Below are 55,752 nucleotides of genomic sequence, written 5' to 3'. Positions count from 1 at the left end.
GACCGGAGCTTTGGGCCATAGGGGATTCTCCTGGTGTATTACGCGAAGTTGGCTTCGCGCTGATCTGGATTTGTCGGCGGGCTTTTCTTGCCACACTACTACCAAGATAGTATCTTTCATAACAAGACTAATAAAGTCGGCCGACCAACGAGCGCAGCATAGTCCGCTTAGCTGTTAGGCCGGATTGGACGTAATCCACGGAATGACTGATTCTCAGCAGCACTGGCGGCATGCGCCGGTTCGCCCCAATGATTTGCCACCTATGGACCTGCGCGTACGCCGGGAAGCTGATGGTCATATATGGCTAACCCACGGCATGCCGCTGGAGCCCTTTGCGGCGCTGTTTATCCATCACATTAGCCAGCAGGCGCTGGCGCAACCCGACAAAACGGCCTATGCACGCCGCGAACCAGGAGGAGCTGCCGCCGGCGCAGCCTGGGATCGCCTGAGCTATGGTGAACTCGAAGTTCGGGTACGGCGCGTGGCGGGTTGGTTCACGGAGCAAGATGCCCGTGGCGAGGTCCTGCTCCTGCTCACAGGTAACTCTATTGATCACGCGGTGGTACGACTCGGCGCCATCGCGGCAGGCGTTGTTGTCTGTCCGGTCAGCGCGGCGTATCTAACAGCCGGGGGTGATTTTGGTCGTCTGGCTTATGTGCGGGACCTTGTGCAGCCGCGATATCTGTTTGCCGATGTCGCAGCCACAGTGCTGGGCGCCGCGAGCATTTTCGCGCAAGGTGATTACACGCTCTTGAGCAGTGATCTGGCAGGGTCCGATGGGCTCCCGATACGTACGATAGACCTCCATCACCTTGAGCAGTCTTCGCCCCTGGAAGGTAGCGGTGATGGAGATCCCGATGCGCCGTGTGCCTACATGCTTACCTCCGGCTCGACCGGTCGACCTAAGGCCGTCATACAGACTCAGCGAATGATCCTGTCGAATCTTCATCAGGCGCGGCAGATACTTGGGCAAGCAGCCGGTTGGTCAGAGTACATGCTCGATTGGTTGCCGTGGAGCCATGTATCGGGTGCCTTTAACCTCTATGCGGCAGCGACCTTTGGTGGTTCTCTCTACATCGATGATGGCAAACCAGCGCTTGGGCTCTTCGCAGAAACCATAGCCAACTTACGGGAGGCTCCTCTCACCTACTTCTGCAATGTGCCTCTGGGTTACGGAATGTTGGTCGATGCTCTGCGGGATGACAGCAAGCTGCGGCAGGTGTTTTTTGAGAAGCTTCGACTGATGCTGTACGGGGGGGCGGGCCTTTCTCAGCCTGTGATGGACGCTTTACAGGGTATGGCTGTGGCCGAGACCGGCAGTCGCATCATGATGACCACCGGCTACGGATTGACGGAAAGCGCGTCTGGCTGCATGGCTATTTATTTCCCTACAGACAAGGTCGGTATTGGACTGCCCATGCCGGGTGTGGAGACGCGCCTTGTACCGCTTGGCGATGCCCGCTATGAAATTCGTCTACGGGGGCCCAATGTTATGCAGGGCTACCTCAACAACCCACAGGCAACAGCCGGCGCCTTTGATGAAGACGGCTGCTTCAGAACCGGTGATGCTGCTAGATTTCACGATGAGAGTGACCCCGAGCAGGGCCTTGCCTACGCTGGACGCTTGGTAGAGGAGTTCAAGCTGAGTTCCGGCACTTGGGTGCGGGCCGGTGCTGTTCGCGCCGAGATTCTCGCCGCATTTTCGCCGGCGTTCTCGGACCTCCTTCTCTGCGGTGTCAACGAAGCCTTTTTGGCCGCGTTAGTAGTACCCAACATTGCGGGCCTGCAAACCCTATCGGGCCTTGATAGTACAGATCCTACGGTTTTGGCTGCGCACCCATCAGTGAGAGCGAAGCTGGAGCAGTGTTTGCGCAACTACAACGGAGCTAACCCTGGCCGCAGCTCAGCATTGCGGCGTCTGGCGTTCATGCAAAGCCCTCCTGATCCGCAACGTCATGAGATATCCGACAAGGGCACCATTAATCAACGCATCGCGGCAGATAATCGCAGCGATGAAATTGCCAATCTCTTCAAAGACGCGCCGGGAAAGCAGGTAATCGTAGCGTCGACTTGAGCATCGGGAACAAATCATGGAACTGACGAACTGTACCGCTTTAGTGACCGGGGCCAATCGAGGAATCGGCGCGGCCTTTGTTGCAGCGCTTTTGGAGGCCGGTGCACAAAAGGTTTACGCCGCTTGCCGTAACCCGGAGGCCGGTGATCTGGAGTTTGACGCTCAGGATTCACCCCGTGGTTTTGGATGTCACGGACTCGAAGTCGATTACCGATCTGGCTGCGCTGTGTCAGGACGTACAGCTGTTGGTCAATAACGCCGGCCTGTTTGCTGATACCACCTTACTCACTGCCCCAGATATCACGGCGGCGCGACAGGAGATAGAGGTGAACTACTTTGGCCCCTTACAGATGTCCCGGACCTTTGCGCCGATTCTCAACGCTAACGGTGGGGGTGCGATAATGAACGTGCTGTCGGCGGCTGCCATAGTGCCGATACCCAACATGGGCGGCTACAGCCCGTCTAAGTTTGCAGCCAGAGCCATGAGCGTGTCTTTGCGCGCTCCATCGATACGCGTATGTCTGCGCATGTCGAGGGCAACAAGGAATCGTCAGCGACGGTGGCTACGTCGGGGCTCAAAGTGGTGCGCAGAAACATCCCGGAAGTTGATACGGATGCCTTCGCCGTCAGTGTGCGTGCAGCCCAGGCGCGCGACCCGGCCAAACTGGAGCAGCAGATGGCTGCCGCACTGAAGCTGCAAACTCTGCATACGGGGCGTTAGCCCCGATCTATTGAGGACTCCACCCGTGTTTGATTTGATGTTGTTTAATTTTCTGTTGCTGATTGGATGCATGTCAGCGCTGTGGCTACTCAGTATTGTCTTGGGTGATGTGTCGTTTATCGACAGCTTCTGGGCTTTTGGTTTTGTCATCGTTGCTGTCGCCAGCTTCGGGTACCTGGGTATGCAAGAGACATTGCATAGTCATGTGTTGTTGTTAATCACCGCTGTTTGGGGTCTACGTCTGGGTCTGTTTTTGTTCTTACGTTGGCGGCGCGATGGCGCGGATCCTCGCTACGTACGGATGGTCGAGAAGGCTTCGGGCAGTCCTCATTTTTTTACCCTCAAGTCTGTGTTTTTGCTTCAGGGCGTCATGCTCTGGGTGGTGTCCTTACCCGTACAACTGGGGATTTTTTATGACTCAGGGTTCTCTTTGGAAGCTCTGGCTTTTGCCGGTATCGGGCTTGCTGCACTTGGGATCTTGTTCGAAAGCATCGGCGACCATCAAATGACGGCCTTTCGCGCCAATCCGGACAACAAAGGGCAAGTCATGGACCGTGGTTTGTGGCGTTACACCCGGCATCCCAACTATTTTGGTGATGCCTGCGTTTGGTGGGGTTTGTTCCTTATCGCCTTGGATGCTGGTGCGCCCTGGTGGGTAGTGGTGGGTCCAGCGCTGCTCAATTGGACGCTTGTTCGTTGGAGCGGTGCAGCTCTCCTTGAGCGACGCATGAAGCGGTCCCGCCCGGGTTACGAAGACTACATCGCCCGCACCAGCGGGTTCATCCCGCGCCCGCCCAGAGTGCGTTCCTGAATATGTCCGCGCCGCAGCGCGTCGTCATTATCAGCGGTGCGGGCAAGGGCCTGGGCCGAGCTTATGCGCACTATCTTGCTGAGCGTGGTTTCTCGATTGTTGTGAATAATCGTCGACATGCTTCGGACGAGGAGACCAGCGCGGATGCGGTGGTGCGCGAGGTTCGCGCCGCGGGCGGGGAGGCGGTGGCACACTACGGCGCCGCGGAGGATCCACAGACCGGGGAGTCCTTGCTTGCACTCGCTTTGACAAGCTTTGGACGTCTGGATGCGGTGATTGCAAATGCCGGAGTTTCTGAAGGGACCTCCTTCTGTAAGCAGACTCCCCAGAGCATTGAGCAGAACATCAGTATCAATTTGCTCGGTACTGCCTATCTTTTACTTCCCACCTTTCGTCATTTGTACGAACAGCGCGCCGGTCATGTGTTGCTGAGCACCTCGGCCGCCGGTTTGTTTGGCGGGCATGGACTGCCTGCTTATTCAGCTTCCAAGGCCGGGCTTATAGGCCTCATGCAAAGCCTCGCGTTGGAGGGCGCGCCTCACCGCGTGTTTGTTAATGCCATCGCACCTTTTGCTCGAACCCAGATGACGGAGGCCTCGCTTGAAGCGGCCACTGTGACGGGCCTTGCACCGGATGAGGTCGCACCGATCGTCGCGCGCTTGCTGGCGTCGGACTGTGAAATCAGTGGTGAAGTAGTGGTGGCCGCAGCGGGTCGTGCGGCCCGCGCCAAGATGTTGTGTGGCGTTCCTGGTGTTGTTGGCGGCGCCGACGCGAGCATTGACGCGGCGCTAAGGAGCCTTGTGAGCTCTCCAGTAGCTTTGGAGCATCGTGATGCTGTCGCGATGTTTCAGTCGTTTATTGGCGGCAACTGATGCGCAATTCAACGTCTTGAGGACTTAACTGATGCTGGAACCTCTTTTAGCTCTTAGTATGCCTTTGCTCCTTAACTTTGGCGTGGCGATTGGCGCCGTAGTGGCACTCTGGTTGGTCAGTATTGCCATTAAAGATGTGTCGATTATCGACATGATTTTCGCCGTGATTATGTGTCTGATACTCCTTGCCTCGGCGCTCATGACGCCACAGCTAGGGGCCGCTGATAAGGTGATGCTTGGGGTTGTTGCGCTTTGGGCCGTGCGCGTCACAGCCCATCTGGTTCGGCGCAACTGGGGGCATGGCGAAGATCCCCGATACAGCAAGCTGCGAACCTGGGTAGAGGGCGAGTGGGCATTCCATTGGCTGAGCCTGCGCAAAGTGTTTCTTTTGCAGGGCGTGGTTTTGTGGTTTGCGACGCTGCCGGCCCAAATGGCCATTTTGTTGCCTGAGCCGTCTGGGCCGACATTGATGACCTACATCGGCGCCACCATTGCCCTCCTAGGTTTGCTAGTTGAAACCGTTGCAGATGTTCAGCTGACTGCTTTTCGCGCGGATCCAGATAAACAGGGCACCGTGTTGCAGTCGGGGCTCTGGCGGTACTCCCGACACCCCAACTACTTTGGTGAGTTGTGTGTTTGGTGGGGGGTGTTTGTTATGGCCTGTGCAAACCCCTGGGCGATCGTCTCCATTATTGGTCCCTTGGCTTACAGCCACCTCATCGTTAACGTAACAGGACAGGCGACCCTCGATAAAAAGCTCGCGCGCGAGAAACCGGGTTATGCGCAGTACATGGAGAGAACCAGTGGGATGTTTCTTTGGCCGCCAAAATCGCCGCGCAATTAACAATCCGTAGAGACTGTGTGCTCGAACTATTCGCTAGCGATCGCTTTACTTAGGTCCTGCTTCAGAAAGGCGACCAGATCCTCATCAGTACACTTTGCTGAGTGTGTATGAGGAAAGACGTGTTCTGGACGTACGGCCCGATCAAACCAAATACTGCGTCCGGCAGCAGAGGGACGCTCGGCCGCAAGCCATAACGCGGTATCGGCACCTTCCGCTGGGCTTCGCAAAATCGCGCCCTGAATTTTGTAAAATGTCGGCAGTGCCTTTTGAACACCCTCTGTGCGTGCCCAGCCCGGGTGCAACACGTAGCTGTGACCGCCCATGGGCTTCAGCCGCTCGTTCCAAAGTCCAGACAGTACGACTTGACCGCGTTTGTGCGAAGCATAGGCCACTTTGCCGCCGTAGCGCTTTGCATCAGTTACGTTCAGCAGCTTGGTATTCTGGGGAACGTTATAAAGACCGCCTGAGGCCATGTTCACGATTAGAGGTTTTTCTCCAAGCAAGCCCGCGTCTATCAGGCCTTCTGTCAATTGATACTGCCCCAGCAGATTGATGACGTAGGTAGTCTCAAAACCTTCCCCGGTCATTTCCAATTCGTTAAACAGCACCCCCACGTTGTTTTGCAACACATCAATGCGCCTACCATCATCACGCAAGGAGGCCAGTAGGGTCGCGATGGATGCCACCGAGGATAGGTCGCAAATTCTGCTTTCTACGCGGGCCGCCGCTTCGGGTGATAGCGACGCGCGGGCCTGAGCTAGTTTGTCTTCGCTGCGCGCTACCGCAATCACGGTGGCGCCAGCTTCTGCTGCGCCGGCAACAATAGCGGCACCAATGCCACCGGAGGCGCCAGTAACCAGCCAGTTCTGACCCGTAAAATCTCGCTTTGACCTCGTCCACTGCGTGCGACGGCCCCAATAACCAATGCGGCTGTAAGTAGGGGTAAATCGACCATAAAAGCCGAGAATTTTTGCCAGATCTGAAGCCGTCATTTTTTGAGTAGGTCCTTAAGATGTAGCCCAGAGATCTTCGCCCCGCGCCCAGGTTGCATGGAACCCAAAAGGTATCCGTTGAGGTATACGTACTCGTGCGATGGGTCCTTGTTCAATGTCAGTGGCATCAAACACTAGAGACCAGGACGACCAGTCCTTGCTGTCCGTGACCAAGGTGATGATGTAGCCATCGTCCTCCGCGCCGTCGCGCGTCGCGCCGGTTTTGGGTGCGAAGGCTGCCTCGCTACCAAACACGCCGAGACCATAGTCGTACTCCCAGCGCTTGCCTGTCTCATTGTCATACTTAACAAGCCCATTAAAGCGCAGGGTATGACCACCTTCGTGCAACAGCGGTATGCGCTGATGGTAGGCATAGCGGCTCTTTACGCCCTTGAACATGAGGTTGATCTTGTTGAACTCGGTGTTCAAATCATCCAGATCGCCTTCACGTACTTCGCCGGTTCGAAGATTAAAGCGCCAGCGGTAGTTATTAGCTTCCAGACGCATGTAAGCCAACATGTGTGACAGCTCGCCGCCATCACCTGTGGCATCAGGCATGGGGTTAGTGGATCTGCTGCCGTCCATGATGATCCAGTCGCCGTCTTCCCAGCAGTTGCTGGTATGCAGAATGTAACAGGGCTCACACTCGAACCACTTAATGGCGCTACTGCCGTGCCGCTGAGGGTTACGTGGTGCGATACCAAAGCGTGTCGGTATGTCTGTATGAAAAGTCAGTACGCGTCGGCGATGTTGCCGCAGTATATTCATGTCGTGAAAAAAGGGTAAATCATGCAGCACCGTATAGTTCTCGGTGTAGCCCATGTCGTGGGGTAGGCGCGGGCCCGGCAGTTCTACTTCGGTTTCATGCAGCAATTTGCCGTTGGCATCGGCAACGCCATAGGTCATGAAGGGTGGCTCATCGCCATAATCGAAGAACAGAAATTCACCGGTTGCCCAGTCGACGCTGGAGTGCGCCGACATTCTGGGATGCTTGCGCCCCTCAATGTTGAAGGCTTCCAGGGTATCGAGCGATTGTCCGTGCAGCGCAAGTGGGTTTCCGGCGTTGTACCACATTGTCACTAGCTGATTGCGATAAAAGGCGACATCAGTGTTGGAGGTATCTTTGATTCCAAATGGAGACACGCTGTAGTCGAAGGGGCCCATGATCCCGGGCGAAATCGAACGAATGTTTTGACGTTCGCTAAGCAGAGCATCGGTTTGAATCCAGCGATTGGAGTAGCTGGCCTGCCCGTCCTTGAAGTACACACCGTGCACCATGCCGTCACCGTCAAAAGGGTGGTAGCGATTCTTAGGCGGATAAACGGGGTTGGGACCGTTTCTAAAATAGGCGCCCGCCAGATCGGTTGGTAGCTCGCCCTCTACTTCCAGCCCCGCTTTGGAAATTTCATGCACTGTAGGAGCATAGGGCCCGTGGAGGTAGGGGTTGTCGAGACCGTATATCCATTGCGGCGTGTCATCAAAATGAGTCACCTCACCAATGCACTCTTGCACAGACGGGTACTCCATCATTACTCGTGCAGCGTCCAGCATGTTTTTTCCTCTGCGTAACTACCCCTATATACGAACAGTATATCTTTACAGTACGATTATGCAAGTCGCTATTTGGCGGCGCTTGCACCCGTTTTCCCTCTCGCCTAGAATCGGTTCGTTAATAAAAGTGACTGGCAGGAATTCTACCTATGATCGACCCTCTTAAGCGCCTGCGCGTGCCGGTGTTTCAGGCACCGATGTTTTTGCAATCGGGACCAGAGATGGTCATTGCTGCCTGCAAGGCCGGCATTGTAGGCAGCTTTCCATCGATCAATGCGCGCACGACTGAAGAGCTTGAGGCGTGGCTGGACAAAATAACCGCTGCAGTCGATGAAAACGATGCTCCCTGGGCCATCAACCTCATGATGCACCGGAGTAATAGTCGGCGCATGGACGATCTGGCTCTTGCAGAGCGCTACCAGGCGCCCCTGGTTATTACTGCTCTGGGTAGCCCTCAAGAAGCCGTAGAGCGCGTACATGCCTACGGCGGCAAAATTTTGGCAGATGTCATTGACATGCGTTTTGCCGCAAAAGCGATTGCAATCGGCGTCGATGGTCTAGTCCTCGTGGCCGCGGGTGCCGGTGGGCATACCGGGCAGCTGTCAGGTTTTGCCTTTGTGCAGGAAGTGCGTCAACACTTTGAGGGTATTGTTGTGCTTGGTGGCGGTATTAGTACAGGACGCGCAGTTCGGGCTGCCGAAGTATTAGGCGCAGACTATGCTTATATGGGTACGCGGTTCATCGCTTCGAGCGAAAGCATGGCGGAGGCCGATTATAAAAATATGGTCGTTGAAGCGACTGGCAGTGACATCGTTTGTTCTGATGCGCTGACGGGTGTGAAGGCAAACTGGCTTCGTACCAGTTTGGAACGAGCCGGCTATGACCCCAACAATATGCCCAGCGCCGGCGACATCGATATCATCAAATCCGCGGGTGATGTTAAGCGCTGGCGTGACGTCTGGGCGGCAGGGCAGGGCGCGGGATCGGTCAACGACATACTACCTATCGCTGCTATTGTTGAACGCTTGGAGCGCGAATACCGAGAGGCCTGTGATCTATGAACATCCGCAGTAGTGATCAACGCATTGCTCAGCTCACCGAGGCAGGACTGTGGGGCCGTCAAACACTCCATAGTCTTCTGGAGACAAATGCCAAATCCACGCCAGATCGCGAAGCGGTGGTCGATCCAGAGAATAAAGCTGATCTCATGGGCCAGCCGATGCGGCGCTTATCGGTTCTGGAATTAGATAGGGCCAGCAGCGCCTGTGCCCGGGAGCTTGCGCGCCGGGGTGTTAAGGCCGGTGATCGGATTGTTTTGCAGCTTCCCAATACCAGTGAATTGATTGTGCTCTATTACGCGCTGAGCAAGCTCGGCGTGGTGATTTCTCCCACAGCAGTGCAGTACGGCAAGCACGAGCTCTCGCACTTTAAGCAAGAGCTGGCTCCCGCAGCGATGATTACCTTGGGCGATTTGCGTGGGTCCAGGCTTGCGGATCAGGCTCGTGAGATCATGGGCGACACGCCCGTTTGGGATGTGACCGACGATCTTGACGTCTTTTCGGGCCTGAGCGAGGACGCCGGAGGTGAATGGGCGAGTGATGCGAACGCGACCCTTACCATCGCCTGGACTTCCGGAACCACGGGCACGCCCAAGGGTGTGCCGCGGTCACATAATATGTGGTTGGCTCAGGGAAGGTTGACTAGCTACGCGGCTGAGTTCACCGAGGGTGAACGTTTCTTGTCACCTTTCCCCATGATCAATATGGCGGCACTGGGTGGCTTTTTGTTTCCGTCAGCCCTGCATAACTGCACGCTGGTGCTGCATCATCCGCTGGACATCCCTCTGTATTTGAAACAGCTGCAAGACGAACGCATTAACTACACGCTAGCACCACCACCGCTGCTCAATCGACTCGCGCAGCAGCCAGAAATGTGGGAGCAGTTTGACTACACGGCGCTGCGTGCTATCGGATCGGGTTCGGTACCATTGTCTCCGGCGATGATTGAGACTTTCGAGTCGCGCTTTAAGAAGGCGATTATCAATTTTTATGGATCCAACGAAGGGATTGCGCTGATCTCTACACCGGAGAACTCCCCCTCGCCAGAACATCGTGCCAGTCTCTTTCCGCGCTTAGGTGCTTCTGGTTTGAACTTTGGAACCTACGCCGAGGGTGCGATTATTACTCGCATCAATGATCCTGACACGGGAGAGATTGTGGTTGAGCCCGGGGTATCCGGTGAGCTAACGGTCGCCGGCCCAGGTGTATTCGATGGCTATCTCAACCACGATGGAAGCGATGTTTTCACTACCGACGGATTCTTTCGAAGCGGTGATCTGGTCGAGATATGTCCAGAGAAGCCCAGTCATTATCGTATCGTTGGTCGCTGTAAAGACATTATTAATCGCGGCGGCATCAAGCTTTCGCCGAGTGAGCTCGACACGCTTCTGGAGGGGGCCTTGGGGCTGGCAGAGGCATCGGTTTGTGCGTATGCAGATGAGGATCTCGGTGAGAAGGTCTGCGCCTGCGTCGTGCCTTTAGCGGGCACCGAAATTCCTACACTAGAAGCACTTTGTGCGCATCTTGGCGAAAAGGGTGTAGCGCGTTTCAAGCTGCCCGAGCGTTTGGAAGTGTTTGATGCATTGCCGAGGAACCCTTTGGGTAAGGTAATGCGCAATGTACTCCGCGAGCAGGTAGAAGCACGCGAACAAGAAGGAGCAACTCCATGAGCAAGGTTTACATTCTCGGCGGCGCGCAAACTGATTTTGCGCGCAACTGGCACCGCGAGGGGCTGGATATTTACGCAATGTTTCGAGAGGCCCTCGAATCTGCTATCGCAGATGCCGGTGTAGAGCCCGCACAGATCGATGTTGGCCACGTCGGCAACTTCGTGGGCGAGCTCTTCTGCAGACAGGGATTGATTGGCGGTTTCTTCGCGCAGGTGTATCCAGAAATGGCAGGTATGCCCACTTCTCGGCATGAGGCAGCCTGCGCCTCGGGCTCCATGGCGATGCTGGGCGCTATGCGCGATATTGAAGCCGGTCACTACGAGACGGCATGCGTGCTGGGCCTTGAGTTTATGCGCAATGTCGACGGGCGAACGGGAGCTGAGTATCTCGGCGCTGCGGCTTGGCAAGGCCACGAAGCGCAGGAGGCAGAGTTTCCCTGGCCGTTTATGTTCGACCGTATCAGCGCTGAGTACGACAAGCGGCATGGGTTGCGTCACGAACACTTGGCTCGAATAGCTGAAATAAACTTTTCCAATGCTCGCCGTAACCCCAGCGCCCAAACCCGCGAATGGGAGTTTCCGGAGGGTTGCTTCAGCGAGGACGATAAGCTCAATCCGGTTGTCGAGGGCCGCGTGCGCAGACTCGACTGCGGCCAGATTACCGACGGTGCGGCATGCGTGATTCTGGCCAGCGAAAAGGCAGCCATCGCCTATGCGCAGAAAAAAGGTCTTTCGCTGACTGACATTCCCTGCATCAAGGGCTGGGGCCATCGCACGGCACCACTGCTGTTGGAGCAAAAGTTCGCTATGAGCGAGGGTCAGCCACTGTTGTTCCCGCATGCTGCCGGTGCTTTGCATGATGCGCTCGGCCGTGGTGGCTTTGGCGCCGTCACGGAGCTTGATGGCCTGGAGACCCATGATTGCTTCACAATTACCGAGTACATGGCCATTGATCACAGTGGTCTGACCGCACCCGGAGAAGCTTTTAAGGCCATAGAAGAGGGCATCATTGAGCGGGACGGGAGTTTTCCCATCAATGCCAGCGGCGGCCTGATTGGATTGGGACATCCTGTGGGTGCTACCGGTGTGCGGATGGCTCTGGATTGCGCTCGTCAGGTTACCGGACGAGCAGGTGCTATGCAGATTAGCGGCGCAAAAAACATGATCACCTTTAATCTGGGGGGTAGCGCAACGACCTGCGCCAGCCTGATAGTAGGAGTTGGCGCTTGAATGAAGCGCTAATTTATGGCGGTGTGCGCAGTCCGCGCGCTAGGGCAAAAGCGGACGGTGGTCTACATGGTGTGACCCCGCATGAGTTGCTCGCGCAGCTGTATCGGGCACTTCAGGAACGTACGGACCTGAATCCTCAAAACATCGACGAAGCGATTCTTGGCTGCGTCACTCAGTATGGTGAGCAAGCAGGAAACATCGCCAAAGCCTCTACCTTGTACGCTGGCTGGCCTTTTGAGATAGCAGGCCTCACGGTCAATCGTTACTGTTCTTCTGGTCTTGATGCCGTCGCTTTAGCGGCAATGAAAATTAACGTGGGAGCGGCCAGCCAACTGATGGCCGGGGGGATCGAAATGATGTCCCGGGTGCCGATGATGGCAGACGAAGCGCGGGTGTTTAAGGATCCGGACTTTGCCATGCAATGCCGAGTTTTACTCATGGGTAGCGGTGCCGACTTGATCGCGTCCCGCGCCGGCGTGTCGCGCAAGGAAGCTGACACAGTGGCATTCAATAGTCAGCAACGCTCCGCACATGCACGGGCTGAGGGTTACTTCGCCAAGTCCATTGTGCCTATCCAGACGCCCACGGGGGTCGCCCTGGAAGACGAGTGCATTCGCCCCGCTATAACGATGGAAGGCTTGGCTGCCATGGAGCCGGTTTTCGCAAAAATTGGTGCCGCCGGTGCAGATGCGTTCCAACTGGCGAGCAGCCCAGGTCTTGATGCTATAGAGCATATTCACACCGCAGGTAATTCTCCCGCCATGGCCGATGCGGCTTGCGTGCTACTGCTGGGTGATCGCACTAGTGCGGCGACGCTTGGTGTGGCGGCTCGGGCCCGCATAGCCAGTAGTATCACGGTAGCTGATGATCCTCTTGAGGTGCTCACCGGTTGTGTAAAAGCGGTGCGGTCACTACTCGATAAGACAGGATTGTCCGTTGACGACATCGATCTATTCGAAATTCACGAGGCTTTTGCGGCGACTAGCGTTGTTGCCGAGCGGGAGTTTGGGATTGATGGCGAGCGTCATAACGTTAACGGTGGCGTGATTGCCCTAGGGCATCCCATGGGTTCTACGGGTGCTATTTTGACCCTGACTCTATTGGATGAACTCGAGCGGCGTGGATTGCGCCGGGGCATTGTTTCTACCGCCGGGGCGGCGGGTTCCGGGAGTGCCTTGTTGATCGATCGAGACCTTTCGGCTTAAGCCAAGTTAACGGTTTGCACCTGCGGTGGTCGAGCGAAGGGGATTAGGAGGGCGCCGACTCCTGCCACACAAAGCATGAGGGTAAACGCCAGGTCGTAGTCTCCGAGACGGTCATAGATCATGCCGCCCATTGCCGGGGAGAGTGCGCCGACGATGCAGGTAACGGTCGTTACGATGCCAAGTAAGGGCGCAAACGCTGCCATACCGAAGTAGTTGCCGAGCATTGTGGCAAGACTGACGTAGCATGCGCCAAAACCCACGCCCACGCCCAGAGCATACACGTAGATCTGCCAGTTACTGTCGATCATCGCGAGGGTTTGTAATCCGATGCCCATGAAAACGAGGCCGAAACACCAGGTAAAACGGGGCTCGATTTTGCTGCCAATAGTGCCGCTTCCCAGACGGCCAATAACGCTGGCCATTACCAGTAAGCCCACAGAGGTGGCTGCCAGTGAGTCGTCGATTCCTCGGTCCTGCATATGTACTACGCCGTGGGCTATGCACAGGTTGAACACCATGGTGAAGGCACTTGTTCCAAAAACGATGAGCCAAAACGCAGGGGTTCTAAGCGCCTGGCTTACCGTCCAGGAGTGGTCCGTGTGATGGATCGCGCCCTTAACCTTATTTGCGGCACTGTCTGCCAGGGCTGCGGCTTCGATGCTCGCGTCTCCGTCAGGGAGCTGCCCCAGTTCTTCTGGGCTGTTTCGCACAAACAACATAGCGAGAGCCGCGGAGACGAGACAGCAAGCGCACACAATGTACCAGCCGACCCGCCAATCGTTACCGAAGAATTCCACCGCAGCGCTTAAAGCGGGTATGGCCAACATGGACCCGACACCCGAGGCGCACAGGACCACAGACATTGCCAAAGGCTTTCGGTGTTTGAACCAATAGGTGATGACCGACTGCACGGGAATGATTCCCGCAAAGCTGAAACCCAGTCCACAGACCGCCCCAAAAAACAGGTAGTAATGGAGTTCGGTACTGGTAATCGTGGCCATAGCGAATGCACCGACTGCCAATATCAGTCCACCTAATGTGAAGGTCAGTCGTACCCCAAGTTTATTTACGAGTACGCCTACAAGCGGTGATGATAGGCCGACAAACAGCAAAAAGGCCGAGAAGCCAAAGCCCAGCTCGCTGCGGCCCAAGCCTAAATCCTCGGCCATCATCGCATTGAGCACGGACCCGCCGTAGTAGGGAAAAGCCGTATTAATAAGGTAGATGGTAAAAACGACGGCGACGAGCTTCCAGCCGTAAAACTCGTTGTTATTACCTTCTTCTCTCATGTTTTATCCTCGGCTTATGGGGCCTTAAAACTAAGCCCACTGTCTGCCGCCAACCAGGCAAAAACAGCAAACGCTGCTACGTTCTGATCAAGATCATGGGGGTTGATCTTGTCCAGAGTATCATCTGCCGTGTGGTGAAGGTCGAAGTAGTCATTGCCATCCTGATGAAGCCGCAGCGACGGCATTCCGGCTTTCACCAGAGGTGTTAAATCAGGGCCTGCGCCCGGGGCGTCATTGCTACCTGGTGCGACGCCAATGGGAACCAGCAACTCGGCGATCTTATTAACCAGCGGCTGAGCTTCTGCACTGACTTGTGATGTGAGTTGCCAAATGCGGCCGGCGCCAAAGTCACTCTCACTGCCGATGATCTGTTTGTCCAAGTCTTTCTTATGACGCTCGAGGTAGGCAAAGCCACCCAGCAGCCCTGCCTCCTCGGCACCCCAGAGAATTAGTCGAATGCTGCGCTTTGGGCGCTTACCACTATCGAGAATCAGTTTGGCCGCGGCGGTGGCGATGGCAACGCCGGCGCCGTCATCAATCGCACCGGTGCCAAGATCCCAGCTGTCCAGGTGGCCGCCGATGATAACGACTTCATCGGGTGACTCGCTGCCGCGAATGTCGACAATGACATTACCGCTTTCTACTTCGCCCAAAGCTTTGGGCTGTAAATTAAGACTAACGCGCATGGTTTCGCCGCGAGCATGAATACGTTCCAGCTGGTCTGCATCGGGGTTGGAAAGTGCGGCGGCGGGGATTTTGTTGATAGCCGGATCGTAGCGCATAGAACCCGTGTGCGGCATGCGATGGGAATCGGTACCAATGGATCGAATAAGAATCGCGATGGCGCCCTTGCTAGCGGCAATGCTGGCGCCGCTGCGGCGGAGGCGGCCATGGAACCCATAAGAAGAGCCGTTCTGCGTTTTTTGCATGGCATGGGACACAAAGGCAATCTTTCCTAAAAGGCTATCTGGTTCAGCCGCCTCAAGTTCTGTGAGCGTCGAAAACATAGCGATGTCTGCTTTCAGGCCGGTCTCAGGCGTCGCCACAGATCCACCCAGGGTCGTCAGTGAGAGAGGTTGGGGGTAAGGGCTCAGTAGCTCGGCACTCTCCGAGCCTCGTTCCCACGCCTGCATGGTGAACGGTTCTACCCGGACATCCTTAAACCCGAGGCCCTGAAGCTTTGCAACGGCCCAGTCTCTGCCTCGGGCTTCAGCTGCGGTTCCGGCGAGTCGGGGCCCAACCTCGGTCGTTAGTGATTCTACGATGGTATAAGCCATGGAGCCTTTCATTGCGGCGTCGCGCAATGCTGTCGCGTGCTCTACGCTTCCTTCGCTAAGCCCCAAGTCATTGTCCTGCGCAAACGCGGGGCTCATTGCAACGGTCATGGGTGTTAGGCAAAGAAGAGCCTTGAGCGAGATCGTGGCTAACTTGTTCATCGATAATCCCCTAAAAGTGGCGGCTGTTAGTGTGCCATGCCTTGTTGAATTCAGCTCTTGCGAATGCCAATACGTACCAGACCGGTTGCATGAACCCGGGGTTCGCCATCGGGGTTGAAAACAGTAGCCTCTGCAAAGAGGTTCTTTCCGATACGGCGGGTGGCACGAGAGGTCACATAAAACCCATGTTTTTCTACCGGCAGGGTCAGGTCTATCTGCAGGTTTCGAGTTGCGAAATAGCCCATTTCGGCAAAGCGCAATCCCGTCAGCCCCAAAATGATATCGATAACGCCTGAGGTCACGGCACCGTTTACAAAGTCCTGACCAATGCCGCCCAGATGATAGGACTCGATTTTTGAAACATCGCCACGGGGCCGATCCGGGTCGGAAAGGTCGACGACCAAGCCCAGGCGCTGTACAAACTCCATTTCATTGAAGCGAGATTCTAATGCCGGCCAGTCACCCTGACTGATAAGTAGACCCATAGATGTTGACATAATCAGTCCTTACGTTTTGCGTGATGTACCATCAAAAAAGCCCCGTCTCCGGGGCTTCTGACTGAGTCTCAATGGGCTCAGCGGGGTGTTCGTAGTAGTGTGTCAGACGATGTCAGACAGGAACCACGTCCTCTGCTTGGGGGCCTTTCTGGCCGTCCGTGACCGTGAATTCTACTTTCTGACCGTCAGTCAGCGTTTTGAATCCGTCACCTTTGATCGCACTGAAGTGAACGAAAACGTCTGGGCCGCCTTCGCGTTCGATAAAGCCAAAGCCTTTGGATTCGTTAAACCACTTTACGGTACCGGTTACTGTCGACATACTTTTTTACCTTTAATTTACTCCGCCGCCTTCATTGCTGACACTGCGTAATGCAGCCTTATAGCGATGTTGGCTCTAGCGGTTTTATATAGTGCTTACACCAGATAGTGACTTCTACTACTCTCTTGATTCCACGCAAACGAGAAAGCTACAGGCAGCATGACCAGGCAGCCGAGTACGGACAGGGGAGACTATCCCTTGCCGCATAAGGCGTTGGAAATGTGCGATCGCAGGATCTGCGCGGGCGTGGCGTAAGATTTCGTATTCAACAACGTCTGTACTTTTTGTTCTTGTGTCTCTATCTGGATGAACCTGCTGTTCAAGACAGCACCTGAAGTGTAGCACTCCCAGTGGGAATGCGCTGCTTGCATCAAATTTGTGGCCTTCAGGGTTTTAGCGCCAATTCTGATTCTATATCGCCCTTTAATACAGGGTATGAACTACATACGCTGTCCAGCAATTCACCATTGGTCTTATACCGAGGCATCAGGATGCTCATGCTCAAACCAATGCCGCGTACGATTGACCATGGCAACAAGCGACAACATCACCGGAACCTCAACAAGAACACCTACGACCGTCGCTAAAGCGGCTCCTGAATTCAAACCAAAGAGAGAGATGGCTACCGCCACAGCTAGCTCAAAGAAGTTCGAGGTGCCGATAAGGCAGGCGGGTGCAGCGATGTTGTGTGGCAATTTCATGGCTTTTGCCGCGCCGTAAGCAATTGCAAAGATGCCGTAGGTCTGGATCAGCAACGGTATTGCGATCAGCACGATCACCACAGGCTCATCAATGATTTTTTCGGCTTGAAAACCGAACAGCAGAACAACGGTTGCCAGCAAGCCAATCACTGACCACGGTTTTAATCCGCTGACAAACGCATCAACTTGCCCGTTGTCTCCGTTCCCCTCAAGCCGGCGGCGAGTGAGTGCGCCTGCGACCAGCGGTAGCAGCACATACAACACCACGGAAAGCAGCAAGGTCTCCCACGGCACGGCAATATCGGTTACACCCAAAAGCAGAGCCGCAAGCGGTGCAAAAGCAAAGACCATGATGATGTCGTTGACTGAAACCTGCACCAGTGTGTAATTCGGATCGCCGTCGGTGAGCTGGCTCCATACGAACACCATGGCCGTACAAGGCGCAACACCCAGGAGTATCATCCCGGCGATGTACTCCGTTGCGGACTGGGGATCAACCCAACCCACAAAAAGCACCTTGAAGAAAATCCAGCCCAACGCCGCCATCGTGAACGGCTTGATCAGCCAATTCACAACTAGTGTCAGTAATAGCCCCTTCGGCTTTCTGCCAACGTCTTTGATCGCTGTAAAATCGATCTGCACCATCATTGGGTAAATCATCACCCAGATGAGAACAGCGACGATCAAGTTGACATGAGCGTACTCAATGGTCGCAATTCCCTGAAATACGCCAGGCAACACATTGCCCAACAAAACCCCAGCGACAATGCACAGCCCCACCCAGACGGACAGATAACGCTCAAACAATCCCATGTTTGTCCTCTTCAATTCGCTGGAATAACTCGGCGAGTTGTTCAGTGGAGACGTTTAGATCCGACTCCGCTAGTAGCCGCTGCACTGGCAATCCAAAGCCGCCTCAGCTAACCGGCAAAATCTTCATAATGTTGGTGTCCCCTGGCGTACCCATAACTTCACCGCGAGTCAGTAACAGTGAGTCACCTTTAGACAAAAGATCGTTATCACGCAGGTACTCAATGGCATTGACCTCGATGTCATCGTGTTCAAAGGATTCGGCGTCAAAGTACAGCGGAATAACACCCCGGCACAGGCTCAGTCGTGAAAGCGTGCGAGGATTGTTTGAGAGCGCAAAAATAGGCAGGCCCGAGCTTAGCCGCGACATGAGCAGCGGCGTTGTTCCTGATTCGGTCAATGAGGCAATACCACGCACATTGCTGTAGTGGTTAGCTGCGTAGATCGCCGACATAGCGATGGTTTCCTGAGGGCTCGCAAACTGCCTCTCCAGGCGATAACGTGATGTACGCGCCACCGGGTGACGTTCGGCGCCCAGCGCGGCATCCGCCATCGCTTTAACCACTTCTACCGGGTATTCACCCACAGCGGTTTCTGCCGACAGCATCACTGCATCCGTTCCATCAAGCACCGCATTGGCAACGTCAAAGACTTCGGCGCGAGTAGGCATGGAGCTGCTAATCATCGACTCCATCATCTGAGTTGCTGTGATGACCAGACGATCCATACGCCGCGCCCGGGAAATGAGGTCCTTTTGTATGCCGATGAGTTCCGCATCGCCGACCTCCACACCCAGATCTCCTCGCGCGACCATGATGCCGTCCGAGGCTTTGATAATCCCATTGAGTATGTCGTCGTCCGCAACAACTTCGGCGCGCTCAATCTTGGCAATCACTGCGACCGATAGATCTTGCGCCTTCAGGAGGGACTGGGCGTGTTCGATGTCTTTAAGGCTGGAAACAAAAGAGATCGCCACGTAGTCCGGTGCGATGCGCCCCAGGCTCGCAATGTCCTCGACGTCTTTTTCAGTGAGTGCCGGTGCCGCGATGCCTCCGCCTAAGCGATTGATACCTTTGCGAGAGCCCAATTTGCCGCCCACAGTTACCGTGCAATCCACGGCCGATTTCTCGACATCATCCACGCGCAGCCGAATCCGACCATCATCCAGCAATAGGATGTCGCCGCTTTGGAGGCTGTCGAGCATGGGGAGATAGCTAAAGCTGACTCCCCGCTGATCACCGCCACCCTCAGAGATGCGGCTGTCCAGTCTAAAGCGGTCGCCGACATTCAGTTTGATACTGCCGGCACTAAAGCTGCTTATGCGAATCTTGGGACCCTGAAGGTCGGCGAGGATGCCGACGTAGCGTCCGTGCACAACCGATTGCTTGCGAATACGGTCAGCAACCGCCGCATGCTGATCAACACTGCCGTGGCTGAAGTTCAGGCGAAACACGTCCACACCGGCTTCCAGCAGTTGTCCGATAGACTCCGCGCTTTCGCTGGCGGGACCGATAGTCGCGACTATCTTGGTACGTCGATTTACTTTGGTACTCACGTGATTTTTTGCCCTGTTCTTAGTTGTAAGGCCTTGCGCTGACGACTCGGTAGTCCCTGCACCACTAGTGCGTAGGAGTTATCGATCATGCGCTCGATTTCACCTTTTGGGATGCTGCCGTCAAGTAGCACCGTATTCCAGTGTCGTTTGTTCATGTGATAGCCAGGCATTACTGCCTCGAAGATATCGCGAAGCATCAGCGCTTCGTTAGGCTCGCATTTGAGATTCATGCGCGCCACGCCATCCTCGGTTCCCAGCGTTGCGAACATTTTGTTCTGCACCTTCAATACCGCCACACCCGGACCAAAAGGGTAGTCCTCCCAGGCCTCCGGGCGTCCTAAAACGTAATTACGCGCGTCATCGTAGTTCAAGGCAGGGACTTTAAAAACATCAAGACTGTGATTGTTTGACGTTCAAGACGAGGGCTTTGCTGTGTTGGCAAATGCTTCGCTGAGCGCCCGACTGCGATCCGGGAAGTCACTAAAGACGCCATCGACCTGCAAGTCTTCAAAAAACAGCCGATGTAGTTCTTCGAAACTGCTGATCCCCGGCGGCAATTGATCCGCTCGGAAGGTGTAAGGGTGAACCACCAGGCCTCGCGCATGGGCGCGCTTCGCCAGGTCAGTGATTTGATATTTGCCCTGATCATCCGTGCCCAGATAGAGCTGCATGAGCCAGGGTCCAATGCCATCGGCATACTCGGCAACGGCATCCAGACCCGCGTCGGTACGCAGGGCATCGAAGTCGACACTGCCGCTCTCATCCCAAGCGTTCTCTGCAATCAACTGGACCAGGGGTAGCACGGTCTTGAGCTTGTACTTGAGTTGTCGCAGGGCCTCGGGCTCAAAGCTCTGAAGAAATACGAGATCCTTACGCTGGTCCCAGCCACTTTCTTTGAGTACTTGCATCACCGCTGCGGGTAGGTCCTGCCCCTCGCTGTGATGAAAGGCGCTGGCCTTCATCTCTACGTAGAGTCCCGCCTGATGATCGCGACTGCGGTTGAGTCCGGCGATCAACGCGATTTCTTCTGCCAGCGTGGGCACAGCAGACAAGCCTGCAATGGCCGGAAAGCGCTCAGGAAACACGGCCTCTCCATTGGGATTTCGGCGCTCATGTGCTCGAAGGCGGCGGATTTCGGCGAGAGTGAAATCAATAGCGTAGAAACGGCCATCGGCCCGGGCCCTGTCTGGAAACACCTTTGCAACATCGGTGGTCGAGTCCAGATGGATATCGTGCAGAACAATGGGCATGCCGTCCCGGGTCAGCACCACATCCTGCTCAATAAAATCCGCGCCCATGGCGTGGGCCATAGCTTTGGCCGGCAGTGTGTGTTCGGGAAGATAAGCGCTGGCGCCCCGGTGGGCGATGACGATGGGTTGTTGTGTTGTCATGGCGCAGCCCCCCTGAGCCAAGACGCAGAGCAGGCTAATACGCCTAAGTGTAGCAATGCACCGTGCGCGGGTCTTTGCAGGCCGTTGCACGGTGTGACTTAGCAGCTTAAGTCGATAGCTACTTTTTGACCTGCATCTTGATGGTTTTTTCGGTGGCAGGTCCGTAGGGCGGCAACATGCCGCCGAGCTTGCCGATGTTAAAGCGCGATTGGCGGAAAATAGCTTTGGCATGACTGAATGTCTTGAACCCGTCATGACCATGATAAGCGCCCATACCGCTGGGGCCTACACCACCAAAGGGAAGCTCTTCTTGCATGATGTGCATGATCACGTCGTTGATAGTGACACCGCCAGAGGTGGTGCGCTTTAGAATAGCTTCTTCTTCATCTTTGTTACGGCCAAAGTAGTAAGCGCCCAGGGGACGTGGGTGCGCGTTGACGTAATCGATGGTTTCCGAAAATTCCTTGTAGGTCTTAATCGGCAAAATGGGTCCAAAGATCTCTTCTTCCATCACCTTGCTGTCCTCGGGAGGATTGACGACCAGCGTGGGTGGAATCTTGAAGGTGCCTTGCTGTGAGGCAAAGTCTTCGTTGGCGGGGTTGATGGACGTTGTTGTTACACCGCGCTCAGCCGCATCAGCGAGATAACCATTGAGGCGCTGGAAATGGCGCTCGTTGACTACCGAGGTGTACTCCGGGTTGTCCAGCAGCTTGGGGTACATCTCTTCGGTGACTGACTTAAGTGCCTCAACGATTTCGCTAAGACGCTCTTCGGGCACCATGAGGTAATCGGGTGCCAGGCAGATTTGTCCGGCATTGAGAGTCTTGCCCAACATGATCCGCTGGACGGCCATCTTCAGGTCGACGTCTCGAGAAATGATCACCGGTGATTTTCCGCCGAGCTCCAGAGTAACCGGCACTAAATTGCGCGAAGCAGCGGCCATAATGTGTCGGGCAATGCTCGTAGCACCGGTGAAGACCAGGTGATCAAAGGGCAGTCCAGAAAAGGCCTGGCCTACTTCGGGGCCGCCGGTAAATATGGCGACTTCTTTTTCGTCCCAGGCCTCGGCGACCATTTCGGCCATGACTTCTGAGGTTGCTGGAGTGAACTCCGAGGGTTTGATCATAGCTCGGTTGCCCGCCGCCAAAACTCCTGCAAGTGGACCAAAGGTCAGGTTCACTGGGAAGTTCCAGGGAGAGATGATGCCCACAACGCCTTTGGGTTGAAACTCAATGGTAGAGCGGCCACCGAGCAGGTTCACAGGAAACATGGTGGGGCGTTTCTCGCTGCGCATCCATTTTTCGAGATGCTTCTTGCAGTGCTTAAGAGGCGTAATGGAGGCGGCGACGTCGGTGAGGAGCGATACTTCGCGGGGGCGGCAGCTGAAATCGGTGTTTAGCGCATCAACCAGTTTGTCCTGGTACTTGATGCAGGCATCGATACCCCGGCTCAGGCGGTCTCGGCGGGTCGCGGCGCTGACGCTGCCTTCGGCGAGGTAGTCACTTCGCTGTGCTTCAAGGACGCTTTGCATGAGCGTTTCGGCATCCGCGACGTTCGTGGCAGTTTGAGGCGCATTCATTATTCTTCTCCAATAGCAGTTATTAAGCTTAGCCTCTCAGTATAGCTGTGATTGGGTGTTTTTTGACCAGTTTGTTGTTGCGAAAGCTTTCTTCAACGTGGACAAAAATTGAGGCTTAGAGCATTGCTGTCTTGTCATGGGCGTGTTGCGATGCTAGAAAGCGCCGATGCCAAACAGTACTGAAGTTGATACGCGAACACCGTCCCCGCCTTTTGGATATTCTCGGGTCTGCAGCCTGAGCCCGGAAGAGCAAATTGTCGCGGTGGCGAAGTTTCATGCCCACCAGATTCGACCGAATCGAATTGCCTATCGCCTGGGTATTGATATCGCCCTGGTAGAGGCGCTGATTGCTGGTGAGGTGGAGACCCAACGCTTTACTGCGGCGGTGGCGGCGAATCGCAAACAGCGGTATCACGAGCGCATAAAGGATTCGTCCAAGCGTCGGGGCACCGGGCGTTATGAGCTCCAGCAGCAGATAGAAAAAGACTTCCAGCACGAGCTGGCGATCAATGGCGCGCCCAGGCCGTAATAGGTAACCGCGCCGAGCTCAGCTGCCGGCCCTTTACTGGCTGAAGGTTAGCTCCCGCAGATTTTGCGAAAACCTGCTGCCGTGAAAGGAATCATGTGGTCATAGGCGGCTTGAAAGTCTGCACTATGACACTGTCCTCGGGATAGCTTGTCGATGCGGCCAGTGTTTGCCAGTGTCAGAGTCAGAGCACCGGAAAGGTTGTGGTAACACCAATAAATATCTGCTTCGCTCGCTTTTGGGAGCGCTTTCTTTAGAGCTTCTATGAACTCCTGCACCAGGCCATCAAATAGCGACGACATCATGCGTGGGCCCCAGTACGGCGAATTGTTGATGTAGGCGATGAGTGCAAGATAGTGCCGCCAGCCCTCGTCACCGGTTTCCTGCGCGATTTCCAAAGGCCGCAAAAACGCCTCGATGATCTGTTCAACAGAAGGGCCCTTTGCTCCCGACGCCTGCTGGCATGCATTTAGCGCTTTCCGGCGGGCGCCGTTGAGCAACTCGGCTCTGCGGTTAAACACCGCCTGAAACAAATCGAGCTTCTTACCAAAGTGATAATTTGCCAGAGCAACATCGACACCCGCGGTCGTGGCAATGCGCCGCAGCGTAACGCCGTCGTAGCCGTGTTCTGCAAACAACTCTTCTGCCGCATCAAGAATGCGTTCGCGCTTGGGAATCCTGTCTTTCTTGTTCATTGCGGCTCCTGCCACCTTGCGCGATCTCGCGGGGCTTTGGTTTATGGCCTTTCTCTTGCGTATTCAACGCTTGTTGAATAGTCTGTCAGAAATCGCAGGGAAATAACAACAATGTCTGCTGAGTTCTTCAAGTATGCCTTGACCCTCGGTTATGTCGCTCTCGTGTACTGGCTATCGTACGTGGGAATGCGTCGTACCAGCAGCGTCGAAGGCTTTGCCATCGGTAACAAGGACATGAGTCCTTACTTGGTCGGAATTACTCTTGCCGCCTCCATCTCATCCACGGCGACCTTTGTGATTAACCCCGGGTTTGTTTATCAGCACGGACTCGCCGCCTATCTACATTTTGGTGTTGCGGGGTCCCTGGGGATTCTCAGCGCGTTTCTGGTGTTGACCCGGGGCTTTCTGCGTCTGGGAGAGGCCAGTCATGCGCTCACCATACCGCAGTGGATTTACTACCGTTACCACCACCGCGGCTTCAGTTTGTTCTTCGCGTTCATCAACCTGTTGTCGATAACTTTTGTAGTGCTGATTCTTGTGGGTTGCAGCCTGTTGATGACTGGACTGTTTCCCATAGACCAAAAAACTGCGCTGGTCGCCGTGCTGCTGTTCGTTTTTTCTTATGTGCTCATGGGCGGTACCTATGCCCATGCGTACACGAATACGCTGCAGGGGATCATGATGCTGGTGGTCACCCTTGTTTTGTTTGTTCAGGGCTTTAAGTATTTTGCGGGGGACCCTCTAGGCGCGCTCCGGGCCGTCGGAGATAACTATGCTCAAGCATTTAATGCGGGTAGCAACTTATATTTTGATTTCTTCTCGGTGTTTGTCAGCGGTTTTGTGGTGACTTTCGCGCTGATGTTACAGCCGCATATTCTCACCAAGGTTTTGTATCTGCGCAGCGAGCGGGACATCGGCAAATTTATTGCTACTACCGCGGTGGTGGGCACGTTGTTCACCTTGATGCTGATGATTGGTTTCTACGCACGTCTGGCAGGACTGGAAATCGATGCGCAGGACACGGTTGTCCGAGAGTATCTGCTGCATGAGTTTGGCAGTTCGATCTGGGGTGAGTATGTGCTGGTGTTTATATTCCTCACGCTGCTAGCCGCAGGAATGAGCACTCTTGATGGAATCCTCGTTGCGCTCTCAGCGATGGTAGTTAATGACATCGTAAAGCCGCTTGCCGGCGAGAGCAGCAATGGCCTGGTGTTGGCGCGATGGGTATTGGTGGCTGTAGGCATCGTAGGCGTGCTGCTGGCCTGGAATCCCCCGCCGCTCATCGGATTGTTTGCTCAAAAAGGCGTGTATGGGCTCGCTGCCGCGTCTTTGGTGCCCGTGCTCTTCGGTGTTCTTTTGCGCCGGCACATTCCTTTGTGGGTGGTTGTCGGTGCGGCGGCCCTGGGCCTCGGGCTCCATCTGTTCTTCAATTTGGCCATGGGAATCGCTAATCCCGCAATTTCTGCGAGCTACGGCATTTTTGCATCGCTGGCCTTCGGTCTGCTGGGTTTGTTTGTGACGCGCGGTGACGCGAGCCGCCACGGCGGCGATCTGTGATATTCACAGCTTGACAGTTCAACAACTGTTGAATACGCTATTTCATATTCAACAACTGTTGAATAATTAAAACAACTAAGGTGCCGCGACACACGGCACTCATATAACTTATAACGTTACAGGTGTCCGCCATGTCGTATAGAACTCCCGTTCGTAAACCTCTTATTGCTGCAACGACTTTTGCATCTCTGCTGTTGTCGGCTGCCGCATCGCCACTTGTTTTTGCGCAATCCCAGGAGCCGTCGCTGGCCTTGGAAGAGGTGTTGGTGACAGCCAGACGCCGGTCAGAAAACCTGCAAGATGTACCTATCGCCGTGACGGCACTGAGCGGCGATGCACTGCGGCTCGCGGGCTCTCAGGACATAACTGAGCTAGCACAATCAATTCCCAGCGTGACGCTTGAGCCGTCCCGAGCCACCAACAGCACATTGACGGCCTTTATTCGCGGCGTAGGCCAGCAGGATCCATTGGCGGGGTTTGAGCAGGGCGTCGCCCTGTATTTGGATGACGTGTATTTGGCGCGGCCCCAGGGAGCTTTGCTGGATATCTATGACGTTGAGCGTATTGAGGTACTGCGTGGACCCCAGGGCACGCTTTACGGACGTAACGCGGTGGGCGGTGCCATCAAGTATGTCACCCGCAGGCTTTCTGACGAGGTAGAGGCCAGCGTTCGCGCATCCTACGGTACTTACAATCAGGCGGATCTCGTCGGCACGGTGTCTGTGCCTGTGAGCGATAACTTCCGCGTAGGTGCAACGGTCGCCTCCTTCAATCGCGATGGTTTCGGTGACAATCTGTTTACCGGTGGTGAGCAATACGACAAAGACATCTTTGGCTATCGACTGTCCGCTGAGTGGGAGCCCAGCGAGGACATCCTTGTTCGCGTGGCCTATGACAACACCGATGATCAGTCCTCAGCGGTCGCGGGTTGGCGGCCGTATCCAGGTGCATTCAGTGGCACGCCTTCCCCCGGCAGCGTCTTTGATACCAACGCCGGCGCCAGCGTTTTGCCATCCACTGCGGGTATCAATGGCAACAACCAGGTCGAGTCCGAAGGTTGGGTGGTCTCTGTGGACTGGAATGTCAGTGACACCATGACGCTGCGCTCCATCACCGCCGGTCGTGAAGACTTGACGGAATCGGTTATCGATTTCGACAGCCTCGCGACGCCTGATTTCGATGCGCCGGTTATCTATGACAACGAGCAGTTCAGCCAAGAGTTTCAGTTGCTGTGGAATACTGATCGCGTAAATCTTGTACTGGGTTACTACTATCTCGATGCCGAGGCCGCCAATGATTTCGACGTGGTGCTGGGTCTTCTGGCACCGGGCGGTTTGACCGCTTACACCGGTGGCGTTGTTGAGACCAAGTCCTGGTCGGTGTTTGGTGACTTGAGCTACGAATTGACCGATCGTTTGTCACTGTCGGTAGGCGGGCGTTATACAGAAGATGAGCGTAGTGCCGATATTTTTCGGGGCACCTACCTGGGAACCGGCTCGCCCTTCTTTGGTAACGACAGCGCCTTCCTGCTGGCCGCGACGAGCGACTATGAAGCCCAGCGAACCTATTACGATTTCTCGCCTCGCGCCAACCTGAGCTATTCATTGACGGACGACGTCAAGATTTATGGTGGCTATAGCCAGGGCTGGAAGGCGGGAAGCTTCGATCCCCGGGGTGCGAACTTTGCAACGCCTGCGGTGGAGGAGGGCTTTGATCCTGAAGAGCTGGACTCCTGGGAAATGGGTCTGAAGTCCACCTGGTGGGATGGGCGGGCTATTACCAATGTCGCGCTGTTCTACAGTGATTATCAGGACATGCAGATTCCGGGATCTGTCGCTGTGGACAGCGATGGTGATGGGATTAACGACAGCTTTGTCGGCACCGTGACCAACGCGGGACAATCTGAGATCTCCGGCCTTGAGATCGAAGCTAACCTGCTATTTACCGAGCATTTCAGCATGCAGTTTTCTGCGAGCCTGCTGGATGCTTCGTTCAAGGAGTATCTCGTAGGCGGTGTTGATGTCTCTAATGATCGTGACGTCCAAAACACCCCGGAAGAAATGGCCTTTATCGGCCTAAACTACAACACGGATTTAGCAGGCGGAAGACTGCTGATCAACACCAACTACTCCTACAAGGGCGATGTGCAGCAGTTTGAAATTGCCGCGGAGGATATTGACCAGGACGCTTACGGTTTGCTCAACGCCAGCATTGTCTGGACCAGTGGTGATGAACAGTGGCTTGTTGGTCTGTACGGCAAGAACCTCACGGATGAAGAGTACCGTACTGCGGGGTATTGCTTTGGCACCAGTGGCTGTCCCTCGTCACTGGGTCTGGAAAACAACACAACGGTCTTCTTCGGTCCGCCCACCACGGGCTTTGTCACCGTCGAGTATCGCTTCCAGTAAACAGTTGCTTGCATCGCCTCCCTTAGAGCCGATGCAAGATTTTTTCTGGAGGATATTGTGATGCGCGAATTTCCTGCGCTGTCTCCCCTATTTCCTGAAATCCTCGCTTTACACGGGCGTTGGCGGTCCGAAAAGCTTGCGGTGGCGACGGACGACACTCGTAAAACCTGGTCAGAGTTTGTCGCCGACAACCATCGCTTTGCGCATGGCTTACTTGCTGCGGGTATAAAGTCTGGAGATCGCGTAGGCGTCTTCATGGAGAACGGCTACCCCATGCTCACGGCGCTGTTTGGAACGCTTGCTTCAGGAGCGGTATCGGTTCCCCTCAATACCTCAGTATCCGATGCAGCGATAATTGCCATGTTGGGTGATGCCGGCATAAGCGCGCTGATTGTTAGCGACGAGTACCGTGGACGTTTTGATGCTTTATTGCCCCAACTGCCTAAGGGCGTCTTGTGCATTAGTAATACCCAGGTCCCCGGATGGCAGTCCATGGGGCGTCTGGCTTCGGGTCAGCCTGATACGCTCCCGGATGTGTTGCTAAGTCACGATGCGCCGCTGAATATCATCTACAGCTCCGGGACCACCGGACTACCCAAGGGCATCTTGCATACCCATGGCGGTCGGCGAGACTGGGCCTATGACTTGACGATCGCACTGCGCTATCACAGCGGTGCACGGACGCTGTTAACCATTGGCCTGTATTCGAATATTTCCTGGGTGGCGATGCTCTGTACCTTGCTGGCAGGGGGCACGCTTGTGGTGCATCCTCGCTTTGAAGCATCGGCATTTCTTAAAACGGTGGAAACTCAATCCATTACCCACACGGCAATGGTGCCCATCCAGTTCCAACGAGTTTTGGAGGCGCAGCTACTGTCGCCCCATGATCTTTCGAGCATGCAGGCAATGATGAGCTGTGGCTCGCCGCTGCACGAGGGGCTCAAGCGAGCACTGTTTGATACTTTTCTCTGTGGGATCATCGAACTTTATGGTCTCACCGAGGGCATTATCACTACGCTGGATCCTGAGAATGCCGAGGGTCGCTGGTCATCCGTGGGCAAGCCCCTGCTGGGGACCGACATCCTGATTGTTGGTGATGACGATGAGCCCTGCGCCGTGGGTCAAGCCGGGGAGATCGTATCTCGTGGTCGTATCACCATGCCCGGCTATTGGCAGCGCGATGATGCCAACATAGCGGCGCGTTATGTCGATACGACAGGACAGCTGTGGCTGCGTTCGGGAGACATTGGCCATCTTGATGCCCAGGGGTTTTTGTACATTGTGGATCGCAAGAAGGACATGATTCTTTCCGGCGGCCAAAACATTTATCCTCAGGATATTGAAGCGGTGCTGGTAAGCCACCCACAAATCGAGGATGTCGCTGTCATCGGTGCAAGCAGCAAACGCTGGGGCGAGACACCTATCGCCTTGGTGGTGATGCGTGATGCAGATATCACTATGACGTCTCTTCTGGATTGGGCCAATCAGCGCCTGGGCAAGCAGCAGCGGTTAGCGGAGTGCATCCAAACTGAAGAGTTGCCGCGCAATCCCAATGGCAAGATACTCAAGCGTGAACTGCGCAAACAGTATGGAGAAAAGACCTATGTCTGAGATCAGAGAGAGCTCTGGCCTATATTACAAAGATGTCTGGTACGACAGTGCAGACGGCTTGCGGCTTTATGCTCGGGATTATCCGGGTCCTGACTCGTCTGAGCTGTTACCTGTGCTTTGCATGCACGGTCTTACCCGCAACTCTGGCGACTTCGCCTGGATCGCCGCGCATCTTGCCAGGACACGCCGCGTTGTGAGTGTTGATCAGCGAGGCCGTGGTTTGTCGGCCTATGACAGTGAGCCAGCCAATTACACACCGGTAACCTACGTGGGCGATATGTTCACCCTGCTGGATGAACTGTCCATAGACAAGATACTGATTATCGGCACCTCCATGGGCGGGCTTATGTCGATGCTCATGGCCAATATGCAGCCCGAGCGTTTTGCGGCGGTGGTGCTTAACGATATTGGCCCTGAGCTGGACCCTGTGGGTCTGGAGCGGATCAAGAATTACGTGGGCAAGCATCGAGAGATTCGCAGCTGGGACGATGCGGTTGCACAGACTCGGGAGATCAACGAGGTCGCATTTCCGCGCTATACGGATGAGGAGTGGCTGCGTTTTACCAAGGGCTTGTATCGAGAGGTGGACGGCGTACCTCAGCTGGCACATGACGCAAATATCGCTCAGGCCATTTTGGATACGGATGCCAGCGCGGTCCCCCCGGACCTATGGCCGCTGTTTGAGAACATGGCCGCTATTCCTATGCTTTTGGTGCGAGGCGACATTAGCGATTTAGTCGCTAAGGATTGCGTTCAAAAGATGCAGGAGCTCGCCCCGGGGCTGCAGGTCGTGAATATCCCCGACCGCGGGCATGCGCCGATGCTCGATGAGCCTCTTGCTGTTGAGGCCATTGATGGTTTTTTCTCGGCTGTAGATCCAGGCTGATCGATGTCCTAGGAGCCGTTCGCTCACTGGGACCTGAGCGGCGGTCCTGCTAAAGTGCAGCCCCATATAGTAGGAGCTCACATGCGCAAGATAATCGTCGGAATTAGTGGTGCCTCGGGCATAGTACTGGGTTTGCGGGCCCTGCAGATGCTTCGCGAGGCGGGTGTCGAATCACATCTGGTGATGAGCAAGGCTGCTGAGCTGACGCTGCATCATGAGCTGTCGATCAGCGCCGAGGAACTCAAATCTCACGCTGATGTGGTGTATCCGGTAAAAAATGTGGGCGCGGCTATCGCCAGCGGTTCGTTTATCACTGACGGTATGCTGATCGCTCCGTGTTCTGTAAAAACAATGTCAGAGATCGCTACCGGGGTGACCTCTACACTGCTTACTCGCGCCGCTGATGTTGTTCTCAAGGAGCGTCGCCGTTTAGTTCTCATGGTGCGGGAAACGCCGTTGCACACAGGGCATCTGCGCACCATGACGTCTCTTTCTGAGATGGGTGCCGTGATCGCACCACCGGTTCCGGCCTTTTACACCGGAGTGGAGACCCTCGACGAGTTTGTGACCCAAAGTGTTGGCCGAAGTCTCGACCTGTTTGGGATTAGCGATACATCGATCAGTCGCTGGCAGGGCTGAGGCATCAACGCAGCTGTCACACCACCGATAAAGCCGGACTTTCGTCGCCACGGGCTTTTACTCTTCGCGGTCGTTCTTCTGGATATGATTGGCTTCGGGATCGTAATCCCGATCTTGCCTTTTCTGTCTCCCCGGCTCGGCGCGAGCGACTTTGATATCGCCATGATTATTGCCAGCTATGCGGTATGCGCTGGGGTGGCAGGGCCTTGGTGGGGGAAACTCTCGGATCATATTGGACGCAAGCCGGTGCTGATGATTTGCACCAGCGGTGCGGCGGTGGCTTATCTAATTCTGGCTTCTGCCGAGAGTCTGGCCATGATTTACGTCGCGCGTGCTTTTGCCGGACTGATGGCGGGTAACTTTGGTGTCGCTTCGGCAATGATGGCCGACATCACGCCACCGGCGGAGCGTGCCAAGGGTATGGGTCTGATCGGTGCGTCCTTTGGATTGGGCCTCGTGCTCGGGCCGGTACTGGGTGGACTGCTATCCGGCCCTGAGGGGAGCTTTTTTGTGCCCTGTTTGCTGGCCGCAGTGATGTCTGTACTGGCGGTCATTGCGGCGTGGTTATTTCTTCCAGAATCACATCATCGTGACAAAACCCTGCCGCGAGATGACGCTGCAAACAAGCAGTCTCTGTGGAGCGTCTTGCGTAAGACGCAAAGTCGATTGCTCATGTTGCAGTATGTTTGGCATACCAGCAGTGTGAGTGCAGCGACCTATTTGTTCCCCTTGTGGGTGTACGCATTGCTGGACTGGAGTGCGCGGGAAGTCGGCATCGTATTTGGCGTGCAGGGGGCGATTATGGCTCTTACTCAGGGCCTGCTCATGGGCCCTTTGGTGAAAATACTCGGTGAGCTGCGTCTGCTGCGAGTGTGTGTCAGCGGTTTTTTTGTGGGCCTGCTCATGGCTGTTTTTGCCACCGGTGCCGTGAGTATGGTGGGTTCAGTGCTTGTGGCTCTGACGGGGGCAACCCTGTGTTTCCCCGTGCTGAATTCCTTTGCCAGTCAGCGCAGCGCACCGAAATTGCGCGGAAGAATGATGGGTGCTGCCAGCGCGGCGGCTGCCTGGGGGCGCGTCCTCGGTCCTCTACTGGCCGGGCTGCTGCTTACCGTGGGCGGCTTTCGTTTGGCTTGGTCCCTGCCGCTGGTGATGGTGGCGATGTATTGGCTTTGGGCTTTTAGTCGCTGGCCAAAACGCCCGGTCCCGACTTTTGATTAATACGCTGAGTTGCGTAAGGTTCCTCGCCCTGATGTTTCTTACTCAATAAGCTAAAGAGGTGCATGGCATGGCAGATTCAATGTTTGATTTGAGCGGCAAGATTGCTCTGGTTTCCGGCGCGAGCCGCGGGATCGGCGAAGCCGTTGCCCGATTACTGGCGAAGCATGGCGCGCTGGTGATTGTTTCAAGTCGCAAGCAGGAAGACTGCCAGGCCATCGCAGACTCTATCGTCGAGGCCGGGGGCAAAGCGGAGGCTTTTCCTTGCCACGTGGGTCGCATGGAGGACATTAGCGCGATCTTTGAGCATATTCGTGGCAGCCATGGTCGCCTTGATATCTGCGTTAATAATGCTGCAACCAATCCCTATTTTGGACATGTCCTTGATACCGACTTGGGTGCTTTTAACAAAACAGTAGAAGTGAACATCCGTGGTTATTTCTTTATGTCCGTGGAGGCCGGGAAGCTGATGCGCGAGCATGGCGGTGGTGCGATCGTGAATACGGCGTCAATCAACGCTTTGCAGCCCGGACCGATGCAGGGCATCTACTCCATCACCAAGGCGGCGGTGGTGAGTATGACCAAGTCCTTTGCAAAGGAATGTGCGCCCTTGGGGATTCGTTGCAATGCGCTGCTTCCGGGACTCACCAAGACCAAGTTTGCCGGTGCGCTGTTTGAGCACGAAGACATTTACAAACAAGCGATGACGAAAATTCCCATGGGACGCCATGCTGAACCCGAGGAAATGGCCGGCACGGTGCTGTATCTCGTATCTGATGCCAGTAGCTATACCAATGGCGAATGCATCGTCGTCGACGGCGGGCTGACTCTTTAGGCTTCTCGCAAATAGGAGAAGCCGCCCTCTTTGATATAGAGCTCGCAAGGGCTATTGCCCTGGGGGCTTAGCGAGCTTCCCGGAGGTAGGCGCAGCCAGCAGTGCCTTGGGTAGGTGCCGTGATCGTCAGCAAACTCGCCATCAAGCACAAACAATTCAGCCCCTTGGGGAAAGTTGAGTACTCCTACATTTTCGGGCGTACTCCAGCGCTCCAGCCGCATATGATCGTTAAAGGGCTTTTGGGCATAGAGCTTTTTCCAGCTCACGCCTGGACGCACACTAGAACGCCATTCGCTTTCGTTAGTGTCCAGCGCAATATGATTGCGGGTGTCGCCGGGGAACTGCCGGAGCTTCACGAACAACAGACAGCCGTCTTTGGAAAAAGGCCCGTGACTAAAGCCCTCGGGGTTGAGCAAATAGCTGCCGGCCGGCCAGTCACCATGTTCGTCAGAAAATACACCCTCCAGTACAAGAATCTCCTCACCCTCGGGATGCGCGTGAGCAGGGAACTGGCTACCCGGTTGGTAGCGCACAATCGACGTCACTTGTCCGCTTTCGGCGGGGCCTACGCGGTGTAGGCGCTTGCGTAATACTTCGCCGCCGGGGCTCTCTTCCCAGTCCTGTGCACTACTGTCTGCGGCGACGCGATGATCGAGGTCACCGTTAAGGGCGCTTGCTGTCATGTTGATACCTTCAATAATTGATCTAACTTGGACGTTATCCGTGTCAAAGTGTTCCCCCTGATTCACAGGGTCCTTTTGGTTATTGCGCGGCTGCGATAAAATCATCCCATGCCTAAAATACTCGTAACACATCAACTTCCCGGAGAGCGGATTCACGAGCTTCCCGACCATTGCGACATGAACGTCTGGATGGGGCCTGGCCTGCTTCCGGCCTCTGGCCTGCGTGATGAACTTGTCGGCTGCGAGGGTTTGCTCTGCCTGCTCACCGATCACATTGATGAGGCCTTGCTTGACGCCAACCCGAGCTTGCGCTTTATCGCTTCCATGTCGGTAGGAGTCGACCACATTGATGTGAAAGCTGCTACCGCGCGAGGCATTCCCGTGGGTAATACGCCGGGAGTACTGGTTGAGACTACCGCGGATGCCAGCTTTGCGCTGTTGCTTGCGGCCGCTCGGCGCCTCGTGGAGGCCGATCGGTTCGTGCGCGGCGGGCATTGGCGAACCGAGAATGCCTGGTCGCCGGAGTTCTTTACGGGCAAAGATGTTGCCGGCGCCACACTGGGTATCGTAGGTCTGGGTGAAGTGGGGCAAGCGGTTGCTCGCCGTGCCGCTGGCTTTGGTATGAAGGTGATTGCCTGGAATCGCAGCCCCAGAGACTTCCCCGGAGTCGAGTCTGTTGAGCTGGATGAGCTTATGGCCCAGAGTGATTTCGTCAGTATTAACGTCGCTTTGGGTGAGGAGACTCGCAATCTTATCGATGCCCGACGCTTGGGATTGATGAAACGCGACGCGGTGTTGGTGAATACCGCTCGAGGCGGCATTGTTGATGAGGCAGCTCTGGCGGATGCATTGAGTCACGACAGACTCGCCGCAGCGGGCCTGGATGTTTTTGAGCGAGAGCCGGTTCCTGATGATCACCCGCTACTGAGCTTGCCCAATGTCGTGGTAACACCGCACATTGGCAGTGCCACGCTGGCGACCCGGGAGAAAATGGCCGATATGGCGGCGGTGAACATGCTCGCTGCATTGGCAGGAGAGCCGATGCCAAATTGCACCAATCCCGAGGTTTACTCCTCCTGATCCCAGGGGCCCGCGTCGCTGTAAGGCGGTCACGTGATCAGCTTTAGCGACTTGCTGGCGCTCAGTTCGCCAGCGTGTGAGTTGCCCAGCGATGTGACTGACTGCCGCTTGTTTGAGGCTCAGGGTTATCGCTGGTTATGCAGTTCTAGCGGTGCCATCCAAACCGCCCTGTGTATCAGCAATCCTTCGGCGTTGGTGCTCCCTAATCATCGAGCCATGATGTTGGGAGCCTTGCTCCCAGAGCGGGTGTCTGCGGTGCTTGATCTGGGCAGCGGTGGTGGTGGCTTTCTCCGTCATCTTCGGGCGTGGACGCCCGCGCCGCGCCTGTCGGGCGTTGAGATGAGTGGTGAGATGCTGAACGCTGCACGGCAGCACTTTGCGCTGCCTCCACAGCAATTGATTCATGTCGGTGATGCCGTCGATTTTCTCGGGCGTGACCGCGCTCATTATGATCTGGTGTTGTGCGATCTTTTTAGTGATCGCAGTGCGCCGGAGGCTTTGCAGGATCAGCTGTTTTTCGCAACGCTTGCCAGGCGTCTCAATGCAGGTGGAGCGATTGCTCTTAATACTTTGCCTGATTCGGCGGCCGCACTGGTTGAGGTTGTTAATGCAGCCCAGCAACACTTTGCCGGCGTGGGCATCCTGCAGATGACAGAACTGGGTAACGTCTTGCTGTTTCTACAACAGGAGCCTCTTGCCGATAGCCAAACGCTAAAACTTCGCCTTGCTCAGTCAGCCTACAAAGAGGATACAGACCTGGTGCAGGCTTTGACGGCCCTGCGCCGCGTCGAAAGGTAAGCCCGGGCGTCCTGAAGACTACGCTTAAGGTGCAGCTGGGAGCGTTGATAGGCCCTGACGAATGGCCTGGCGCACGGCTCCGGTATCGACTTTGTTGGCGTCTTGAATAAGCGAGCTTACGCGAACCTGCCACAGTAGATCAGTCGTTTTATTATCTAAAAACACCACCATGAGATTGCCGGTTTGTTTGTCAGCGCCTAAGGCGTAGGCATTGTCGATGGACGCACCATCTATTTGTCGGCCGATCATTGCGCTCGGGTAGGGGGTGACATTTGAGGAGGTACTTTCGATTAATCCCTCGTTAATGCCGGCGGCCGCTACATAGCCGATGAGAAACTGCGCTTCACTTTTAGCGACGAGCTTGTAGCCCAGTTCTGTCATGCGTTCTTTGATGGCCGCTCGGATTGCCGGGTCGGCCTGATAAAGCTTGTCCTTGGAGTAAGCCGTCTGTGTGAGTGCCGCGTTTCGCCAGCCATAAGTCGTATAGCCACTGGACACGAAAAGAGCCGGATCCCCGGGGATGGCTTCTATGCCACTGCAGGCGCCTAGTGTGCCTAGCGAAACGAGAATCAAAAAGCTCCGAAGAATTTTGCTCATGCTATTCCTTGTGCGTTCTGTGTGAACCATTGCGATGGTAGCAACAGTGCCCGTTTTTTGCGATGCGACGGCCCTAGCCGCGCTGGGATTCACGGTATTGCGACGGTGAGAGCCCCACGGTTTGCCGAAACATACGCGAAAAGTATAAGGGATCCAGATAGCCCAAATTTGCGGCAATGACTTTTACGCTGTGTTGCGTACTGTCCAGAAGGCGGCAGGCTGCTTCCATCTTCATATGGAGAAAGTGGCGCATAGGCGAGTAGCCCGTTTCTGCTTTGTAGCGGGTAGCGAAATGCTGGGGCGTGAGCCTGCTAAAGGCGGCAAGCTCTTTGAGGGATAAAGAGCTGCTGACTCGTTCGCGCATAAAGGATTGCAGTTCCAGGAGACGCATCGTTCCCATGTTTTGCCCTCGCTGCCTGTCACGGCAGAGCGCAAATTCCGCGAGGAGGTGGCGTAGCCGATTGGAAGCACCGATAAAGGCATCCAGACTGTAGCCGGTGCTCTTCACCGTTAACATTTGTTCAAAACCCGTGAGCAGCGACGGTTCGACACCGCTGTGAATGCAGTATTCGTCTTCATTGAGCAAATGAGCAACGAAGTCCTGCGCATCTGTGCCCTGGAAATGCACCCAATATAACGTCCATGGGACGGCGTGATCTGCGGCGTAACTGTGCTCCAGATCCCGGGGGAGAATTACGGTATCACCACTGCTCACGGAAAATTTTCCGTCACGAGTTTGTACCGAGCCTCGCCCCTCCGTGCAAAACAACAGTAGATTGTCATCATGCTGCCTACGGCGCATGAAGTGCCCGTGGGCATTGGGGTAGTGTCCCATGGCGGTGGGGTAGCAGCCCAAAGTCAGGGGATGTTTCTCCAGGGCCTCCAGAAGAAATTTTGGCGTCAGAACGCGGGATGCGGTGGCCGACAAGGGCCAGTTGGAGGGGCGGCTCACGGGGTTGGCTCCAAATTTCAATAATCTTAATATTATCCATGTATTTTTAAATTTTGTCGCTACTTATAAGCGCTTCGCCCTGCTACATTAAAGGCCGTGAGTTTTTAATTTTTAGGAGTTCCCACGATGACCCTCAAGATCCCTCTTTATATCAACGGCGAGTTTATGCACGGCAGCAGTGATCAAACTCTGCCGGTAACCAGTCCTGCCACTCAGGAGCTCCTCGCCGAGGTGACTTTCGCGACCGCCAAAGAGGTGGACTTCGCGGTGGCTAGTGCCAAGGCAGCGTTTGAGACCTGGCGCGAAGTGCCTATCTCCGAACGGGCACGTCTGATGCTCCGTTATCAGGCTCTGCTTAAGGAGCATCACGATGAGCTCGGCGAAATTCTCGCCAAAGACACCGGCAAGACTTTTGAGGACGCGAAAGGCGATGTTTGGCGTGGTATCGAAGTCGTAGAGCAGGCGGCAAACATTGCCTCATCCATGATGGGCGAGACCGCAGAGAATGTTGCGGGCGGCATCGACACCTACAGCTACATGCAGCCTCTGGGTGTGTGCGTGGGCATTACGCCATTCAACTTTCCCGCCATGCTGCCTTTGTGGATGTTCCCTCTGGCGATTGCCTGCGGAAACACCTTCGTGCTCAAGCCATCCGAGCAGGTACCGATGACGCCGGTGCGTCTTATCGAATTGTTTATCGAAGCCGGCGCGCCAAAAGGCATTCTCAACATGGTGCACGGCGGCGCAGAGCAGGTCGATCAGCTGTTGAATCACCCCGATACTCGGGCTGTGTCTTTTGTCGGTTCGTCGCGCGTTGGCGAGCACGTGTATAGCACTGCCACTGCTGCAGGTAAGCGCGTGCAGTGCATGATGGGTGCTAAGAACCATATGGTGATCATGCCTGATGCTGATAAAAACGGCGTCCTCAATGCACTGGTAGGAGCCTCTGTTGGCGCCGCGGGTCAGCGTTGTATGGCAATTTCGGTGGCAGTTTTTGTGGGCGAGGCGGCTAACTGGATTCCGGAGCTCAAAGAGCGTCTTGAGAAAGTGCGTCCCGGGGCCTGGGATGATGCGGGCGCGGCTTATGGACCGATAATCTCCAAGCCGGCTCACGCCCGGGTTCTCGATCTTATCGCCAAGGGTAAAGCCGAAGCGACTTGTGTACTCGATGGCACCGATTGCAGCATCGAAGGCTTACCTGATGGCAACTGGGTGGGACCCACGATGTTTACCGGAGTCACACCAGAGATGACGATTTACAAAGAAGAAATCTTTGGTCCGGTGCTGTGTTGTATGGAACTGGAGACGCTTGATGACGCTCTGGCGGTCATCAATGCTAATCCCATGGGCAATGGCACCTCTATCTTTACCGCCTCGGGCGGCGCGGCCCGGAAGTATCAGCATGAAGTGGCGGTGGGCCAGGTGGGTATCAATATTCCTATCCCGGTGCCTCTGCCGTTCTTTTCTTTCACCGGTTGGCGGGGTTCGTTCCGGGGTGACCTGCACCCTTACGGCAAGCATGCAGTGCGCTTCTATACGGAGACCAAGACCGTTACTGCGCGCTGGCGTTACGCTGAGCCAGAAACAGGCAAGCAGCCTAATATGAGCATCAATCTGCGCTAGGGCAGCCCCATGGATTTTTCTCTGAGTGATGAGCAGCAAGCCTTTGTAGGCAGTGCCCGGGCATTTTCTGATGGCGTGCTCGCGCCGAATGCGGCCCTTTGGGATGCCGAATCGATCTTTCCTAAAGACGCGCTTGCGGCAGCCGGAGAGCTTGGATTCATGGGGATGTATACCCCCGAGGACGCCGGTGGATTGGCACTCTCACGTCTGGATGCGAGTCTGATTGTTGAGGAGCTGTCTCGTGGCTGCACAACTACGGCGGCTTTTCTGACGATTCACAATATGGCGACCAGCATGATCGGGCGCTACTGCAGTCCTGGGGTTATCGAGCAGTGGTGTCCCGATTTGGTGATGGGTAAGACGTTAGCGTCCTACTGCCTGACAGAACCCGGTGCCGGCTCGGATGCAGCATCGCTGCGCACGCGTGCCGACAAAGACGGTGATGATTACCTTGTTAACGGTAGCAAGGTGTTTATTTCCGGTGCAGGTGAAACTGATGTCCTCGTGGTCATGCTGCGCACCGGTGATACCGGCCCTAAGGGGATTACTGCATTGCTCGTACCCGCGGACGCTCCCGGAGTCATCTACGGCAAGAAAGAAGAAAAAATGGGTTGGAATGCACAGCCCACCCGCATGATCACCTTCGATAATGTCCGAGTGCCCCAGGCAAACCGTCTGGGCCAGGAGGGTCAGGGCTTTGCCATTGCCATGGAAGGGCTTGATGGCGGGCGCATCAATATCGCGACCTGCAGTGTGGGCACCGCGCAACAAGCGCTGCAGGAAGCGGCGGCCTATGTCGCCGAGCGGGAACAGTTCGGTCAGGCGATTGCTGAGTTTCAGGCCACCCAATTCAAGCTTGCCGACATGCTTACCGAGGTGGTCGCCGCGCGGCAGATGGTTCGCTTGGCGGCTAGCAAGCTCGATAGTAAAGACGCTCAGGCCACTACTTATTGCGCGATGGCAAAACGCCTCGCTACAGATCTTGGTTTTCGCGTGTGTAACGACGCGCTGCAGCTATTTGGCGGCTATGGCTATATTCGTGAGTACCCCATGGAGCGGCATGTGCGTGACACCCGCGTCCACCAAATACTCGAAGGCACCAATGAAATCATGCGCGTCATCATCGCTCGCAAGCTGATGATGGACGGCGCACTGGAGGTTATTCGATGATTAGCAGCAACTCTTCCAAACTGATTGTAGAGCAGCGGGATCACACGGCGCTGGTGACCATCGACAACCCAGCAGCCAATACCTGGGACACCGAGAGTCTCCCGGCGTTAAGAGATTTAGTGGTCGAGCTGAATGCCCAGTCCGACATTTACGCATTGGTTCTTACCGGCGCAGGCGAGAAGTTTTTCTCTGCGGGCGCTGATCTAAAGCTGTTTGCCGACGGGGACCCCGAAACTGCGGGAGCGATGGCGCGTTTGTTTGGAGAGGCTTTTGAGGTTCTGGCTGATTTTCGCGGCGTGTCCGTAGCGGCCATCAATGGCTTTGCCATGGGTGGTGGTCTGGAGGTTGCCCTTGCTTGCGACATCCGTATTTGCGAGCAGCAGGCAAAGCTTGCTCTGCCTGAAGCCCGGGTGGGCTTACTGCCCTGCGCTGGCGGTACCCAGCGTCTGGCTCAGCTAGTCGGGGAGGGTTGGGCCAAGCGCATGATTTTGTGCAATGAGCGTGTTGATGCAGCTACTGCAGAGCGCATTGGTCTGGTTGAAGAGGTCGTGGAAACCGGCTCGGCCCTAGAGCGCGCACTCGCTTTGGCCGCTCAGGCCGCGCAGCAAAGTCCCAGCGCCGTGGCGCGGTGCAAGAAGCTGATCCACAGCGCACGCGACAAGGCCATTGGCGATGGCCTGGCTGCAGAGCGTGATCTGTTCGTCGAACTCTTTAGTACCGAAGATCAGCGCGAGGGCGTGAATGCCTTCCTCGAGAGGCGCGAGCCGGAGTGGAAGAATGCCTGATTCAGTATGGGTTAGGGTTGAGTCTGCCGGCACCGGCAAACTGGGTCGCCTGACACTTAATAGTCCCGAAACGCTTAACTCGCTCACTCGTGAGATGGTCGATCTTATTCAGGCCGCCCTCGATGAGTGGAGAGACGATCCCAACGTTGCCGCAATTGTTATCGACGGGGGCGGTGAGAAAGCGTTTTGCGCCGGCGGCGATGTGCATGCCTTACACGCCTCATCCTCGGGTACGCCGGGCGGTCCCTGCGACTACGCCGAAACATTTTTTGCGCGGGAATACCGCATGAACTACGCGCTGCATACCTATTCCAAACCTATTCTTTGCTGGGGACATGGCATTGTCATGGGCGGCGGACTCGGTGTGATGGCCGGATGTTCACATCGAGTGGTCACCGAGGCGACCCGCATAGCCATGCCCGAAGTGAGCATCGCGTTATTCCCGGATGTGGGCGGCAGCTGGTTCTTGAATCACATGCCCGGCGCCAGTGGGCGCTTTTTGGCACTGACCGCGGCGTCCGTGAATGCCACGGACGCATTGTTCTGTGGTTTGGCGGATCGATTTGTCGGTGCCGACCAAAAAGAAGCCGTGATGTCTGCCTTGCAGGCGGTGGAGTGGGAGACTGATATCAAGGCCAATCACGGCCACATGCGTCACGTATTGCGTGGCTTTAGCGACAGCACAACGGCTGAGTTGCCTGCCGCTCAGGTGGAAGCCCATCTACCTGCTATCAACGCCTTGTGTGATGGCGATGATATTCACGATGTCATCGATCGTATTACAGGTCTGGACACCGAGGACCGTTGGTTGGCCAAGGCACGAGACGGACTGATTTACGGATCCAAGTTGGCAGCGCTGTGGATCGACCGTCAATTGTTTGAGACCCGGCACAGTTCACTCAAAGAGGTGTTTCAGAGCGAGGTGCAGCTCGGGACTAACATCATGCGGCATCCGGAGTTTGCCGAAGGGGTTCGCGCACTACTGATCGACAAGGATCGAAGCCCTGCCTGGATCTACGCGGATTCCCGCGCCGTACCGGTCGACTTACTGGCGCAGTTCTTTACCGCGCCGTGGCCCCAAAATCCACTCGCTGATCTTTAAGCGCTTTTAAGGGATACAACGATGCAAGCACGCGTAGCTTTTATTGGACTTGGGAATATGGGCGGGCCCATGGCAGCGAACCTGCTAGCCGCTAATTTTTCGGTGACGGTGTTTGATCTTTCCGATGAGGCTTGTGCGGCGCTGGCCAAGCAGGGCGCCACGGTCGCTGCTTCTGCAGCGGAAGCATTGCAGTCCGTGGACTTTTTGATCAGCATGTTGCCGGCGGGTAAACACGTGGCCGGTTTGTATCTTGGCGATGAAGGTCTTTTGGCCAAACTGGATGCGACTACCACGGTGCTGGATTGTTCGACTATCGATGCCGAGACTGCCCGAGAGGTTGGCGAAGCAGCGGCTGCACGCGGTATTGGCTTTTTGGATGCACCGGTATCCGGCGGCGTGGCTGCGGCGCAGGCTGGAACTCTGGCGTTTATGTGTGGCGGTGATGCGGGCGTGTTCGAGAAGGCTCAAACGGTGCTGGATGTCATGGGTCGGGCCAGTTTTCACGCGGGCCCTGCCGGCGCAGGACAGGTCGCCAAAGCCTGCAACAACATGCTGCTTGCAGTCCACATGCTGGGCACCTGCGAGGCTTTGGCCATGGGTGAGCGCCACGGACTGGATCCTGCGCGCCTGTCCGAGATCATGCTCGCAAGCTCTGGTCGCAACTGGTCTTTGGAAGTCTACAACCCCTGGCCCGAGGTGATGGAGGGGAGTTCGGCGAGCAATGACTATCAGCCCGGCTTCATGGTGGATCTCATGGCCAAGGATCTGGGTCTTGCGATGGATGTCGCAAAAACTGCCGGCATCGACAATCGCATGGGGCAGCTTGCCCAGACGCTATACAGCGAGCATCAAAGTGCCGGCAACGGTAGTCGGGATTTTTCCAGCGTGCTTGAGCGTTATCGCAGCGACAGTTAGGCCTGCATCAAGCCACAGCCTCAGGGAGAGCTTGCGCGGCTTTGCCGTTTGCAAGATCGTCCGTAGTAAGAAACCAACGCAAGTCATCACAGGGGTGCTGCCCATACTCCAAAGAGGCGTCGGCCAGCTGTTCTGCGCTAGCCCCCGCTTGCAGTATTTTTTGTGCTTCATGCAGCAGCGCAGCAAAGTCCGGTATAGACACTTGCCTCGGTGAGGCACTGTCGTCGGTGTTGGCAGGGTCTAATTGCACTGGCAGAACGCGGATCTCATCACGGTGACGCCAGAGGCCCGACTGCTGGTCCAGGCAGTAGCTAGCCAGGAGCTTGTGTCCATGCTGTGCAATCAGTTCGAGCGCGCTCAACAGGTAGTCAAACTCCGCGTCGCCAATAAAGTAATTGAAGCTGAGGCGCACCCAGCCTGGGCGCAGGGCGACATGTCCTTGGACAATCTGCTGATCCAATGCCGCGGACTGATGTTCACTCAAGTTAAGCAGTCGATGCCCGTAGGGGCCAGCACAGGAGCAGCCGCCGCGGGCTTGGATGCCAAACAGGTCATTGAGTAGGGCGACGACAAAGCCGTAGTGAAGCTCCAGACTCTCATGCGTAATACGCAGCGAGAAAATCGCCAGGCGCTCGGCGTCTTTGGGACCCAGAACGTCAATGTTGGGATGCGCCGATAGCCGCTCCATTGCGCGATGTACGTAGCCTTGCTCGAGTGCTTCGATGTTTGACACACCGACCGCCTGTTGCAGTCCTATGACAAGGCCTGCACGAACGGATTCGACGATGGCAGGTGTCCCGGCTTCTTCGCGTCGCTCTATATCTGCTAGATAGCGATGATCTTTGGGCGAGACGAAGCCAACGGTGCCGCCGCCGACGACCGCAGGAATCGCATTGCTCGCGAGCGTCGCTTTGATCGCCAGAATGCCCGGCGTCCCCGGTCCGCCAATGAACTTATGGGGTGACAAAAACACCGCGTCGATCTCGGCGCCGGGAGTGTTCATAGCGATACTGACGTAGGGGCCGGCTGCTGCGAAGTCCCAGAACGCCAATGCGCCTGCGCGCTTGAGTAAACGGCTAATACCGGTTACGTCGCTGCGAATGCCAGTCACGTTGGATGCCGCCGAGAAGCTGCCGATGCGCAAGGGTCGATCTGCATATTGTTCCAGTGCGCGGCGCAGGGCCTCTTGATCGATGCCGCCCTGTTCGTTGAGCGGGATGGGCACGACGTCGGCGATGGTTTCTCGCCAGGGCAACTCGTTGGAGTGATGTTCATAGGGGCCGATGAATATCACCGGTCGCTGGGCTGCTGGTATGTGGCTACTGAGTCCGTAGCGGTCGTCAAGTTCGCGCGGCAGGCGCAGATTAAGTATCTGGATTAACCGGTCAATGGCAGCGGTGGCGCCGGAACCGCAAAAAATTACGCGATCCTGCTCCTCGCAGCCCAAAGCATTCGCAACGATCTGCCGCGCCTGCTCCCGTAGTGCGGTGGACTGAGCGCCGGTGAGTGAGCTCTCACTGTGGGTGTTGGCATAGAACGGCAGCACCGTTCGTTGCAGCTGCGCTTCTACAAAACTTAAGGAGCGTCCCGATGCGGTGTAGTCCGCGTAGACCAGCGGCTTTTTACCAAAGGGCGTTTGCAGCGGCAGGTATCTGCCGATCACGGATTCCCGAATGCGTTGGATAAGCTGATCGTGCGCCATGGCTTTGTATCGCTGTGAATAGAGCTATAATGTAGTCGCTATTGCGCGCGACATTGTCGACTTATTGGTCTATATTTTGTTAAAATACGCGACAAATGACCTACAAAATATCAATAAAGTGCTAAAACTGTCGTTTTAGAAAATTCTTCGTGAAGTGACTGCTTATGAACGTGGCATTGGACAGTATTGATCGACGGATCCTGCGCGCTCTGCAAGGTGATGCGTCTTTGTCGCTTGCCGATCTTGCCGAGCGCGTGGCGTTGTCGCGCTCGGCCTGTGGTCGACGCCTGCAAAAGCTTGAGCAGGCCGGCGTTATGCGCGGTCGCGTCACATTACTCAACGGCCCCGCCGTAGGTTTACCGCTTACCGTGTTTATCACCGTACGCACCAGTCAACACAACGCCGCTTGGGCAACAAAATTTTCTGAGGTGGTGGAATCGATTCCCGGAGTGTTGGAGGTTTACCGTATGGCCGGGGATGTGGATTATCTGATCAAGGCCGTGGTTGCCGATATGGGGGATTACGATCGCTTGTACCAGGAATTGCTAAAGGCTGATTTGCTGGATGTCAGCGCGAGTTTCGTCATGGAGGAGATTCGCTACAGTACGGCGCTGCCTATTTAGCATTGGCGTGCATCAGTGGCTTACCCATGAAAGGCCGTATCGTGGCGCGCTTCCTGCGCTGCCATAGTCGGGTAAACCTCGTCGAAGGTTTTGAAGATCGCCTCTAGAGGCAGGTCGTCGAAACTGCCACGCTCGCGTACATACTCCATGTGCCGACGGCCGCTGGTGTCGTAGGGGTGCATAAGTGCACCGTGCACCGGGTCGAATTCCAGAGAGGCTACGCCGAAGCGTTCGCAAAGTTCGATGTTAAAAGCGGTGGAGAGTTTTACCCAGTTACCGCCTAGCCAAAGTTCTGCATAACCATGCCAGGCAAAGAGGTCTGTACCCATGCTTTCGCTGAGCTTGTCGCTGGTCAGGTGGTTGAGCACATCAGCAAAACCTAGGCGTGCGGGGATGCCGCGAGCGCGGGCGCAAGCAGTCAGCAGTATAGACTTGGGTACACACCAGTTACTGCTGCCTGCAGCAATGGTGCTGGCGCGGTAGGCTGCGGGGTCTCGGGAGACCCGATAAGGGTCGTAGCGGATCCCATCACGCACGGCGTAAAACAGATGCTCGGCGACCGTCAGGGGATCCTTATTATTTCCGCCGGCCTGGGACGCGTAGGCGAGCAGGGATTCGTTATCACTATCGAGAAACCAGGTGGGGGAAAGGGTCTGCGGATCGAGTGTCACAGCTGTCTCCGTTGCGCGTATGGCTCAAGGGTAACGCGTTAAATTAACCACCGCGACAGTTTCAGCTGCCACTTTCCAGCAGCGCCGATGCGGCCTCGATAAGCCGTTCCGCATCAAAGGCACTGGTGCTAAATATTTCGCCAAAGCGTTCGCTCTGCAGGTAGTAACGATCTGAGTCGGGATTGTGAAGTACCGAAAGTTGATTGCGTTGCTCACCGCTTCCCAGGGAGACCCGGAGGGCTTCGCCTGCGCTGGCAGCATCGTCATCGGCAGAATCAACAAGGCCGCTGATTTGCAAATTAGCGAGAACCTGAGCCACTGCTGTTATTTTGCCTTCGTCGGAATTTTGATCGCCACTGCGCGACCAACGGCCATCGCTAAGCACAAAGTCCACGCCGTAGAGCGAGAACATTGACAGTGCTTGGCGAGATAGAAGTCGAGTGTCCAGCCAACTATCAATGTCTACCGGGGCATCGAAGCTACTAAAGGGCAGTACAAAAACAGCGTTTTCGCCTTCGCCTCGCGCATGGATCTTGCGCAGTGCTGGCGTGCTGCCCAGATAAGCGGTGGCTTGCTCATCGGCGCTGCTCAGGGTGATTTTGCGCTGGAAGCTGGCTTCGGATACTTCAAAGCGCTTGGCTGCAGTATCGCTATCAGCGATAGGGAATCCGGGGTTTTTGGCAAGGAGTACATCCAGTAATGCGTCGACCTTGTTAGTGTCCACGGGTAAGCCAAGATCCAGGGCCCAGCCCTGGGCGCCGCGCACAAGTACAAGATTGGCGCCGTCATTGTTGGATAGCTGGATTCGATCGACCGACTCTGGCGCGATGGTGGTGAGCAAAGAAGTTCGACTTACCGGCGCGGATTCCTGGGGCCAGTAAAGCGCCGTTACTAATGCGACTTGGGCTAGAAAGATGACGGTGAGGATACGCAAAATCATGCTAGCACCTCCCGTAGCTGTGCTTCTCGCCCTCGTCGCAGTAATCGCCAGAGGCCGTAGATCACGAGCAGAAAAAGCAAGGCGGCGGCGTAGTTACCGTATTCGATAGACGCCTGCGTGTCCTGCGGCAGGGCAGGCAGGGTGCGATTGAAATGCGCCCGGGAGCGGATGTTCATCAGACTGCTGTCTTCCAGCGACCAATCAACCGCATTCATCAAAAATTCCAGGGGACCAAAATACTGCGTCCCCGATGCTGCGATGATGCCGCTCAGTACCTGGTCACTGGCAAAGTCATTGGAGCTCACAACGATCAGTCGTGTTGAAGAGGGCGACTTGCTGATCAAGCTCGAGCTTGGAGCCTCGACCGCTGCGTCCTCAACTTGATCGCTCGCGACGGGCGCCTCGGGTACCGCATCAAAGTAGCTGGTGAATTCACCCTGAAGCGTCACGCCGATGCTGGCACGCAGTCTGCTCTTTCCCACGCCACTAAAGCTGCTTTGGCCGCTGTCATCAACACTGGGCATGACATCACTCTCATCCGAGAGCCACGCATTACCAGAGCTGGTAAGCAGTGTTTTGCTGGTGATTCCTGGCCGGACATCAACGCTCATCGGCGATGCCCAGCCCACGGTCAGGTTCGGTAGCCCCTGAGTGATGGGGTGTTCGGGGTTGAGTCCATCATCGCGAACATCCAACAGATAGGGATAATCCACAAACTGCATGTCACGAAACTCATAGGCGCCAACTTTCCTGACTACCGGCAAGGGAAACGCAGCTTGGCGCTCATCAAGAATCACGGTCTCCTGAATGCTAACGCCGTGGTGCGAAAGCCAGCCGGTCAGGCCGCTATCGACTTTTCGAAGTCTAAGCTCGGTGCCCATGGTCTCGATGGAGCGAGGCGAGCTTGCGATGATCACCGTGCCCCCGCGCATGAGGTATTGATCCATAGCAAACAGTGATTGGCTGTCGATGGCTTCGGGGGCCATCACGATGAGCAGGTCTGCGCTGGCATCGACGCCGCCGTCGGCGAGATTTTCCATCACAATACTGTGATCCTGGCTGACGACCCGTTGTAGCGTGCCAAAGCTATGTCCTTGAGGAGCTCTGCCGTATTGACCCTGACTGCTGGCCGGTAGCGCCAGCGCCACGGTGCGGGTAAAGCCACTGGCGAAACGCCGCAAACCCGCTTCGAGCGCGTCCTCAAAGTCTGAGGGATCGAAGCCCCCTGTCGGGAGCTGAATGACCTGATGGTCATCTTCCAGGGTCAGGTAAAAGTAAAACTGATTCTCGTCGCCCAGCGCAGTGACCATGGGTTGAAAACCCCATTCATCGAGTATGCGATCTGCCTGGGCACCACCATTCGCTTCGGGCTCAATAAAGTCGATAGCAAATTTGTTCTGGGATTGGGGTATCAGTGCTTCCGCTTCGGTGCGGATATCGTCGCGATACTCCACCAGCAACTCAGGAAGTCGGCTGTCATCAGATACATAGGCGCGAAGCGTTACGGGCTGGGTGATTTGATCAAACAGCTCGCCGCCGCTGCGATAACGGTAAAGAACGTCACGGATAGCCCGCGTGATATCAAACTCTGGATTACGAAGCAGTACCTCGGGTTGACCTTCGATCGCAGTTTTTACTTCTATAAAATCCGAGAAACCCAACACTTCGTTTTCGTCGCCGTACTGCACCAGCACATTGAAGTAGGCATTCACCAGGGCGGATTGGTAACGGTCAGCCACCTGAAAGGGCGTTGCCTGAATGTTGTATTCCTCATTGGCTTCTTTTTCGGCGGCGCCGTCCAGCGCCGGATCGACAAATTCCACCCGCAGGTCACCCTTGCCCACGACCGCGTATTCTCGGAGCAGATCGCGAAGCTGTGGCACCAGCGGTGCCAGCAGTGGATGTGAGCGCTCACTAAAGTAGCCCCGGATCAGCAGCGGCTCTTCTAGCTGGGATAGCAGTGTTTCGCTGGGTTCAGAGAGAGAGTAAAGCTTGCCCTCGGTGACATCTTTTCGCAGGTCTGGAAACTTCTGCAACCACAGCCCGCCCAGAATCAGGTTGAGTACCAGCAGCGATATGCCCAGACGCCAGCGACGATGTTTGGCACTTGCCTGCTGCGACCAACGGCCACGCTCAAGTGCGTAGATGTTCAGGGCGAGGAAGGCCGCGGTTACGGCGAGGTAGTAATACAAATCTCGAAGGTCGATGACGCCCCGGGTAATGCTTTCAAAGCGCGAGCCTGATCCGAGTAGTCGCAATACTTCGGCGGTGTTACCGCCAAAGAACCCCAGAAGGAGGTCACTGCCAATGAGATACAAAAGACCGCAGACGGCAACGCTACCGATGAGGCTGACGATGGCGTTGTCCGTGCGTGAAGAGATAAACAGCCCCACCGCAAGATAACTGCAGCCCAGCAGGAATGCCGCGAGGTATCCAGCAAACACCGGGCCCCAGTCCAGTGCCGCGATACTGCTCACGGTAATGGGCAGTAACAGCGTCGCCGCAAGTGCGAGGATCAAAACGATGGCACAGGCGATGAACTTACCCATGACGAACTGCCACAGGGGTACCGGCAGCGTGAGTACGTGTTCCAAAGTGCCGCTGCGACGCTCTTCACTCCAGCTGCGCATGGTCAGCGCTGCGCTAAGAAAGATCAGCAACAGCGGCATCCACTCAAATAACGGACGCACATCCGCAATATTGCGCGCAAAGAAAGCCTCCACCCAAAAGAACACAAACAGGCAGATCGCCATAAAGCTGGCCAGAAACAACCAGGCCACGGGGGAGGCAAAGAATAGTTGAAGCTCTTTACGGGCGACTCGAGACAACACGCGATCAGGCTGCATGACTGGCTCCCGTTTCTTGTACGGCCTCACGGAAAATCTGCTCCAAATCCCGTTGCAGCGCTTGGAGTGAGTAGAGCTTTGCGCCACTTTCGACGACCGTTCGGCTGATGTTGCCGGCGGCGGTGTCCATCACAGCACCCTCGTGCAAGGTCAGACTCAGAGTCAGTTTCTTGTTGGTTGCATCGAGAGCTTTGACCTTGGCGATCTGCGGTAAGCGAGATAGGAGCCCAGCAAGCTCTGCATGCTCATCGCTGGCTGTGAGCAGTAGCTCACGACTCGCGCGCAGTGCGGCAAGCGGTGAATCCAGTGCCAGCTGACCGTTAGACAGCACAAGGACACGTTCACACAGTGCATCCACTTCTTGCATTATGTGTGTGGACAAGATGACAGTGGCACGGCTCGATAGTTCGCGTACTAATTCTCGCATTTGCTCGTTTTGCTGAGGATCCAGCCCGTTGCCGGGCTCGTCCAGAATCAGTAGCTCCGGCTCTCCGAGAATCGCCTGAGCCACGCCGACCCGTTGTTTAAAACCTCGGGAGAGCTGTCCGATAGGGTCGAAGTAGCGTGCGCCCAGCTCTGTCGCATCGATGCTGAAACGAATAGCGCGACGTTTCTCTTCGCCGCGAAGACCTTTCAGGTGAGCCGCATAATCCAGGTAGTCAGCGATGGACATTTCGGGGTAGATGGGCAGGTTCTCCGGGAGATAGCCCAGTCGACGCTGAATTTCCCGGGCGTCGGTGCTTAGGTCTTTGCCGCCGATAATCACACTGCCGGAGGATGGCTCCAGGTAGCCACTGAGCATTTTCATGACCGTGGTCTTGCCGGCACCGTTGTGGCCGAGAAGGCCCACGATCTGACGCTGATCGATAGAGAATGAAACTTGTTGGACCGCAGGGGTCTTGCCGTAATACCGAGTAAGTAAATCTACGTCGATCATGGCCTTCCAGTGTATTGCTAACGGTTAATTAAAGCTGATCTGCGCTTAACTCTAAGGGAGTATGAGTTTAGCAATAAAGATCAACAACACGACAGTGACGATACGACGTATCCAGACTTCTCCGCCCTGTACCGAGAAGCGAGCGCCGAAGTAGCCGCCCAGTGCATTGCCTGCAGCCAGGGCCAGGCCAAATTGCCAGTGGATCGACACGGCCGCTGCGAACACGACGATGGCAAACAGGTTGTAGGCGAGTGCAATAAAGACTTTGTGCATATTGGTGCGCACCAGATCGAGGCCCATTACCCGATGCAGTATTGGCATGAGAATAAAGCCCACGCCGACCTGAATAAAACCGCCCCAGCACCCCGCACCGAACATCAGAACATGTCCAAGGATTAGCCGTTTTCGGGTAAGCGGCACGTCGCCTGTGTCGTGCTTCTTGCTGGGGATTTGCATCAATACCAGCACGCCGATCATCACAGCAGCGAGCACGCGATCAAACCACTCACCGTCGAGCTGCACGCCGAACATAGCACCCAGAATCGCACCGGGAATTGCCACTGCGGAAAGCGTTAGGCTAAGACGAAACTCCGAGAAGCCCCGGCGAAAGAAAGTCCGCACCGCCACGATGTTCTGCGCGATGATCGAAATGCGGTTGGTGCCGTTGGCCTCGGGACCGGACAGGCCCAAAAAAAGCATAATCGGCACGGTCATGAGTGAGCCGCCGCCGGCGATGACATTCAGCGCGCCCGCAATGATGCCCGCTCCCATCAGCAGCGCCAGTTGCCACAGTTCTACGTCCACGATTTATGCTGTCCGATAATCGGTACCCTGGGTTGACTCCTTAGTCTTCGCCCCAGGGCTCGCGCATGGTCACAAACTCTTCGGCGGCGGTGGGGTGAATACCGATAGTGCTATCGAAGGTTGCCTTAGTAGCTCCTGCTTTGAGGGCGATGCCAATGCCCTGAATGATTTCGCCCGCATCGGGGCCCATCATATGCACGCCTACCACACGGTCCGTGGCGTCATCGACAATCAGTTTCATGAAGGTCTTTTCGTCGCGCCCGCTGATGGTGTGCTTCATAGGCTTGAACGTGGACTTATAGAGCGTGATCTCGCCGAACTCTATCTCTGCGGCGCTCTCGGTAAAACCTACCGTACCGATATTGGGCTGACAGAATACTGCCGTGGGTATGAAGTCGTAGTCCACGTCTTTTTCGATGTTGCCATAATGACGTCGAGCAAAGGACATGCCTTCTGCAAGCGCCACAGGAGTCAGTTCCATGCCGCCAATGACATCGCCCAGGGCGTAAATACTTGATTCTGCGGTTTGGAAGTATTCGTCGACCTCGACAAAGCCATGGCTGGTGAGTTTTACATCCGTATTTTCAAGACCAAGCCCCGCAAGATGCGGCCGGCGACCTGCAGCGCAGAGGATGGCATCCACCTCGATGCTGCGACCGTCTGTGAGTTCGACCTCTAGTCCATTCGCTGTATGCTTTGCACTGACTATATTGGTCTCAAAGCGCAGGTCCACACCGGTTTTGCGAATTTCCTGGGCAGCGTGGGCACGGATATCGCTGTCAAAACCGCGCAGAAACAAGGGGCCGCGATACAGCTGTGTCACCCGAGAGCCCAGACCGTTAAAAATTCCGGCAAATTCTACGGCGATGTAACCGCCGCCGATAATCAGGAGGCGCTCAGGAAAGCTGTCCAGATCAAAAATTTCATTGCTGGTAACGGCCAAGTCATTGCCCGGAAACTCAGGCTTATAGGGCCAGCCTCCCGTGGCAATGAGAATCTTCTTGGCGGTGTAATGCGTCTCACCCACGGCAACAGTGTTGGCATCTATAATGCGCGCCCGTCCATTGATCAACGTGGCATTGGCGCCATCAAGCATGTTTCGATATATAGAATTGAGACGCGAAATCTCTGTTTTCTTGTTGTCGCGCAGTGTGCTCCAATTAAAGCGTCGGTCACCGCTGTCCCAGCCGAACTCCCGAGCGTCATCAAACGCCTTGCCAAACTCCGAGGCATAGACATACAACTTTTTGGGTACGCAGCCGACATTTACACAGGTGCCACCCAGGTATAGGTCTTCGGCTATGGCTACCCGAGCGCCAAAGCCTGCGGCCATGCGGGCGGCGCGAACGCCACCGGAGCCTGCGCCGATGACAAACAGATCGAAATCAAGATCACTCATTGCTGTTCCTCTTGGGGGTGGGCATTCTAACAGGCCTCGACCGATAAATTGCCTAGAACTGGGACAGCCGCGACACGGAGTAGTTGCATGAAGAGATTAGGCCAACTGTTGGCATTGGGTCTATTACTGGCTCTGGTCTTGGGTGTCTGGACCGCCCGAGGGGCCATACAGGTCGCCGTGGGTTACAGCGCCAAGCAGTTGTGTTCGGCTGTGTTTGTTGCCGGTTTGCCTGAGGCTTTTGCGAAGGACCTGGACATCATGCCGCGCATGGCCATTCTAGGCCCGCTGCTAGGGTCTCTCAAAATGCATACCGATACGTCTGACGGCGTTGTATCTGCATCGCTGCTGGGTGTCAGTGCAAGGGCAGTACATATTGCTGGACGGGGCTGCACCTTGCATGCCTCGGGAGCTGGGGTACTACCATTAGTCCCTGCTGTGGTCGCAGATGTGGGCCCCGGCGTACCTAGTGACCAGTCTGATGCCGTTGATGCTGCGTTTCAGGAGCCAGAGTCGGACGCGGGTGCCAGAAATACGCTGGCGCTGCTGGTCGCCACAAACCGGGAGTTACAGCTAGAGCAATACGCTAGTCCAGTCACTGCACAGACTCGATTACAGGGTTGGTCCATGAATAAGAGTCTTATGGCTACTTGGGTGGGCATGCAGGCTCAACGTGGGAATATCGATCCATCGCAGCCGCTACTGACTTTGCTCGCTGGAGAGTCCGATCTACCGACGCTCGATCCACGACTGACTCTTTTACACCTCTTGCAGATGGAGAGTGGTTTAAATTTTGAGGAGGTTTACGGGCCCGGTAGTGATGTGACTCGTATGCTCTATACGGCACCCGAGATGTGGAAAATCCCAGCAAGTCGGGGCCAAGCCTATGCACCGGGAGAGCACTTTGCCTATTCCAGCGGTGACACGGTTTTTGCCAGCTACCTTTGGCAGCGCTCGGTTGACGAACCCTACGAAGATTGGATTGCCCGAGAGTTCGGCTCGCAGCTGGGTATTGAGTCGCTGGTGGCTGAGGCGGATGTCAGCGGTGTGCAAGTGGGATCCAGTTATGTGTACCTCACAGCCCGGGATTGGTTAAAGGCGGGACAGCTCTGGCTGGATGCTTGGCACGGACGATCAACGCTTGTGCCCCAGTCCTGGTTGCGCGACTCGGTGGCTGCACGGCCCTCAGATCCACAGGGGCAGTACGGACGTGGATTCTGGCTAAACACTGATGGTGTGGCCTTTGATGGACTGCCTGACAATCTCTTCTATGCCGGGGGTAACGCTGGGCAGTACGTCGTAGTGATTCCCGAATGGGAGATGGTGGTCGTGCGACTAGGACTCAGCGACCCTGGTGTGGATACGGGGATGCACAGCTTTCTGCAGACCCTTGCATCGCTTCACGCGCAGACGCACTGATTCGCATGGACCTTTCTGCCATCTATCGCTATCCCATTAAGTCCGCTCGTGGCCACAGCTTGGACGCTGCGGTAGTTGATCGATTTGGTGTGTCTGGCGATCGGCGTTGGATGTTCATCGATAGTGCGGGCCAGTTCTGCAGTCAGCGCTGTACGCCTCAGATGGCTTTGTTGGACGTTGTAAGCACCGACAGCGGTCTGCGTCTGAGCTTCGCGGGAGACAGTATTGAGCTGGAGACGCCAGGTGAGCAGCACCGCGAAGTGCCAGCCACAGTGTGGGGGCATAGCATGCCGGCCCACATTGCAGACGCCCCGGTAAACGCCTGGCTCAGTGAGCATTTAGGTGGTGACCTGCGTTTGGTGTTTTGCCCAGCGGATGCGAGCCGCCCAGTAGATCCAGCTTATCTGCCGAGTTCCAAGCTTGAGCAGCATGTGGGCTTTGCAGACGGTTTCCCGTTGTTGATCATTTCTCAGGCATCTTTGGATGACTTGAACACTCGCTTGCCCGTGCCGGTACCCATGGATCGTTTTCGTCCCAATTTGGTGATCCGAGGCACTGTGCCCTATGCCGAGGATGGCTGGCGCAAGCTTAGGGTTGGCTCAACGACTCTGGCGATTGTTAAACCCTGTTCACGCTGCGCGATTCCCTCTATTGATCAGCAAACCGCCGAACGAGATCCCGCGATCAACCGCATGCTTGCCAGCTATCGACGTCGAGATGGCGTTATCTACTTTGGTATGAACGCCATAGTGACTGTCGGTGCGGGATTTGCGGTCGGCGATAGCGTCGAAGTTCTAGAGTAGCCACAAAAACTTCTGCAATTGTACCGATCTAACTTCTGCGCGCAGGCTGGTACACTGCGGCCGCTTTTTTTTCCTATCCAAGAACATCCGACACATATCGAGGCATCACCATGCACGCACTGAATAGCCGATTTTATACGGCCTGCTCCACCCTTGTTTGCGCACTATTACTCTCTGGCACCGCGGCTGCCGTAGATCGCATTGAATTGCGGGACGGCAGCATTGTCATGGGAACCTTTCAAGACGCCGACGGCGGCAAGGTAAAAATTGAGACGGCTTATGCAGGCACGCTCGAAATTGATCAGTCGGCGATTGTGGCGATGACGGTCGAGTCTGACCTGGTGCTGCAGATGGAAGACGGTAGCGTTCTCGAAATACCCGGTCTGGAAGTTGCCGACGAACAGTTGACCTTGGAGCAGCAGGCCAACAAAAATTATGCTCTGGCCGAGCTAACACGCATCAACCCAGAGCCCTGGGAGTTGGGTGACGGCTACAACTTTGGTGGTTTGGCTAGCTTTGGCTATGACAGCCAAAGTGGAAACACTGAGACGGACGAGCTCACCTATCGCTTTGAAACCCGGTGGGAGAGTCTGGTTGATCGTTATCGCGCAGAAGCTTACGGCGAGATCAATGAAGCGAATGGCATCAAGAATGCCGAGAACTGGACCGCTCGCGGACGCTACGACCGCATTCAGACAGGTGACTGGTACTGGGGTGGTGGCGTATCGGCAGAGCAGGATCTGTTTGCTGACCTGGACCTGAGAACATCCATCGGTCCTTATATCGGTCGAAAGTTCTTTACCGATCCGGTGTTCGCGCTTGAGGCCGAAACAGGTCTTGCGTACATCACGGAAGATTTTATCAGCGATGAGGATCGGGAGTATCTAGGTAGTACCTGGGACGTCCGTATGCAGAGCAACTATCTCGGCG

51 protein-coding genes and 1 pseudogene are annotated in these 55,752 nt (G+C 55.7%); 30 read left to right on the top strand and 22 right to left on the bottom strand.

The window, feature by feature from the left end; translation table 11 throughout:
* Positions 1-202 precede the first annotated feature (202 nt).
* The 7 genes and pseudogenes from ACI9KD_RS05235 (at position 203) to ACI9KD_RS05205 (ending at position 5,322) form a co-directional block, all read left to right on the top strand.
* Positions 203-2,074 (top strand): AMP-binding protein, encoded by a 1,872-nt coding sequence (locus ACI9KD_RS05235; RefSeq protein WP_414980103.1) that lies wholly within the window; start codon positions 203-205, stop codon positions 2,072-2,074.
* Positions 2,075-2,090: 16 nt separating this feature from the next.
* Positions 2,091-2,330 (top strand): hypothetical protein, encoded by a 240-nt coding sequence (locus ACI9KD_RS05230; RefSeq protein WP_414980106.1) that lies wholly within the window; start codon positions 2,091-2,093, stop codon positions 2,328-2,330.
* Positions 2,218-2,517, top strand: a pseudogene (locus ACI9KD_RS05225) (SDR family NAD(P)-dependent oxidoreductase); the annotation flags it as partial. The gene ACI9KD_RS05230 and the pseudogene ACI9KD_RS05225, both read left to right, overlap by 113 nt.
* A gap of 74 nt (positions 2,518-2,591) precedes the next feature.
* Entirely contained in the window at positions 2,592-2,795 is a 204-nt protein-coding gene (locus ACI9KD_RS05220) for a hypothetical protein (protein ID WP_414980105.1), read from the top strand.
* A 25-nt stretch (positions 2,796-2,820) separates the two neighbouring features.
* Positions 2,821-3,606: a DUF1295 domain-containing protein gene (locus ACI9KD_RS05215; RefSeq protein ID WP_414980102.1), complete on the top strand. Its 786-nt coding sequence runs from the start codon at positions 2,821-2,823 to the stop codon at positions 3,604-3,606.
* A gap of 2 nt (positions 3,607-3,608) precedes the next feature.
* Entirely contained in the window at positions 3,609-4,478 is an 870-nt protein-coding gene (locus ACI9KD_RS05210; RefSeq protein WP_414980101.1) for an SDR family NAD(P)-dependent oxidoreductase, read from the top strand.
* A 31-nt stretch (positions 4,479-4,509) separates the two neighbouring features.
* Positions 4,510-5,322, top strand: a complete 813-nt coding sequence (locus ACI9KD_RS05205; RefSeq protein ID WP_414980100.1) for a DUF1295 domain-containing protein — start codon at positions 4,510-4,512, stop codon at positions 5,320-5,322.
* 26 nt (positions 5,323-5,348) lie between these two features.
* Here the strand turns inward: ACI9KD_RS05205 and ACI9KD_RS05200 are convergent, their stop codons facing one another.
* Positions 5,349-6,314, bottom strand: a complete 966-nt coding sequence (locus tag ACI9KD_RS05200; protein WP_414980099.1) for an SDR family NAD(P)-dependent oxidoreductase — start codon at positions 6,312-6,314, stop codon at positions 5,349-5,351.
* A gap of 15 nt (positions 6,315-6,329) precedes the next feature.
* A complete protein-coding gene (locus ACI9KD_RS05195) occupies positions 6,330-7,865 on the bottom strand; it encodes a carotenoid oxygenase family protein (RefSeq protein ID WP_414980098.1) in 1,536 nt (511 codons plus the stop codon).
* A gap of 149 nt (positions 7,866-8,014) precedes the next feature.
* Here ACI9KD_RS05195 and ACI9KD_RS05190 point away from each other — a divergent pair, with 149 nt between their 5' ends.
* Genes ACI9KD_RS05190 through ACI9KD_RS05175 form a run of 4 tightly spaced genes read left to right on the top strand, consistent with a single transcriptional unit; the run spans position 8,015 to position 13,027 of the window.
* Complete coding sequence (locus ACI9KD_RS05190; RefSeq protein WP_414980097.1) at positions 8,015-8,926, top strand: NAD(P)H-dependent flavin oxidoreductase; 912 nt, start codon at positions 8,015-8,017, stop codon at positions 8,924-8,926.
* On the top strand, positions 8,923-10,593 hold the full coding sequence (locus ACI9KD_RS05185; protein ID WP_414980096.1) for a class I adenylate-forming enzyme family protein: 1,671 nt from the start codon (positions 8,923-8,925) through the stop codon (positions 10,591-10,593). The genes ACI9KD_RS05190 and ACI9KD_RS05185 overlap by 4 nt, the downstream gene beginning before the upstream one ends.
* Entirely contained in the window at positions 10,590-11,822 is a 1,233-nt protein-coding gene (locus ACI9KD_RS05180) for an acetyl-CoA acetyltransferase (protein ID WP_414980095.1), read from the top strand. Before ACI9KD_RS05185 ends, ACI9KD_RS05180 begins: the two co-directional genes overlap by 4 nt.
* Positions 11,819-13,027, top strand: coding sequence for an acetyl-CoA C-acyltransferase (locus ACI9KD_RS05175; RefSeq protein WP_414980094.1), 1,209 nt, complete (start codon positions 11,819-11,821; stop codon positions 13,025-13,027). Before ACI9KD_RS05180 ends, ACI9KD_RS05175 begins: the two co-directional genes overlap by 4 nt.
* On the opposite strand, the gene ACI9KD_RS05170 is transcribed toward ACI9KD_RS05175, so the two are convergent.
* The 9 genes from ACI9KD_RS05170 to ACI9KD_RS05130 form a co-directional block, all read right to left on the bottom strand.
* Positions 13,024-14,316: an MFS transporter gene (locus tag ACI9KD_RS05170; RefSeq protein ID WP_414980093.1), complete on the bottom strand. Its 1,293-nt coding sequence runs from the start codon at positions 14,314-14,316 to the stop codon at positions 13,024-13,026. The two genes, ACI9KD_RS05175 and ACI9KD_RS05170, sit on opposite strands and share 4 nt — an antisense overlap.
* Before the next feature lie 14 nt (positions 14,317-14,330).
* Positions 14,331-15,752, bottom strand: coding sequence for a M20/M25/M40 family metallo-hydrolase (locus ACI9KD_RS05165; RefSeq protein WP_414980092.1), 1,422 nt, complete (start codon positions 15,750-15,752; stop codon positions 14,331-14,333).
* 50 nt (positions 15,753-15,802) lie between these two features.
* Positions 15,803-16,249, bottom strand: coding sequence for a PaaI family thioesterase (locus ACI9KD_RS05160; protein ID WP_414980091.1), 447 nt, complete (start codon positions 16,247-16,249; stop codon positions 15,803-15,805).
* Positions 16,250-16,361: 112 nt separating this feature from the next.
* Positions 16,362-16,568, bottom strand: coding sequence for a cold-shock protein (locus ACI9KD_RS05155; RefSeq protein WP_414980090.1), 207 nt, complete (start codon positions 16,566-16,568; stop codon positions 16,362-16,364).
* A gap of 473 nt (positions 16,569-17,041) precedes the next feature.
* A complete protein-coding gene (arsB, locus tag ACI9KD_RS05150) occupies positions 17,042-18,082 on the bottom strand; it encodes an ACR3 family arsenite efflux transporter (RefSeq protein WP_414980089.1) in 1,041 nt (346 codons plus the stop codon).
* Between the two features lie 103 nt (positions 18,083-18,185).
* A complete protein-coding gene (pyk, locus tag ACI9KD_RS05145) occupies positions 18,186-19,634 on the bottom strand; it encodes a pyruvate kinase (RefSeq protein ID WP_414980088.1) in 1,449 nt (482 codons plus the stop codon).
* A complete protein-coding gene (locus tag ACI9KD_RS05140; RefSeq protein WP_414980087.1) occupies positions 19,631-20,005 on the bottom strand; it encodes an MmcQ/YjbR family DNA-binding protein in 375 nt (124 codons plus the stop codon). Before ACI9KD_RS05140 ends, pyk begins: the two co-directional genes overlap by 4 nt.
* Positions 20,006-20,047: 42 nt before the next feature.
* Positions 20,048-21,256, bottom strand: a complete 1,209-nt coding sequence (gene glpQ, locus ACI9KD_RS05135; RefSeq protein ID WP_414980086.1) for a glycerophosphodiester phosphodiesterase — start codon at positions 21,254-21,256, stop codon at positions 20,048-20,050.
* Positions 21,144-22,604: a coniferyl aldehyde dehydrogenase gene (locus ACI9KD_RS05130; protein ID WP_414980085.1), complete on the bottom strand. Its 1,461-nt coding sequence runs from the start codon at positions 22,602-22,604 to the stop codon at positions 21,144-21,146. Before ACI9KD_RS05130 ends, glpQ begins: the two co-directional genes overlap by 113 nt.
* Before the next feature lie 166 nt (positions 22,605-22,770).
* Between ACI9KD_RS05130 and ACI9KD_RS05125 the strand changes: the two genes are divergently transcribed.
* Positions 22,771-23,133, top strand: coding sequence for a hypothetical protein (locus ACI9KD_RS05125; protein ID WP_414980084.1), 363 nt, complete (start codon positions 22,771-22,773; stop codon positions 23,131-23,133).
* Positions 23,134-23,180: 47 nt separating this feature from the next.
* Here ACI9KD_RS05125 and ACI9KD_RS05120 read toward each other — a convergent pair whose 3' ends face one another.
* The gene (locus ACI9KD_RS05120) at positions 23,181-23,825 is read right to left on the bottom strand and encodes a TetR/AcrR family transcriptional regulator (protein WP_414980083.1); all 645 of its coding nucleotides are present in this window, start codon (positions 23,823-23,825) and stop codon (positions 23,181-23,183) included.
* Positions 23,826-23,936: 111 nt separating this feature from the next.
* Between ACI9KD_RS05120 and ACI9KD_RS05115 the strand changes: the two genes are divergently transcribed.
* The 7 genes from ACI9KD_RS05115 (at position 23,937) to ACI9KD_RS05085 (ending at position 32,976) form a co-directional block, all read left to right on the top strand.
* Complete coding sequence (locus ACI9KD_RS05115) at positions 23,937-25,382, top strand: sodium:solute symporter family transporter (RefSeq protein WP_414980082.1); 1,446 nt, start codon at positions 23,937-23,939, stop codon at positions 25,380-25,382.
* A 131-nt stretch (positions 25,383-25,513) separates the two neighbouring features.
* Entirely contained in the window at positions 25,514-27,790 is a 2,277-nt protein-coding gene (locus tag ACI9KD_RS05110) for a TonB-dependent receptor (protein ID WP_414980081.1), read from the top strand.
* Positions 27,791-27,850: 60 nt separating this feature from the next.
* Positions 27,851-29,401, top strand: coding sequence for a class I adenylate-forming enzyme family protein (locus tag ACI9KD_RS05105; protein WP_414980080.1), 1,551 nt, complete (start codon positions 27,851-27,853; stop codon positions 29,399-29,401).
* Positions 29,394-30,287: an alpha/beta fold hydrolase gene (locus tag ACI9KD_RS05100; RefSeq protein WP_414980079.1), complete on the top strand. Its 894-nt coding sequence runs from the start codon at positions 29,394-29,396 to the stop codon at positions 30,285-30,287. Before ACI9KD_RS05105 ends, ACI9KD_RS05100 begins: the two co-directional genes overlap by 8 nt.
* Before the next feature lie 81 nt (positions 30,288-30,368).
* Positions 30,369-30,926, top strand: a complete 558-nt coding sequence (locus ACI9KD_RS05095; RefSeq protein ID WP_414980078.1) for a UbiX family flavin prenyltransferase — start codon at positions 30,369-30,371, stop codon at positions 30,924-30,926.
* A 3-nt stretch (positions 30,927-30,929) separates the two neighbouring features.
* Positions 30,930-32,144, top strand: a complete 1,215-nt coding sequence (locus tag ACI9KD_RS05090; protein WP_414980104.1) for an MFS transporter — start codon at positions 30,930-30,932, stop codon at positions 32,142-32,144.
* 67 nt (positions 32,145-32,211) lie between these two features.
* Positions 32,212-32,976, top strand: coding sequence for an SDR family oxidoreductase (locus ACI9KD_RS05085; RefSeq protein ID WP_414980077.1), 765 nt, complete (start codon positions 32,212-32,214; stop codon positions 32,974-32,976).
* On the opposite strand, the gene ACI9KD_RS05080 is transcribed toward ACI9KD_RS05085, so the two are convergent.
* Positions 32,973-33,659 carry a cupin domain-containing protein gene (locus tag ACI9KD_RS05080; RefSeq protein WP_414980076.1) on the bottom strand — a complete coding sequence of 229 codons (687 nt, stop codon included), beginning with the start codon at positions 33,657-33,659 and terminating at the stop codon, positions 32,973-32,975. The genes ACI9KD_RS05085 and ACI9KD_RS05080 overlap by 4 nt on opposite strands.
* A 108-nt stretch (positions 33,660-33,767) precedes the next feature.
* Here ACI9KD_RS05080 and ACI9KD_RS05075 point away from each other — a divergent pair, with 108 nt between their 5' ends.
* Both ACI9KD_RS05075 and ACI9KD_RS05070 read left to right on the top strand, forming a co-directional pair.
* Complete coding sequence (locus tag ACI9KD_RS05075) at positions 33,768-34,739, top strand: 2-hydroxyacid dehydrogenase (RefSeq protein WP_414980075.1); 972 nt, start codon at positions 33,768-33,770, stop codon at positions 34,737-34,739.
* Positions 34,740-34,772: 33 nt separating this feature from the next.
* Positions 34,773-35,537: a spermidine synthase gene (locus ACI9KD_RS05070; protein WP_414980074.1), complete on the top strand. Its 765-nt coding sequence runs from the start codon at positions 34,773-34,775 to the stop codon at positions 35,535-35,537.
* A gap of 24 nt (positions 35,538-35,561) precedes the next feature.
* Here ACI9KD_RS05070 and ACI9KD_RS05065 read toward each other — a convergent pair whose 3' ends face one another.
* Positions 35,562-36,134 (bottom strand): DUF4136 domain-containing protein, encoded by a 573-nt coding sequence (locus tag ACI9KD_RS05065; RefSeq protein WP_414980073.1) that lies wholly within the window; start codon positions 36,132-36,134, stop codon positions 35,562-35,564.
* Positions 36,135-36,207: 73 nt separating this feature from the next.
* Entirely contained in the window at positions 36,208-37,086 is an 879-nt protein-coding gene (locus ACI9KD_RS05060) for a helix-turn-helix domain-containing protein (RefSeq protein WP_414980072.1), read from the bottom strand.
* A 126-nt stretch (positions 37,087-37,212) separates the two neighbouring features.
* On the opposite strand from ACI9KD_RS05060, the gene ACI9KD_RS05055 reads away from it, so the two are divergent.
* Genes ACI9KD_RS05055 through mmsB form a run of 5 tightly spaced genes read left to right on the top strand, consistent with a single transcriptional unit; the run spans position 37,213 to position 42,681 of the window.
* Positions 37,213-38,709, top strand: coding sequence for a CoA-acylating methylmalonate-semialdehyde dehydrogenase (locus ACI9KD_RS05055; RefSeq protein WP_414980071.1), 1,497 nt, complete (start codon positions 37,213-37,215; stop codon positions 38,707-38,709).
* 9 nt (positions 38,710-38,718) lie between these two features.
* The gene (locus ACI9KD_RS05050; protein ID WP_414980070.1) at positions 38,719-39,879 is read left to right on the top strand and encodes an acyl-CoA dehydrogenase family protein; all 1,161 of its coding nucleotides are present in this window, start codon (positions 38,719-38,721) and stop codon (positions 39,877-39,879) included.
* Positions 39,876-40,664 (top strand): enoyl-CoA hydratase, encoded by a 789-nt coding sequence (locus ACI9KD_RS05045; RefSeq protein WP_414980069.1) that lies wholly within the window; start codon positions 39,876-39,878, stop codon positions 40,662-40,664. The genes ACI9KD_RS05050 and ACI9KD_RS05045 overlap by 4 nt, the downstream gene beginning before the upstream one ends.
* On the top strand, positions 40,657-41,766 hold the full coding sequence (locus ACI9KD_RS05040) for an enoyl-CoA hydratase/isomerase family protein (protein ID WP_414980068.1): 1,110 nt from the start codon (positions 40,657-40,659) through the stop codon (positions 41,764-41,766). Before ACI9KD_RS05045 ends, ACI9KD_RS05040 begins: the two co-directional genes overlap by 8 nt.
* 21 nt (positions 41,767-41,787) lie before the next feature.
* Positions 41,788-42,681 (top strand): 3-hydroxyisobutyrate dehydrogenase, encoded by an 894-nt coding sequence (gene mmsB / locus ACI9KD_RS05035; RefSeq protein WP_414980067.1) that lies wholly within the window; start codon positions 41,788-41,790, stop codon positions 42,679-42,681.
* 7 nt (positions 42,682-42,688) lie between these two features.
* Here mmsB and ACI9KD_RS05030 read toward each other — a convergent pair whose 3' ends face one another.
* Positions 42,689-44,383, bottom strand: coding sequence for an aminotransferase class V-fold PLP-dependent enzyme (locus tag ACI9KD_RS05030; protein WP_414980066.1), 1,695 nt, complete (start codon positions 44,381-44,383; stop codon positions 42,689-42,691).
* A gap of 164 nt (positions 44,384-44,547) precedes the next feature.
* Here ACI9KD_RS05030 and ACI9KD_RS05025 point away from each other — a divergent pair, with 164 nt between their 5' ends.
* Complete coding sequence (locus tag ACI9KD_RS05025; RefSeq protein ID WP_414980065.1) at positions 44,548-45,006, top strand: Lrp/AsnC family transcriptional regulator; 459 nt, start codon at positions 44,548-44,550, stop codon at positions 45,004-45,006.
* Between the two features lie 20 nt (positions 45,007-45,026).
* Here the strand turns inward: ACI9KD_RS05025 and ACI9KD_RS05020 are convergent, their stop codons facing one another.
* The 6 genes from ACI9KD_RS05020 to gor all read right to left on the bottom strand — a co-directional run bounded on the left by ACI9KD_RS05020 (position 45,027) and on the right by gor (position 52,603).
* Positions 45,027-45,677 (bottom strand): transglutaminase-like domain-containing protein, encoded by a 651-nt coding sequence (locus tag ACI9KD_RS05020; protein WP_414980064.1) that lies wholly within the window; start codon positions 45,675-45,677, stop codon positions 45,027-45,029.
* Between the two features lie 61 nt (positions 45,678-45,738).
* Positions 45,739-46,617 (bottom strand): DUF4340 domain-containing protein, encoded by an 879-nt coding sequence (locus ACI9KD_RS05015; protein WP_414980063.1) that lies wholly within the window; start codon positions 46,615-46,617, stop codon positions 45,739-45,741.
* Positions 46,614-49,463 carry a Gldg family protein gene (locus ACI9KD_RS05010; RefSeq protein WP_414980062.1) on the bottom strand — a complete coding sequence of 950 codons (2,850 nt, stop codon included), beginning with the start codon at positions 49,461-49,463 and terminating at the stop codon, positions 46,614-46,616. The genes ACI9KD_RS05015 and ACI9KD_RS05010 overlap by 4 nt, the downstream gene beginning before the upstream one ends.
* Positions 49,453-50,400: an ABC transporter ATP-binding protein gene (locus ACI9KD_RS05005; protein ID WP_414980061.1), complete on the bottom strand. Its 948-nt coding sequence runs from the start codon at positions 50,398-50,400 to the stop codon at positions 49,453-49,455. Before ACI9KD_RS05005 ends, ACI9KD_RS05010 begins: the two co-directional genes overlap by 11 nt.
* Before the next feature lie 51 nt (positions 50,401-50,451).
* Positions 50,452-51,204, bottom strand: a complete 753-nt coding sequence (locus ACI9KD_RS05000) for a sulfite exporter TauE/SafE family protein (RefSeq protein ID WP_414980060.1) — start codon at positions 51,202-51,204, stop codon at positions 50,452-50,454.
* A 40-nt stretch (positions 51,205-51,244) separates the two neighbouring features.
* Positions 51,245-52,603: a glutathione-disulfide reductase gene (gene gor / locus ACI9KD_RS04995; protein ID WP_414980059.1), complete on the bottom strand. Its 1,359-nt coding sequence runs from the start codon at positions 52,601-52,603 to the stop codon at positions 51,245-51,247.
* A gap of 87 nt (positions 52,604-52,690) precedes the next feature.
* On the opposite strand from gor, the gene ACI9KD_RS04990 reads away from it, so the two are divergent.
* From ACI9KD_RS04990 to ACI9KD_RS04980, 3 genes are all read left to right on the top strand, one after another.
* Entirely contained in the window at positions 52,691-54,019 is a 1,329-nt protein-coding gene (locus ACI9KD_RS04990; RefSeq protein WP_414980058.1) for a serine hydrolase domain-containing protein, read from the top strand.
* A gap of 5 nt (positions 54,020-54,024) precedes the next feature.
* A complete protein-coding gene (locus ACI9KD_RS04985; protein WP_414980057.1) occupies positions 54,025-54,822 on the top strand; it encodes an MOSC domain-containing protein in 798 nt (265 codons plus the stop codon).
* A gap of 110 nt (positions 54,823-54,932) precedes the next feature.
* Positions 54,933-55,752 (top strand): DUF481 domain-containing protein (locus ACI9KD_RS04980; protein ID WP_414980056.1); only part of this gene is annotated, 820 nt, incomplete at its 3' end.

The sequence above is a fragment of the Congregibacter sp. genome, assembly GCF_047617445.1.
Taxonomy (GTDB): Bacteria; Pseudomonadota; Gammaproteobacteria; order Pseudomonadales; family Halieaceae; genus Congregibacter.
The sequence above is the reverse complement of the archived record's forward strand: the minus strand, read 5'-3'. Positions and strand labels throughout refer to the sequence as shown.

Coding starts and splice junctions, on each gene's coding strand:
- ACI9KD_RS05235 (WP_414980103.1), top strand. CDS start 203: ATGACTGATTCTCAGCAGCACTGGCGGCATGCGCCGGTTCGCCCCAAT.
- ACI9KD_RS05230 (WP_414980106.1), top strand. CDS start 2,091: ATGGAACTGACGAACTGTACCGCTTTAGTGACCGGGGCCAATCGAGGA.
- ACI9KD_RS05220 (WP_414980105.1), top strand. CDS start 2,592: ATGTCTGCGCATGTCGAGGGCAACAAGGAATCGTCAGCGACGGTGGCT.
- ACI9KD_RS05210 (WP_414980101.1), top strand. CDS start 3,609: ATGTCCGCGCCGCAGCGCGTCGTCATTATCAGCGGTGCGGGCAAGGGC.
- ACI9KD_RS05205 (WP_414980100.1), top strand. CDS start 4,510: ATGCTGGAACCTCTTTTAGCTCTTAGTATGCCTTTGCTCCTTAACTTT.
- ACI9KD_RS05200 (WP_414980099.1), bottom strand. CDS start 6,314: ATGACGGCTTCAGATCTGGCAAAAATTCTCGGCTTTTATGGTCGATTT.
- ACI9KD_RS05195 (WP_414980098.1), bottom strand. CDS start 7,865: ATGCTGGACGCTGCACGAGTAATGATGGAGTACCCGTCTGTGCAAGAG.
- ACI9KD_RS05190 (WP_414980097.1), top strand. CDS start 8,015: ATGATCGACCCTCTTAAGCGCCTGCGCGTGCCGGTGTTTCAGGCACCG.
- ACI9KD_RS05185 (WP_414980096.1), top strand. CDS start 8,923: ATGAACATCCGCAGTAGTGATCAACGCATTGCTCAGCTCACCGAGGCA.
- ACI9KD_RS05180 (WP_414980095.1), top strand. CDS start 10,590: ATGAGCAAGGTTTACATTCTCGGCGGCGCGCAAACTGATTTTGCGCGC.
- ACI9KD_RS05170 (WP_414980093.1), bottom strand. CDS start 14,316: ATGAGAGAAGAAGGTAATAACAACGAGTTTTACGGCTGGAAGCTCGTC.
- ACI9KD_RS05165 (WP_414980092.1), bottom strand. CDS start 15,752: ATGAACAAGTTAGCCACGATCTCGCTCAAGGCTCTTCTTTGCCTAACA.
- ACI9KD_RS05160 (WP_414980091.1), bottom strand. CDS start 16,249: ATGTCAACATCTATGGGTCTACTTATCAGTCAGGGTGACTGGCCGGCA.
- ACI9KD_RS05155 (WP_414980090.1), bottom strand. CDS start 16,568: ATGTCGACAGTAACCGGTACCGTAAAGTGGTTTAACGAATCCAAAGGC.
- arsB (WP_414980089.1), bottom strand. CDS start 18,082: ATGGGATTGTTTGAGCGTTATCTGTCCGTCTGGGTGGGGCTGTGCATT.
- glpQ (WP_414980086.1), bottom strand. CDS start 21,256: ATGCCAAAGCTATTTTCCGCCAATCGCGCTTTAACATCGGCAAGCTCG.
- ACI9KD_RS05130 (WP_414980085.1), bottom strand. CDS start 22,604: ATGAATGCGCCTCAAACTGCCACGAACGTCGCGGATGCCGAAACGCTC.
- ACI9KD_RS05125 (WP_414980084.1), top strand. CDS start 22,771: ATGCCAAACAGTACTGAAGTTGATACGCGAACACCGTCCCCGCCTTTT.
- ACI9KD_RS05120 (WP_414980083.1), bottom strand. CDS start 23,825: ATGAACAAGAAAGACAGGATTCCCAAGCGCGAACGCATTCTTGATGCG.
- ACI9KD_RS05115 (WP_414980082.1), top strand. CDS start 23,937: ATGTCTGCTGAGTTCTTCAAGTATGCCTTGACCCTCGGTTATGTCGCT.
- ACI9KD_RS05110 (WP_414980081.1), top strand. CDS start 25,514: ATGTCGTATAGAACTCCCGTTCGTAAACCTCTTATTGCTGCAACGACT.
- ACI9KD_RS05105 (WP_414980080.1), top strand. CDS start 27,851: ATGCGCGAATTTCCTGCGCTGTCTCCCCTATTTCCTGAAATCCTCGCT.
- ACI9KD_RS05100 (WP_414980079.1), top strand. CDS start 29,394: ATGTCTGAGATCAGAGAGAGCTCTGGCCTATATTACAAAGATGTCTGG.
- ACI9KD_RS05095 (WP_414980078.1), top strand. CDS start 30,369: ATGCGCAAGATAATCGTCGGAATTAGTGGTGCCTCGGGCATAGTACTG.
- ACI9KD_RS05085 (WP_414980077.1), top strand. CDS start 32,212: ATGGCAGATTCAATGTTTGATTTGAGCGGCAAGATTGCTCTGGTTTCC.
- ACI9KD_RS05080 (WP_414980076.1), bottom strand. CDS start 33,659: ATGACAGCAAGCGCCCTTAACGGTGACCTCGATCATCGCGTCGCCGCA.
- ACI9KD_RS05075 (WP_414980075.1), top strand. CDS start 33,768: ATGCCTAAAATACTCGTAACACATCAACTTCCCGGAGAGCGGATTCAC.
- ACI9KD_RS05065 (WP_414980073.1), bottom strand. CDS start 36,134: ATGAGCAAAATTCTTCGGAGCTTTTTGATTCTCGTTTCGCTAGGCACA.
- ACI9KD_RS05055 (WP_414980071.1), top strand. CDS start 37,213: ATGACCCTCAAGATCCCTCTTTATATCAACGGCGAGTTTATGCACGGC.
- ACI9KD_RS05050 (WP_414980070.1), top strand. CDS start 38,719: ATGGATTTTTCTCTGAGTGATGAGCAGCAAGCCTTTGTAGGCAGTGCC.
- ACI9KD_RS05045 (WP_414980069.1), top strand. CDS start 39,876: ATGATTAGCAGCAACTCTTCCAAACTGATTGTAGAGCAGCGGGATCAC.
- ACI9KD_RS05040 (WP_414980068.1), top strand. CDS start 40,657: ATGCCTGATTCAGTATGGGTTAGGGTTGAGTCTGCCGGCACCGGCAAA.
- mmsB (WP_414980067.1), top strand. CDS start 41,788: ATGCAAGCACGCGTAGCTTTTATTGGACTTGGGAATATGGGCGGGCCC.
- ACI9KD_RS05030 (WP_414980066.1), bottom strand. CDS start 44,383: ATGGCGCACGATCAGCTTATCCAACGCATTCGGGAATCCGTGATCGGC.
- ACI9KD_RS05025 (WP_414980065.1), top strand. CDS start 44,548: ATGAACGTGGCATTGGACAGTATTGATCGACGGATCCTGCGCGCTCTG.
- ACI9KD_RS05015 (WP_414980063.1), bottom strand. CDS start 46,617: ATGATTTTGCGTATCCTCACCGTCATCTTTCTAGCCCAAGTCGCATTA.
- ACI9KD_RS05010 (WP_414980062.1), bottom strand. CDS start 49,463: ATGCAGCCTGATCGCGTGTTGTCTCGAGTCGCCCGTAAAGAGCTTCAA.
- ACI9KD_RS05005 (WP_414980061.1), bottom strand. CDS start 50,400: ATGATCGACGTAGATTTACTTACTCGGTATTACGGCAAGACCCCTGCG.
- gor (WP_414980059.1), bottom strand. CDS start 52,603: ATGAGTGATCTTGATTTCGATCTGTTTGTCATCGGCGCAGGCTCCGGT.
- ACI9KD_RS04990 (WP_414980058.1), top strand. CDS start 52,691: ATGAAGAGATTAGGCCAACTGTTGGCATTGGGTCTATTACTGGCTCTG.
- ACI9KD_RS04985 (WP_414980057.1), top strand. CDS start 54,025: ATGGACCTTTCTGCCATCTATCGCTATCCCATTAAGTCCGCTCGTGGC.